This is a genomic window from Azospirillum griseum (assembly GCF_003966125.1).
In the GTDB taxonomy this organism is placed as follows: Bacteria; Pseudomonadota; Alphaproteobacteria; order Azospirillales; family Azospirillaceae; genus Azospirillum; species Azospirillum griseum.
Genome location: NZ_RXMA01000021.1, coordinates 57,672 through 105,526 on the forward strand (window position 1 = coordinate 57,672; position 47,855 = coordinate 105,526).

Annotated in this window: 36 protein-coding genes and 1 pseudogene (1 of these 37 only partly in view); 16 read left to right on the forward strand and 21 right to left on the reverse strand. The window is 63.8% G+C overall.

All coding sequences use genetic code 11. From position 1 onward, the window contains the following. From EJ903_RS19080 to EJ903_RS19090, 3 genes are all read right to left on the reverse strand, one after another. Nucleotides 1–2,149: the 5' end (the start) of a tubulin-like doman-containing protein gene (locus EJ903_RS19080; RefSeq protein WP_126618428.1), read on the reverse strand. 2,417 nt of this gene lie to the left of the window's left edge; only the first 2,149 of its 4,566 coding nucleotides appear in the window; it begins with the start codon at nt 2,147–2,149; the stop codon falls past the left edge of the window. Nucleotides 2,150–2,236: 87 nt separating this feature from the next. Next, on the reverse strand, nt 2,237–5,989 hold the full coding sequence (locus tag EJ903_RS19085; RefSeq protein ID WP_126618429.1) for a hypothetical protein: 3,753 nt from the start codon (nt 5,987–5,989) through the stop codon (nt 2,237–2,239). 147 nt (nt 5,990–6,136) lie between these two features. Continuing rightward, a complete protein-coding gene (locus EJ903_RS19090; protein WP_126618431.1) occupies nt 6,137–7,156 on the reverse strand; it encodes a sigma 54-interacting transcriptional regulator in 1,020 nt (339 codons plus the stop codon). A gap of 131 nt (nt 7,157–7,287) precedes the next feature. Here EJ903_RS19090 and EJ903_RS19095 point away from each other — a divergent pair, with 131 nt between their 5' ends. The 6 genes from EJ903_RS19095 (at nt 7,288) to hydA (ending at nt 16,657) form a co-directional block, all read left to right on the forward strand. After that, complete coding sequence (locus tag EJ903_RS19095) at nt 7,288–10,104, forward strand: metallophosphoesterase family protein (RefSeq protein ID WP_126618433.1); 2,817 nt, start codon at nt 7,288–7,290, stop codon at nt 10,102–10,104. Nucleotides 10,105–10,532: 428 nt separating this feature from the next. Next, nucleotides 10,533–11,825: an NAD(P)-dependent oxidoreductase gene (locus EJ903_RS19100; protein ID WP_126618434.1), complete on the forward strand. Its 1,293-nt coding sequence runs from the start codon at nt 10,533–10,535 to the stop codon at nt 11,823–11,825. 15 nt (nt 11,826–11,840) lie between these two features. Further along, nucleotides 11,841–13,118 (forward strand): NAD-dependent dihydropyrimidine dehydrogenase subunit PreA, encoded by a 1,278-nt coding sequence (preA, locus tag EJ903_RS19105; RefSeq protein ID WP_126618436.1) that lies wholly within the window; start codon nt 11,841–11,843, stop codon nt 13,116–13,118. Nucleotides 13,119–13,173: 55 nt separating this feature from the next. After that, nucleotides 13,174–14,436: a Zn-dependent hydrolase gene (locus EJ903_RS19110; protein WP_126618438.1), complete on the forward strand. Its 1,263-nt coding sequence runs from the start codon at nt 13,174–13,176 to the stop codon at nt 14,434–14,436. Between the two features lie 72 nt (nt 14,437–14,508). Continuing rightward, nucleotides 14,509–15,204, forward strand: coding sequence for a TetR/AcrR family transcriptional regulator (locus EJ903_RS19115; protein WP_126618440.1), 696 nt, complete (start codon nt 14,509–14,511; stop codon nt 15,202–15,204). A 13-nt stretch (nt 15,205–15,217) separates the two neighbouring features. After that, a complete protein-coding gene (hydA, locus tag EJ903_RS19120; protein WP_126618442.1) occupies nt 15,218–16,657 on the forward strand; it encodes a dihydropyrimidinase in 1,440 nt (479 codons plus the stop codon). Between the two features lie 234 nt (nt 16,658–16,891). On the opposite strand, the gene EJ903_RS28170 is transcribed toward hydA, so the two are convergent. Together EJ903_RS28170 and EJ903_RS28175 are read right to left on the reverse strand one after the other, a co-directional pair. Continuing rightward, nucleotides 16,892–17,065 (reverse strand): hypothetical protein, encoded by a 174-nt coding sequence (locus EJ903_RS28170; RefSeq protein ID WP_377006366.1) that lies wholly within the window; start codon nt 17,063–17,065, stop codon nt 16,892–16,894. Beyond that, nucleotides 17,062–17,346: a hypothetical protein gene (locus tag EJ903_RS28175; RefSeq protein WP_377006365.1), complete on the reverse strand. Its 285-nt coding sequence runs from the start codon at nt 17,344–17,346 to the stop codon at nt 17,062–17,064. Before EJ903_RS28175 ends, EJ903_RS28170 begins: the two co-directional genes overlap by 4 nt. A gap of 339 nt (nt 17,347–17,685) precedes the next feature. Between EJ903_RS28175 and EJ903_RS19130 the strand changes: the two genes are divergently transcribed. Next, nucleotides 17,686–18,588, forward strand: coding sequence for a LysR family transcriptional regulator (locus EJ903_RS19130; RefSeq protein WP_246015750.1), 903 nt, complete (start codon nt 17,686–17,688; stop codon nt 18,586–18,588). Nucleotides 18,589–18,741: 153 nt separating this feature from the next. On the opposite strand, the gene EJ903_RS19135 is transcribed toward EJ903_RS19130, so the two are convergent. Continuing rightward, nucleotides 18,742–19,665: a LysR family transcriptional regulator gene (locus tag EJ903_RS19135; RefSeq protein WP_126618443.1), complete on the reverse strand. Its 924-nt coding sequence runs from the start codon at nt 19,663–19,665 to the stop codon at nt 18,742–18,744. Between the two features lie 131 nt (nt 19,666–19,796). On the opposite strand from EJ903_RS19135, the gene aptA reads away from it, so the two are divergent. From aptA to EJ903_RS19150, 3 genes and pseudogenes are all read left to right on the forward strand, one after another. Beyond that, nucleotides 19,797–21,158, forward strand: a complete 1,362-nt coding sequence (gene aptA / locus EJ903_RS19140; RefSeq protein WP_126618445.1) for an omega-aminotransferase AptA — start codon at nt 19,797–19,799, stop codon at nt 21,156–21,158. Nucleotides 21,159–21,192: 34 nt separating this feature from the next. Continuing rightward, a complete protein-coding gene (locus EJ903_RS19145; protein WP_126618447.1) occupies nt 21,193–22,692 on the forward strand; it encodes a CoA-acylating methylmalonate-semialdehyde dehydrogenase in 1,500 nt (499 codons plus the stop codon). A 341-nt stretch (nt 22,693–23,033) separates the two neighbouring features. Further along, nucleotides 23,034–23,689, forward strand: a pseudogene (locus EJ903_RS19150) (IS6 family transposase). A gap of 180 nt (nt 23,690–23,869) precedes the next feature. On the opposite strand, the gene EJ903_RS19155 reads toward EJ903_RS19150, so the two are convergent. The 14 genes from EJ903_RS19155 to EJ903_RS19220 all read right to left on the reverse strand — a co-directional run bounded on the left by EJ903_RS19155 (nt 23,870) and on the right by EJ903_RS19220 (nt 37,571). Beyond that, nucleotides 23,870–24,853: a LysR family transcriptional regulator gene (locus EJ903_RS19155; RefSeq protein WP_126618449.1), complete on the reverse strand. Its 984-nt coding sequence runs from the start codon at nt 24,851–24,853 to the stop codon at nt 23,870–23,872. A gap of 51 nt (nt 24,854–24,904) precedes the next feature. After that, nucleotides 24,905–25,276, reverse strand: coding sequence for a Dabb family protein (locus tag EJ903_RS19160; protein ID WP_126618451.1), 372 nt, complete (start codon nt 25,274–25,276; stop codon nt 24,905–24,907). A 31-nt stretch (nt 25,277–25,307) separates the two neighbouring features. Then, complete coding sequence (locus EJ903_RS19165; protein WP_126618453.1) at nt 25,308–26,042, reverse strand: DUF4386 family protein; 735 nt, start codon at nt 26,040–26,042, stop codon at nt 25,308–25,310. Further along, nucleotides 26,039–26,710: a TetR/AcrR family transcriptional regulator gene (locus EJ903_RS19170; protein ID WP_126618455.1), complete on the reverse strand. Its 672-nt coding sequence runs from the start codon at nt 26,708–26,710 to the stop codon at nt 26,039–26,041. Before EJ903_RS19170 ends, EJ903_RS19165 begins: the two co-directional genes overlap by 4 nt. Before the next feature lie 242 nt (nt 26,711–26,952). Beyond that, nucleotides 26,953–27,690 (reverse strand): substrate-binding periplasmic protein, encoded by a 738-nt coding sequence (locus tag EJ903_RS19175; RefSeq protein WP_158627954.1) that lies wholly within the window; start codon nt 27,688–27,690, stop codon nt 26,953–26,955. A gap of 38 nt (nt 27,691–27,728) precedes the next feature. Further along, nucleotides 27,729–29,288, reverse strand: coding sequence for a methyl-accepting chemotaxis protein (locus EJ903_RS19180; RefSeq protein ID WP_158627955.1), 1,560 nt, complete (start codon nt 29,286–29,288; stop codon nt 27,729–27,731). Between the two features lie 114 nt (nt 29,289–29,402). Then, nucleotides 29,403–31,073 carry a methyl-accepting chemotaxis protein gene (locus EJ903_RS27765; RefSeq protein ID WP_158627956.1) on the reverse strand — a complete coding sequence of 557 codons (1,671 nt, stop codon included), beginning with the start codon at nt 31,071–31,073 and terminating at the stop codon, nt 29,403–29,405. A gap of 117 nt (nt 31,074–31,190) precedes the next feature. Then, nucleotides 31,191–31,652, reverse strand: a complete 462-nt coding sequence (locus EJ903_RS19190) for a cache domain-containing protein (RefSeq protein WP_126618463.1) — start codon at nt 31,650–31,652, stop codon at nt 31,191–31,193. Nucleotides 31,653–31,746: 94 nt separating this feature from the next. Next, a complete protein-coding gene (locus EJ903_RS19195; protein WP_126618465.1) occupies nt 31,747–33,495 on the reverse strand; it encodes a methyl-accepting chemotaxis protein in 1,749 nt (582 codons plus the stop codon). Between the two features lie 45 nt (nt 33,496–33,540). Next, complete coding sequence (locus tag EJ903_RS19200) at nt 33,541–34,002, reverse strand: cache domain-containing protein (protein ID WP_126618467.1); 462 nt, start codon at nt 34,000–34,002, stop codon at nt 33,541–33,543. Nucleotides 34,003–34,438: 436 nt separating this feature from the next. After that, nucleotides 34,439–34,612 carry a hypothetical protein gene (locus EJ903_RS28180; protein ID WP_210211481.1) on the reverse strand — a complete coding sequence of 58 codons (174 nt, stop codon included), beginning with the start codon at nt 34,610–34,612 and terminating at the stop codon, nt 34,439–34,441. A gap of 376 nt (nt 34,613–34,988) precedes the next feature. Beyond that, nucleotides 34,989–35,918: a LysR family transcriptional regulator gene (locus EJ903_RS19210; RefSeq protein WP_158627957.1), complete on the reverse strand. Its 930-nt coding sequence runs from the start codon at nt 35,916–35,918 to the stop codon at nt 34,989–34,991. A 382-nt stretch (nt 35,919–36,300) separates the two neighbouring features. After that, nucleotides 36,301–36,537 carry a transposase gene (locus tag EJ903_RS19215; protein ID WP_210211482.1) on the reverse strand — a complete coding sequence of 79 codons (237 nt, stop codon included), beginning with the start codon at nt 36,535–36,537 and terminating at the stop codon, nt 36,301–36,303. 98 nt (nt 36,538–36,635) lie between these two features. Then, complete coding sequence (locus EJ903_RS19220; protein WP_126618471.1) at nt 36,636–37,571, reverse strand: helix-turn-helix domain-containing protein; 936 nt, start codon at nt 37,569–37,571, stop codon at nt 36,636–36,638. A 176-nt stretch (nt 37,572–37,747) separates the two neighbouring features. On the opposite strand from EJ903_RS19220, the gene EJ903_RS19225 reads away from it, so the two are divergent. From EJ903_RS19225 to EJ903_RS19250, 6 genes are all read left to right on the forward strand, one after another. After that, nucleotides 37,748–38,983 (forward strand): ABC transporter substrate-binding protein, encoded by a 1,236-nt coding sequence (locus tag EJ903_RS19225; RefSeq protein ID WP_126618472.1) that lies wholly within the window; start codon nt 37,748–37,750, stop codon nt 38,981–38,983. A 90-nt stretch (nt 38,984–39,073) separates the two neighbouring features. Then, nucleotides 39,074–39,982 carry a carbohydrate ABC transporter permease gene (locus EJ903_RS19230; protein WP_246015752.1) on the forward strand — a complete coding sequence of 303 codons (909 nt, stop codon included), beginning with the start codon at nt 39,074–39,076 and terminating at the stop codon, nt 39,980–39,982. 41 nt (nt 39,983–40,023) lie between these two features. After that, nucleotides 40,024–40,833, forward strand: coding sequence for a carbohydrate ABC transporter permease (locus tag EJ903_RS19235; protein WP_210211483.1), 810 nt, complete (start codon nt 40,024–40,026; stop codon nt 40,831–40,833). Further along, a complete protein-coding gene (locus tag EJ903_RS19240; RefSeq protein WP_126618476.1) occupies nt 40,830–42,941 on the forward strand; it encodes an alpha-galactosidase in 2,112 nt (703 codons plus the stop codon). Before EJ903_RS19235 ends, EJ903_RS19240 begins: the two co-directional genes overlap by 4 nt. Then, complete coding sequence (locus EJ903_RS19245) at nt 42,934–44,037, forward strand: ABC transporter ATP-binding protein (RefSeq protein WP_126618478.1); 1,104 nt, start codon at nt 42,934–42,936, stop codon at nt 44,035–44,037. Before EJ903_RS19240 ends, EJ903_RS19245 begins: the two co-directional genes overlap by 8 nt. Continuing rightward, a complete protein-coding gene (locus tag EJ903_RS19250; protein ID WP_126618480.1) occupies nt 44,037–45,965 on the forward strand; it encodes a beta-galactosidase in 1,929 nt (642 codons plus the stop codon). Before EJ903_RS19245 ends, EJ903_RS19250 begins: the two co-directional genes overlap by 1 nt. 202 nt (nt 45,966–46,167) lie before the next feature. On the opposite strand, the gene EJ903_RS27015 is transcribed toward EJ903_RS19250, so the two are convergent. Then, the coding region (locus tag EJ903_RS27015) for a beta strand repeat-containing protein (RefSeq protein WP_174237331.1) at nt 46,168–47,855 on the reverse strand (1,688 nt) is incomplete at its 5' end.

A 47,855-nucleotide genomic window follows, 5' to 3' on the forward strand; every position in this document is an offset into this window, starting at 1 on the left:
CGCGCACCTCCGTCCGTTTGGCCACCGTCTCCACCAGCTCCCTCCGCAACTGGCTGGCGAAGCGCTTCATCATGCTCTTCACCGGACCACAGTGACCGGTCTTGCTGATGGCGTCGTTGAGGATCCGGTCCGCCGGATGATCGGGGCGCAGCAGCCCCAGCGCTGGGCGCAACTGCACCAGGGACCCCGGCGCGGTGATCGTCACGGTGCCGCGCGGCTGGTCCTGCCACAGGCTGTCCATCTGCCTGCGCCACACCTCGATCACCTCGCGCGCGCCGACGGTGATGGCGGCGGCGTTGGCGTGCAGGGCCGCCTTGGCATCGTCGATGCCTTTCTGCAGCAAGTGCCACAGGGTCCGGGCGTCGTCGATCAGGAAATCGGCGATGTCCACCTGGGCCACCACCGGCTCCGCGTCCGTCTTTGGCAGGGAACCATCGCGCCAGGTCTCCCGCAGCATGCAGGCGTTCCACCCCTCCCGCAGCGCAGGATCGACACAGGTGGAATCCCGGTACAGCTCCATGACGCGGTCGCGCCGCTTGGCGTCGGTGATGTCCGCCGGTTCGGGTTGATCGAGCGCCTTTTCCAGCTTGTTCAACCCGTCCAGCATGCGGGCAATGGACTGATAGTCGGTCGACGGGCGCAGTTCCGCCGCGCGCCGGGTGGCTTCCAGCACGGATTCGTAGCTGTTCACGCTGGTGGTCATCGGGAAACTAAGGCTCACCTCCCCCTTGTTGTTGCGCGAAGCATCCCCCCGGACCAGGATGGTCACGCTGTCCCCGTCAACCGGTTCTTCGGCGGTTGGGTCGGACGCCAACCGCTTTATGTGGTCGATCATCGGGGTGAACAACGCCTTTGCCAGCTCCGCATCCTGGAGAATGGGGCGGTCCCGACCGATCAACCGTTCGCGGATGGTTTGCAGATAGGCGGTTTCCAGTGTTTCGTGCAGTTGCGTGGAATCGGCGATCTCCAGTTCGGCGACGGCGGAGGAGGAGAAGACATAACCGCGCTCCGGATGGCCGGGCGGGGCGTTGGTGTCGCTGCGCTCGTTGTTGGCCCCCTCGTCGATCCGGGCGCGCACGTCGTCGCGCATCTGGGCCATGATGCTCTGCGCCAGACGGAAGCAGCTGGTTTCAATCGCCGCCTCGTTGACGTCGCCAACGGCGGCGGTCTGCTGGCTTGGGGCAAAGCCCTGATAGACATACACGTAATCGAAAATGCTGGGATCGTTGGGTTCACGGCGGAACCGCAGACCGTTCGGCCCGATCGGATAGAGCACCTCGAACGGCTTGGGCTGTTGCAGGTTCTTGTAAACCGCCAGTTCCTTCAGGGCGGCGTAGGCGTTGGCCTCGATCCGTTCGGCCCGGTCGGCCCCCCGGAACGGCTCGGCCAGCAGGAACGAACCGGTGATGGTGCAGGACGGATCAATGTGGCGCAACAGGCAGGCAATGTCCCAGAACATCCCCGATCCGGTGCCACCGGACAGGGAGCAGATGATGTGCACGCGAACCGGGCGTTCGAGCGGGGTGGCGTTGCGGATGCGGCGGTGCCCTTCGCGCAGCTCGTCCAGGATGGCGCGGGCCTCCAGGAACAGGCCGACCCGGCCCAACGGGCGCCATTGCCCGGCCCCTTCGTAGCGGGCCTGACCGGGGGAGATCTCCTCGCCCGCGCGGGGATCGACCTGGGGCAGCCAGGACAGGCATTCCTCCAGCTTCAAGCCATTGCGCCGGGTCCAACGGCTGTTCAGCTCGACGATCTCGTCGTCGTGGTCATCGTGGTCGTGCCCGTTCAGGCGGCCCCGGTGACGCGCGCGGATGGATTGGACGGCGCGGGTGATGTCCTCGGTCTTGACCAGCACCACGCGCGGCACGCGGGGCAGGCGGCGATGCTCCTGCCCCGCGCTGCCAGCCCCCGCGCCGGAGGTGGGGACGACATACTCCTCGACGAACACATCCTCGCGGTTGGCTTTCCAATCGGTGTCCACCGCGACCACCTGGATTTCGCCCGCTTCATGCATGGCCTGAAGACCCTGATCCCCGCCCCGCGTGGCCAGCCACAGCGCGTAACGGGCGGTGCGCATGCCGGTGCCGCCCAACGCCACCAACAGGGTGGGAATGCGGCGAACCGTTCCGATGGTGTCATCCTGTGCCATGCTGCCTCCTGAAGGCCATCCGTGTGTTGCGCCCGTGGGACGTCAAAGACCGCCCGCGCCGCGCCATCGGCGCGGGCGGTTCCGCGTTCAAAGTTCGATCAATTCAACGCCCGGCCGCTGGTGGAGGGGGACGTTGGACACGGCGAAGACAAGTCCGAGAACAAAAGCCGCAGCTCCCAAACCATACATCCACCTTGTGAGACTCTTTTTCGCCGCCGATGCTGCCAGCGGATAGGGCATGGCCGGGCTTCCCGTCTCCACCATCCGCTTGAGTTGACGGTGCCGCCACCCGGCGTGACCGCCCCCAGCCACGACCCCCAGGAACATAACAAGGATGAAACTGAAGAGAAACATCGCGGCGGCAGCGATGGGACCTCCGGTGAGCCACGCACCAATGATCGGTGCTGCTGTTCCAATAAATGACAGCACGCCTGCTATGTTGACGTACTCGACGATCTTCTTGAGGGTTTCTCTCCCTATGATCTCGATGGATTCTGGAATTTTGAAATATTTTGTCTTGTACCGAAGATAAACAAAACCAGACACAAACATAGAACCAATGAAAAACACCACCATGTGCCCGATCCAGGGGGTGTATTTTGACAAAATTTTCGGCGAAGCTGTTTTAAGTGATGGCGTATCCGCTCCTTGATCATGGAACGCGGTCACGTCAATCGGGCCTTTGATGTCATGATCCAAGGGCAACAACCAGGACACGGTCTTTTCCGCTTCCAACCGTTGGAAGGTGACATCGAGCATCCGCTTGGTCGGGCCGGGCACCCCATCCATCCCCACCCCACTGAGACCGACGGATATTTTCTGCACCGGAGGCGAGGTCGGCGAGCTTCGGGTGGTCACAATGACGGCGGATACAATGGACCGGCTTGTCACGAAGGGAAAGGAACCGCTCAACTCCCACCGGCTTTCCAGCGCGGCGTCGGTGATGCGCACGCTGTAATGTTCCGTAGAGATTTCGACCCCGCGCGTGTCCAGGGCACCGTTGTTTGTGGCGGAAGGGTTGGTGCTGTCGATGACGGCAGCCTTGATCGTCGGATTTTTTTCCAGCTCTTTGACCTGCTCATCGGTCAACGCCATCGTGAGATCCGCCTCGCGATCCGCACCCACCACCAGAGGGCTTTGCCGCGTCAAACGAAACACGTGGTCACGTTTGGTGTCGCCCGCCAGCACCACGGCGGACACCACCGTTGGCACCGCGTTGGGGTTGCGCACCTTCAAACGCAGTTGAGAAGCATTTCTGTCAAAGCTCTTGCTGTCCGGGACCACCACCACCGGGGCGCGGGACGGGAGCGCCACACGGCTCCAGCGATCCGCTGGGCACCGGAAGTCGGGCGCGCTCACCCCGAATTCATAGTAACCAGCGACGCAAACAAACACATCGGCCCCGGTCAACAGATCGTTGGGCAGTTTCTGAAACGTTGCCGGAAAGGTGATCCGACCGTTGGGCGGGATTTGGGCCGGGGGAGGTTCCAGGGTCAGCTTGTAAGCAGTTGCGCCGCCTCGTTCATCGGTCGAAGCCCAGACACCGCCAATCCAGTTGGTAAAGTCCACGGTGCTGCTGACGGTGAGAGCGAGTTCCGGCACGCTGACACCCTGTTTCCACAATGACGGCCGGGTTTCCTCAAGAGTCAGCGTCACGTTCGGCAAGCCGGGGACCCGCTCCCGTTCCCCGGAGCAGTCCGCTTCTGCGCATTCCACTTGCAGGAAGACTGTGTCGTTGGGATGAAAACGCTGCAAAAAGTCAGTGCCGCCTTTGTAGGGCACGGTCAACGTTTCCTCCGTCCCCGGGTTGATGGTTGGCTTGGTGGTGGTCGGAAGTCGTTCCCGGTCGCTGCCCTTGGCAACCTGGACTCCGTTCACTGTCACCGGCACCGAGCCGGGGTTCCGTAAGGTGAAACGGAGACTGGGAGGTCCTCCCTTGTCGCTGGAAACCCAAGTGATGTTCTTGCCAATGTCGAGGGATTCCGGTTTGGGCAATTCCACCGAAACCATGTCACTGCAGGCTTCTTGACGCACATCAACACAGGTCAGCAGGATGTCGCGTCCTTCAATGATCTCTGAATCCCGATCCATATTCAGGCGAAGACGCGTCGTCACACTGCCCCCAGCAGCGATGCGTTCGGCAGTTTCAGCCTCGCGCCGCGCCCGCCAACCACGCTTCAGGTTCGACGTGAACACAAGCTGGGAAATGCCGTTTTCCACGGGGCCGGGATTGTCAACGGACAGAGTCAGCAAATACTCTCCCTGCCCAGAGGCCCCTGACTTCTGCACCTGCGCTTTTTTGATCTCCAACGGTCGCAGCGGCGGGGGCGGTTCCAGTGGTCTGCGATCGGTGGTCACCCCTGTCAAAGTGTCTGTGGCGGCGACGGTCAGTTTGGAATTGGCAAGCTGCGCCAAGCCGACGGGAAGTGGATAACGCAAGCTACGATCGCGCGCCCCTCCCGGCAGAACCGCGTCCGGGCCGGTGATCGACAGCCGCTCTCGTGGCCCTGTGATGTTGCCGTCACCGTAAAACAGCAGTTCTTTCACGGACAGGGTTTCCGGATTCGGGTTGGTCACAGTGACCACGACCTCCCGCTGACCGCTGCCGCCGGAGGCATACTCGATGGCCGCCTTGGTCAGGCTGAGACCCTGCAGCCGTTTGATCGGAACGCCCGTGGCTGGCCGCGCGTGCTTTCCCGTGTCCACCGCCACAATCTGAATCGCCTCGCCACTGGGAAATTTGGCGATCTGGTCCGTGGTTAGGCCGATGCGGATGCTTTGTTGGGCGTTGGGGGCAAGCGTCAGATCCGACGCTGCGGTGAACAGAACATCGTTGCCTTGGGAAGCCTGAAACTTGAATTGCTGGATGCGGATGGGCAGACGGGATCGGTTGGACACCTCCAACGAACAGCTTCCTTCTCCGCCCCGCAAAGTGCACAGGCTTGTGCTGGCGTCGATCTGCACACCGGGTTGCGACGCCCGGTAGACCTCGGTCACGAAATCGCGGGCGAAGCGGTCGGCGTCGTTGGCAACCTCGCTGAAGCGGATGGAAACGGCACCGACCGCGTTGGCGATGGTCTTGTGCATCGGCCCGTCCTGCACCGTGTCCAACAGACATTTCTGGTACTGGGCACCCAAACCCGCAAAATCCGTCCGGGTCGGTTCGACCAGCAACAGGCCCATAAACGGTTTCCAACTGTTCGTCGCCGCAGCCCCGCCAAAGGCGCGCCGCAACTCGCGAATGTCGCCAGGAATGCGCGTCGCCCCGCTCTTTCTGTAGGTTTCCAGCAAATCACAAACGCCCGTCTTCTCCGCGTTTGTGGCATTGTCATTTGGATCGTCAATGAAATCGCTGGCGATCAGGACAATTTTCAAGCGATTGTCGGAAGTTGTCAGAACATCATTTTTGTAGATGGCCTCAATCAACGTCCTGAAATCTGTTTTCGTGTCGGGCGTCACGCTGGTGTTGAGCGCGGCCACACCCGCTTTCAGGGCGTTGCGATCCCCCGCATCAATGGCGGGAACCACCGGGGCAGGCGTGGCCCCGAAGCTGTGGAGATACACCTTGTCGTTCGCGGCGATGAAGGGGCGGCGGCCGTCATCAATCGGTTGGTCGAACATTTTCGACAGCATGGTGACGATGCGGGCGTTGGGCGCGCTGCTCCCCGTTCCGGTGTAGATGGTTTTGGAACGGTCGACATAGACCAGCAGGTCAATCGGCGGCAGCGTCTGACTGTCGGCCACCGCCTCCGGGGAGGTGGCCGCGCTTTGCGCGCTGGCGTCCGTGACGGCCAGAACAGCCAACACCAGGCACACCACCCATCGCACAATCCACACCATGCCGCCTCTCCTTCACCGATTTCGAGACGTGCATGGCAATCATTGTGCCAACCTGTAAGTGCTTTGATTCTCCTTGAATCACCTTCTGAGAACAACAAAACCGCCTGCTCATCCCTTGAACGATTCTGTTCAAATGAACAACCACCATCACGGGCGTTTCCAGCCGCGCTCCTTCATCCGGGCGTAGATGGTTCCCCGTGAACAGCAGGCGATGCGCGCGGCCTTGCTGATGTCCCAGTTGGTCAGGGTCAAGGCGCGGTGGATGCGGGCGTCGTCCCCCAGATCGTCGGACAGCGCCCCCGGCATGGCGCAGGGCGTGGCCCCCGGCACGAAGAGAACGCGGGCAACCGTGTCCTGGGTGATGCAGCCGTCGCGCGCCTCGCCGAACGCCGCCACATTGTCGACCACCTCCTGCAATTCACGAATGTTGCCACGCCATGGCAGATCGCTCAGCAAGGCGATGGCGTCGTCGTCGAAGCGCAGGACGGGGCCGCTGGGCGGCATCTGGGCCTGATAAGCGTCCAGGAAGCGGCGGGCCAGCGCCTCCACATCCTCGCGCCGCTCGCGCAGAGGGGGGATATGCAGACGCCAGCGCCGCAGGCGGTAGAACAGATCATCCCGAAAACTGCCGTCGCGCACCCGCGCTTCCAAATCCCGGTTGGTGGTGGCGATGATGCGAACCTGCACCCGCCGCCCATCCCCGTCATCGCCCAGCCGCGTGACCGTGCCATCGTCCATGAAACGCAGAAGCCGGGATTGCGAGGCGGGAGACAGCGTGTCGATGTCGTCCAGCAACAGGGTGCCGCCGTCGGCCATGGTCAAAATGCCCCGGCGGTCGGAAATCGCCGAGGTGAACGCCCCCTTACGGTGGCCGAACAGTTCCGACCCCAAAATCTCGTCGATCAGTTCGCCGCAGCCCTTTTTGACCAACGGGCCGTTCCGATGCGGCGACAGGGCGTGAATCAGTTCCGCCAGGCGCGTTTTTCCCGTGCCGGTCTCCCCCGTCAACAAAACCGGCCCCGCGAGCGGAGCGATCTTGCGGGCGTGCGACAGGGTGCGCGCCATGGCCGGGGACAGCGCCACCAGCCCATCCAGCGGATCCGGTTCCCCGTTTGCGCCGACGGTGCAGCCATCCTGCGACACAACCGGATGCAGCGGGTTGACCATTTCGCACCTCTGTCGGTATCAATGATGCTTGATTCAGGATAAATTTGCCGCAATCATAGTGATAACTGAATTATGAATCAATAGATGTCCTACGGCACACGACTGTATGCTATTCACGTGAGGAATGACAAATGGATAGTCTTTCAACGGACGGTTCAATCCTCACTGATGTTTTCCAAGATTCCATTCATATTCTTCATGTTTCAGATTTTCACCTGACCAATCCGGAGGACCCAGAGCAAACAGCCGCGATTCAGACACTGATCGCTGCGGTCAAGCAGGACACCGTGACGGGACTGGATGCGGTGATGGTGACGGGCGACATCGCCACGGGAGGGGCGGCGGACGCCTATCTTCGGTTCAAAAGCTTGGTGGTGGACGCGTTGATTCAGGCTCAACCGGATCGACCGCCTGCGTTCTTCATCGTTCCTGGGAATCATGACCATGATTTCAGTCAATACCCTGCTGGTTACACATTCCCCCTGAATGCGTTTCAGAAATATATTGATAATTCTCCTCCCAATTCAACGCGGGATACTCTTTCATTACCACTCCTGAATTTCCAGAATTGCCTTCCATCTCCGGGTTGGGATTCAACGACTCAGCCTAAATCACCGCCATCATCCGGTGATCATTGGCTGAAAGCCGAAGGCAGTTTTTCGCGGTTGCTTCAATTGCCAGGCGGGCGGTTGACACTGGCTGTCGTGGGACTGAACACCAACTGGCTGCTGGATCCGAAGGGGTCTGCGGCCAGCCTGCGGCGCTTGAATCCCGGTGTTTCTCTGCTGCGCGGCCAGTTGGCGGCGGCAAAAGGCGCGGATCATCGGTTGGTGCTGGGGCATCATCCGTTGTCCTGGTTTGCCCCGGATGTGGAACAGCAGGTCAAAGCCATCCTGCGCGAGCACAAGGCCATCTACTTGCACGGGCATCAGCATGCGGGCGATGGGCAGTTCGACATCCGGCGCAATGGGGTGTGCGTCACCCTGCAAGCGCGGGCGGCGCATTTCGGCTCCCGCAACACGGGTCCAACCGTGGCGCGCGACGCCTTGGGTGGTTACACCCTGCTGACCTTCCGCGCCACCGGCGACACGTTCCGTGTTCGTCCCCGCATTGTTCTGTCGTCCGGGGTGCGACTGGACGATCAAGCCTTTCCGGAGGATCCCCTCGAAGGCCCAGATTTCTTTGAGTTTCCCCTCCCCAACACGCAGGCGTTTCAGGCGTGGCTTGATCCGCTGGGGGATAGCTGGGTCTTGGAGGAGGACAATGCAACCCCGGTGAGCGTCAACGCTCAACGGCTGCGCTGCTACCTGACGGGAACGGCTCCCGATCTGGCTGTCGCGCTGCGGTTGCCGGGTGCACCCAACCCGTTGGCGGCGGAAGCGGTGCGGCAACTGGAACCGTCCAACGCCTGCGGTCAACACGCCCCCGTCACGGCCTGGATCGAAACGCCGTATGGTGAAGGGCGCAGCACCGCCATCTTGCAGGCGACAGCGGAACTGCGAGGCACAGGGAAGTGGGCGGTGTACCGGCATCGGTCCGGTCAGCCGTTGCGCAAATTTCCGTTCGCGCGCGCGCTGCGCGAGAACGCCAACCGCCAGATCCTGCTGGTGATTGAACAGGCCAGTCGGCACGCCCATGAGGTCAGCGGGCTGCTGGACGACGCCCGCGCGCTGGCCGAGGTGGATCGGATCTCCTTTCTGCTGGGCAGCAACCCGTTGGAACGGGATGCGCTGCGGGCGTCCGGGACCGCGCCCTCGCTGTTCTCCGATCCGCCGGATTGGCAGCACGGATGCTCCCTGCACCTCGGATCCTGGCTGATCGGCGCGCAGGGGATCGGCCTGACGTCGGTCGAAGCGGGCCGTATGAAGCGCGCGTTTGCGGACGACCCCCGGATGAGCGGCAACGCGTCATGGCTCGGCGGATTGCTGGCGCTGGACGAGGCCACCGATGGGCGCTGGAGCGTTCACAAAAATCGTGGACGGGCGTTCGTCGATGCCGTTCAAAGCACCCTGTCCAACCACCCGGTGCTTGCGGATGCGCTTGCGTTGGTCGCCGCCCTGCACGCCCGTGTGGGCACGGCCCCCTCCAACCGGGGTGAGCCGTTTCTTGAGCGTCGGGTGCTGGCCCAGGCGTTGTTTGGTGCCCCCGACACCGCCCGGTTGGAGCGCGAGGTGCTCTCCGTTCTGCAATCCGAAATTCAGCGGAAGCCGCGCCAGGACAGTGAGGTGTTTGTGCTGCGTCACTGGCGGATCGCCCAGCTCTACCGCCAGCATCTGAAAGCACGGTGGACCAAATCGGAGGAGACGCTTCTGGACGCCGCCCTCGCGCTGCAGGCATCCGGCGAAACCGTGCCGTTCTGGGATGACTGGATTGATCTTGCCGCCGAACTCAACCGGCTGCCCGACCTGGACCGCGTGACCGATTGGGCGCAACGGCCCAACAGCAGCGCGGTCATTTTCGCCGACCATTGCCGCTGGCAAAACGACTTGAGGCCGCTCGGTCTCAGGGCCTTGACGAACGCGTTGTCGTCCGCCCCAGACCGACCGGATCACCGCGCGGCGTTCGCGATGTTCGCGCGCCTGACAGTGTGGTCCACCGTCTCGCGCACCGACTTGTCGGCCGTCGATCTATCACACGCCGCTTTGGCCGCGCTGGCCGCCTTGCGCAACGATGGCACGCCGGACCAGACCATCAAACGAGAGGTGTACGAGATCGCCTTTGATGCTCTGGATAAGTTGGCCCAAGGCTCTTACCTGACAACCCCCGCCTCTGAGTTGAACGCGTTGCGGTGCGATCGGATTGATCGGGTCGGTGGAGCCAGCATCAATCCCGCCAGAACCTTTGCAAAGCTTGCCAACCAATTCAGCGGGAGGAGTCTTTCCGCGCCGTTGGCAGGCCTCGGGGATCCAGGGCGGTGGCGATTCCCCGATCCCTTCAGGGTCGGCTGATCGCCAACCCCGAAAGCGCAAACCAACCCCCAGGATGGACACCCCCGGATGGCTCCGAATGGGAATTGGCGACGGTTTGCCCGATCCGTCCCGGCGCTGACGTCGGGTTTTGCGAAATTTTCGTGCTTTTTTCACCCCCCTGCTGCCGAATGAGGCAGGGGCCGCGTGCGGCAATCCCTTGATACGCCTGATTTTGATGCGGCGCACAGCGGTTCTTTTCCGGCTTTTGACCGCAACCGCCCAGGAATTGGGCGCAAAAAGTCCGTGTTGCGTGCAATTTGAAGCGCTGCCATGATTGTCCAAGGCGTCAGTTCTTGACCACACAGTCAGCTTTTCCGCCACGCTCCAGCCCTTGGAAACGCTTGGCACGGCGGTTGCTGATGATCGGAATGCCACGCCGCATAGCGACCAAAGGGAAGCCATCCGCCATGACCCTGAACGCTGACATTCCGGCTTCGCCCTACGCCGATCTCACACCGCCCTTGACGGCGGTGCAGGCGCTTGCCGAATCCAACCGCTGCCTGTTCTGTTACGACGCCGCCTGTGTGCGCGCCTGCCCCACCGGGATCGACATCCCGTCCTTCATCCGCTCCATCGCCACCGGCAATCTGAAGGGGGCGGCGACCACGATCCTGTCGGAGAACATCATGGGCGGCACCTGCGCCCGTGTCTGCCCGACGGAAACCCTGTGCGAACAGGCCTGCGTCCGCAACACCGCCGAGGAGCGTCCGGTCGCCATCGGCCGGTTGCAACGCCACGCCACCGATCACCTCTTCGCCCGCAAAGGCCCCCATCCCTTCGCCCGCGCCGAGGCCACCGGCAAGCGCGTGGCCGTGGTCGGGGCCGGTCCCGCCGGTCTGTCCTGCGCCCACCGTCTGGCCAGCCTGGGCCATGAGGTGACGGTGTATGAGGCCAAGCCGAAGTCCGGCGGCCTGAACGAATATGGTCTTGCCCCCTACAAGATGGCCGATGATTTCGCCCAGCGCGAGGTCGCCTTCATCCTGGAGGTCGGCGGCATCACGGTGGAGCATGGCCGTCGCCTGGGCGCTGACCTGTCGCTGGAGACGCTCCGGGCCGAGTTCGACGCCGTGTTCCTGGGCGTCGGCTTGGGCGGCAACAACCGCCTGAACATCCCCGGCGAGGAGCGCGACGGCGTGGAGAACGCCACCGCCTTCATCGAACGGGTGCGGCAGGCGACCCCGGACGTCCCGGTGGCGGTGGGCCGCAGCGTCGTGGTCATCGGCGGCGGCAACACCGCCGTGGACGCCGCCATCCAGGCCAAACGCCTGGGGGCGGAGGATGTGACGCTGGTCTACCGGCGCGGACGCGGCCAGATGGGGGCCACCGCGTGGGAGCAGGAACTGGCGCAGACCAACGGCGTGGTGCTGAAGACCTTCGCCGCTCCGGTCGCCATCGACGCCACCGGCATCACGCTGGAGCGCACGCGGCTGGAGGATGGCAAACTGGTGATGACCGGCGAGCGCTACAGCCTGCCCGCCGACATGGTTCTGAAGGCGGTGGGCCAGACGCTGGCGCGCGAGGCGCTGGACGGGCTGGCCCTGTCGGGCGGCAAGATCGTCATCGACGACGACCACCGCACCAGCCTGGACAAGGTCTATGCCGGGGGCGATTGCGTCGCCAGCGGCGAGGATCTGACCGTTCAGTCCGTGCAGGACGGCAAGCTCGCCGCCCTGGCCATCCACCGCCACCTGACCGCCTGACACGGGAGCCGAACCATGGCCGATTTGCGCAGCACCATCGCCGGTATCCGGTCGCCCAACCCGTTCTGGCTGGCGTCCGCCCCCCCCACCGACAAGCTGACCAACGTCGTCCGCGCCTTTCAGGCCGGATGGGGCGGCGTGGTCTGGAAGACGCTGGGCGAGGATCCGCCCGTCGTCAACGTGTCCAGCCGCTACGGCGCGCATCTCGACAACGAGCGCAAGCTGATCGGGCTGAACAACATCGAACTGATTTCCGACCGCCCGCTGGAGGTCAATCTCCAGGAGATCATCCAGGTCAAGCGCGACTGGCCCGATCGCGCCATGGTCGTGTCCCTGATGGCGCGGATCGAGGAGGAGGCGTGGGCCGGGCTGGCCCGCCGCATCGCCGCCACCGGCGCGGTGGACGGGCTGGAACTGAATCTCGGCTGCCCGCACGGCATGTGCGAGCGCGGCATGGGATCGGCCATCGGCCAGGTGCCGGACATGGTCGAGCAGGTGACGCGCTGGGTGAAGAACGCCACCAACCTGCCGGTGATCGTCAAGCTGACGCCCAACATCACCAACATCCTGTGGTCGGCGGAAGCGGCCAAGCGCGGCGGGGCGGACGCGGTGTCGCTCATCAACACCGTCAACTCCATCGTCGCCGTCGATCTCGACGCCATGGCCCCCACCCCGGTGGTCGATGGCAAGGGCAGCCATGGCGGCTATTGCGGCCCGGCGGTGAAGCCGATCGCGCTCAACATGGTGGCGGAGATCGCCCGCAACCCGGACACGGCGGGGCTGCCGGTGTCGGGCATCGGCGGCGTCACCACCTGGCGCGACGCGGCGGAGTTCCTGGCGCTGGGGGCGACCAACGTGCAGGTCTGCACCGCCGCCATGACCTTCGGCTTCAAGATCGTGGAGGACATGATCAACGGCCTGTCCAACTGGATGGACGACAAGGGCTACGCCAACTTGGACCAGCTGTCGGGCCGGGCCGTTCGCAACGTGGTGAACTGGAACGACCTGAACATGAACTTCTCGACCAAGGCGGTGATCGATCCGGCCTTGTGCATCGATTGCGGACGGTGTCACATCGTCTGCGAGGACACCTCGCACCAGGCGATCCGCATCGACCAGGGCGAGGGTCGCCGCATCTTCACCGTGGTGAACGAGGAGTGCGTCGGCTGCAACCTGTGCTCCCACGTCTGCCCGGTGCCCGATTGCATCACCATGCAGCCGGAGGAAAACGGCCTGCCCTACATGACCTGGCCCGAAGACCCCCGCAACCCGATGCGCGCCGCCGCCGAATAAGCGCGCCGAGCAACCGCCGCCGGATCCCCGATATCCCGTTTGGGAGAGAGCAACGATGTCTTATCCGCAGAATGTCGCCGTCAACGGTTCCCGCCTGTGGCAGAGCCTGATGGACATGGCCCAGATCGGCGCGACGCCCAAGGGCGGCGTCTGCCGTCTGGCCCTGACCGATCTCGACAAGCAGGGCCGCGACCTGTTCGTGCGCTGGTGCGAGGAGGCTGGCTGCACCATCAGCGTCGACAAGATGGGCAACATCTTCGCCCGCCGCGCCGGGCGCGACGACAGCCTGCCCCCGATCATCATGGGCAGCCATCTGGACAGCCAGCCGACCGGCGGCAAATATGACGGCGTTTATGGCGTGCTGGCCGGGCTGGAGGTGGTGCGCAGCCTGAACGACATGGGTTACGTCACCGAGGCCCCCATCGAGGTGGCGGTGTGGACGAACGAGGAAGGCTCGCGCTTCGCCCCGGCCATGGTGGCGTCCGGCGTCTTCGCCGGGGTGTTCGATCTGGACTATGGCCTGTCGCGCGCGGATCTGGACGGCAAGACGATGGGCGAGGAGCTGGCCCGCATCGGCTACGCCGGGGACCAGGAGGTCGGCGGACGCAAGGTCGGCGCCTATTTCGAAGCCCACATCGAGCAAGGCCCGATCCTGGAGGCCGAGGGCAAGACCATTGGCGTCGTCACCGATTGCCAGGGCCAGCGCTGGTACGAAATCACCTTCACCGGGCAGGAGGCCCACGCCGGGCCGACGCCGATGACCCGGCGCAAGGACGCGCTGCTCGGCGCGGCGCGGGTGGTGGACGCGGTCAACCGCATCGGCTTGAAATACGGCCCGGCGGCCTGCGCCACCGTCGGGCTGATGCAGATTCACCCGAACTCCCGCAACGTCATTCCGGGCCGGGTCTTCTTCACCGTCGATTTCCGCCATCCGAAGGATGAGATCCTGGCCGCGATGGACGCCGAATTGCGGGCGGCGGTGGACGACATCGCCAGCGGCATCGGGCTGGAGAGCGACTTCAAGCAAATCTGGTACTACGCCCCCATCCAGTTCGACGCCGATTGCGTGAAAGCGGTGCGCAACGGGGTGGAGCGCACCGGCTATTCCTTCCGCGACATCATTTCCGGGGCCGGTCACGACGCCTGTTATCTGTCGAAGGTCGCGCCGACCGGCATGGTCTTCATCCCCTGCATCGACGGCATCAGCCACAACGAGATCGAGGAGACGACGCCGGAATGGTCCACGGCGGGCTGCGAGGTTCTGCTGCACGCCGTGCTGGAACGGGCAAACGCCGAGCGATCCCCGGCGGCGGCGTGATACAGTCCCTCTCTCTGCGCCCCTCTTCCCCACGGGGGAGGGGGCGTCACGGATGATGGACGAAGGTTGGTGATGACGCTGAAGACAGACCTTGTTTCCCCCGACGCCACCGCCCCGCAAGGGCGCATCCGCCGCGAGAATGTGGAACGCATTCTCAAGGCGGCGGAGGCCGTGTTCGCCGAAGCCGGCTGCGCCGGGGCGACCATGGCCGACATCGCCGACAAGGCCGGGCTGCCCAAGGCCAACCTGCATTATTATTTCGGCACCAAGGAGGAGCTGTACCGCGCGGTGTTGGACAACATCCTGCGGCTGTGGCTCGCCCCCATCGACGCGTTGACGCCCGACGCCGACCCGGCCACGGCGCTCACCGCCTACATCACCACCAAGATGGAGGCGTCGCGCACCCGCGCGCTGGCTTCCAAGGTGTTCGCCAACGAAATCCTGCATGGCGGCGCGCAGATCGAACGGTTCCTGTCGGAGGATCTGCGCCGTCTGGTCGACGCCAAGGCCGCCGTCATCGATGGCTGGGTCGCCGAAGGCCGCATGGCCCCAGTGGACGCCCGCCAATTCCTGTTCATGATCTGGGCCGTGACCCAGCATTACGCCGATTTCGACGTTCAGGTCCGCAAGGTTCTGGGCCGCCGCAGCCTGACCCGCCAGGATTTCGCCCAGATCACCGCCGAGGTGCTGCGGTTGATCCTGCGCGCCGCCGGGCTGCCGGACCCGGCCCCTCCACCCTCTTCATCCTCCACCCCCGCCAACGCATAAGGGAGCGCCGTCCATGGGTATCGTCATTCGTGGTGGAACCGTCGTCACAGCCGAGCAGACGCAACGCGCCGATGTCTATTGCGAGGACGGACTCATCAAGGCCGTCGGCGCGGATCTCGACGTTCCCGCCGGAACCGAAACGGTGGAGGCGGGCGGCTGCTTCGTCATGCCCGGCGGCATCGACCCGCACACCCACATGGAACTGCCCTTCATGGGCACGGTGACGACGGAGGATTTCTTCAGCGGGACCGCCGCCGGTTTTGCCGGGGGCACGACGACGATCATCGATTTTGTCATCCCCAACCCGAAACAAAGCCTGATGGAGGCCTATCACACCTGGCGCGGCTGGGCGGAAAAGGCGGCGGGCGATTACAGCTTTCACGTCGCCGTCACCTGGTGGGACGAAACGGTGCGCGCCGACATGGGCACGCTGGTCGCCGACCATGGGGTGAACAGCTTCAAGCATTTCATGGCCTACAAGAACGCCATCATGGCCGACGACGAGGTGCTGGTGAACAGCTTCCAACGCTGTCTGGAGCTGGGGGCCATCCCGACCGTCCACGCCGAAAACGGCGAGCTGGTGTTTCAGTTGCAAAAGAAGCTGCTGGCCCAGGGCATGACCGGCCCGGAAGCGCACCCGCTGTCCCGCCCGCCGGAGGTGGAGGGCGAGGCCGCCAACCGCGCCATCCAGGTGGCCAAGGTGTTCGGCGTGCCGGTCTACATCGTCCATGTCTCGGCCAAGGAAGCGCTGGAGGCGATCACGCGCGGCCAGGATGGTGGCCAACGGGTGTTCGGCGAGGTTCTGGCCGGTCATCTGCTGATCGACGACAGCGTGTACCGCAACCCCGATTGGGACTATGCCGCCGGTCACGTCATGAGTCCGCCCTTCCGCTCCAAGGAGCATCAGGACGCGCTGTGGCGCGGCTTGCAGGCGGGCCATCTCCACACCACCGCCACCGATCACTGCTGTTTCTGCGCCGAGCAGAAGGCGATGGGCCGCAACGATTTCACCAAGATCCCGAATGGCACGGCGGGGATTGAAGACCGCATGACCGCGCTCTGGACGCACGGCGTCAACACCGGCCGCCTGACGATGAACGAATTCGTCGCCATCACCTCGGCCAACGCGGCGAAGATCTTCAACCTGTACCCGCGCAAGGGATCGGTCAGCGTCGGGGCCGACGCCGATCTGGTGGTGTGGGATCCGGCGGCGACCAAGACCATCTCGGCCAAGACCCAGATGCAAAAGGTCGGGCTGAACATCTTCGAAGGCATGACGGTGACGGGAACCCCGGCCTACACACTGAGCCAGGGCAGGATCGTCCACGCGCTGGGCGAAAGCCGCGCGGTGCGCGGAGCGGGCCGCTACGTCAACCGCCCGGCCTTCCCCACCGTTTACGAAGCGGTGAAGAAGCGCAACGCGCTGAACATGCCGACGCCGGTCGCGCGCTGACTGCGACCGCGTGATGGGAGCGCGCACCATGCTCCCGGCGTGAGTCTCGGTGCGAAGGGGCGGCGGGTGCCGCCCCTTCGCACTGGATCAACCCGCAAGTTTGGCCCGACGCTCCCAACCGGGTCCGGTGGAACGGCGATCCGACCTCTCACCCGATGGCGGGGCACCGTCAACTTGTTTGGACTGCGGATGGAGGAAGGCACGCGGAAGCCCGCCAGGATAACGGCGGTCGGATTACGCCGCGAGCCGGGCGCCGACGACCTCTGCCCAGGTCTCGAAGGCCTGGGCGCGGGCGGCTTGAGGGTCGGCAACGAGGCGGTGGTCTCGGCGACGGTGGAAGAGGTTCGCGATCGGATCGTGGATGGAGGGAAAACGTTGAACGTGGCGAGCCGACTTGACGCGCTTCATTTGGCGCTCTCGTCGCCTCGTTGGCTGGTGGGAGTTCTCGGCGTGATTGTTGATGCCCTTGTATTGTTGATGCCCTTGTGTTTCCGGTGCTCGACGCCCGGCATGATATCGCGCTTGGCGGCGGCGTAGCTCTTGAGCGTGTCCATCACCATGACCTGCGGTGCCCGGCACTGGCCTTTCAACAGCTTGCGCAGCAGGCGTCTGGCCGCCTTAGGTCGCGTCAGCTTTGGACCAGCACGAAGCCATCTCGGTCGACCGCCCGCCAGCATCTCTTCGACCATCCGCAGGCTCAATGGGTACCGGTAGTACAGTCAAACGGCCGTCACGATGATTTCGCCAGGATGGTGGTAGCCGGCAAAGCGGGGACCGAAGTGCGTTGTCATTCCCCCACCGTCCCCAACCCGACCGCCTCCGGCAACCGCACCGCCACCACCTTGACGGCGCCCTCTGCTGGTTTTCACCATGCACAACGCCTGCGACCAGATCGAAATCCAGGGGCAAAAAAACCGGTGCCGCGTCCGACCGCTCCGACGCAGGCTGAGACCGGCTGTTGCACGGCAACGCCACTTGTCAGGTCGCGGGGTTGATGGGACAGTGCCGCCCGCCCATCAGGAATCGCGTTGCCGCCGGACATGTCGGATTTCAACTGGAACGATCTGCGCTATTTCCTCGCCGTTGCTCGCGCCGGGACCTTGACCACGGCGGCGCAACGGTTGCGGGCCGACCACACCACGGTCAGCCGCCGGATCAGCGCGCTGGAAGAGGCGCTGCGCGTCACCCTGTTCGAACGCCGCCCCAGCGGCCTGACCCTGACCGCCCAGGGCGAACGGCTGAAACAGACCGCCGAAGCGATGGAAAGTGCGGCCTTTCTGGCGCAGAGCATGGTCGCTGACGGCGACCTGTCGCTGTCTGGCGCGGTTCGGATCGGCGCGCCCGACGGCTTTGGCAGCTGCTTCCTCGCCCCGCGCATCGGCGGTCTGTGCGAGCGCCACCCGGATTTGGAGGTGCAACTGGTCGCCATGCCGCGCGTCTTCAGCCTGTCCAAGCGCGAGGCTGACATCGCCATCAGCCTGTCCTGCCCGCAGGAAGGGCGGCTGTACGCCCGCAAGCTGACCGATTACCGGCTGGGCCTTTACGCCGCCGCCGCCTATCTTGACGCCCACCCGCCGATCACCGACCGGGCGGATCTGGTCGGCCAATCCTTCATCAGCTACATCGACGACCTGATTTTCACGCCGGAGTTGGATTACGTTCAAAGCATCGGCGAGGTGTCGCCACGCATCAAGAGCAGCAGCCTGGTGGCCCAGGTCAACGCGACCGTCGCCGGGGCGGGGCTGTGCATCCTGCCCGCCTTCATCGCCCAGGCCGAACCGGCTTTGCGCCGGGTGCTGCCCGAACAGGTGTCGATCACCCGGTCTTTTTGGCTGATCGTGCACGAGGACATGCGATCGCTCGCCCGCATCGCCATGACCGCCGATTTCATCGCCGACGCGGTGCGGCGGGAACAGGCCCTGTTTCTCTGACATTGGCGGATGACCAAAATATTAAGAACGGGATTATTGATTCAACATTCCTCTGGTGTTGCCAGTTTCAATGATGATAACTGGTTTTCTTGATTTTCATGCATAAGCGGCTTTTCTGCACTCTCATCTTCTTGATGGGAACATGAGCGCAGATCAAATGTTCTGTCTTGTCTTTTTGGGCACCGGGCGCGACAGCAAATCCAGAAACCGTTCCAACACCAGATTGGGTTGCGCGCCTTTCAACGTCACGGCGTGAAAGGTCACGCTGCAATGGTGACTGTCGGGCAACAGGGCGCGCATCGCTCCGCGTTCCACCCACTGGCGGGCGTAATGGGTGGGCAGGAAGCCGACGTAGCAACCGGTCAGCACCAGAAAGGCCACGCCTTCCCGGTCGGTCGCCGTTGCCGTGGCGTTGAGCGCGTGGGGTTGCTGGGCCTGGGTTGGGGCGACGGCGTCGGCGGTCTCCACCGCGTCGCGGGTGATGGTCTCCGGCGCGGCGTCGAACAGCGGGTGGCCCTTGCCGCAATAGAGTTGCGACTCCTCCTCATACAGCGCGAAACGGGCCAAACCCGGCAGGGCGCGGCGGGCGGGGACGACGCCGATGTGCAAACGGCCGTCCAGCACGCCGCGCTCGATCTCGTTGGGCGGGATCATGCGGATGTTCACCCGCACGTCGGGGGCCTGCGTCTTCAACCCGCGCAGCGCGTCGGTCACGCGCATTTGCGGCAGGGTGACGAGGTTGTCGGTGATGCCGATGTTCAACTCACCGCGCAGACGGCCATGGGCGGTGTTGATCTCGCTGCGAAAACTCTCCAACCCGGCGAGCAGGCGCAAGGCCGCCTCATAGGCCATCCGCCCTTCGTCGGTCAGCAGAAACCCGGCGCGGCCCCGGCGGCACAGGCGCAGGCCCAGACGGCGTTCCAGATCGGCCATGTGCAGGCTGATGGCCGCGCGGCTGATGTTCAACTCCACCTCCGCCGCCGAAAAACCGCCGCACTCCACCACGGTTTTGAACACGCGCAGCAGGCGGATGTCGGCGTCGGTCACGGGGGACAGGGGGCGGGGCGGTTTGCTCATGACGGCGGCTCGATAGGTAAGGAAACGCTAGACTGAAGTTTGAACAGTTTGGATTTAACCACATCCATGCGCCCGGCACACTGTCCGCGTTGTTGCCCTTTCATCGTGACGCAAACGCAGGAGACGGACGGATGGCCCCCTTGGACAATGACCATGGCGCTGGACTGGACAAGGCGGCGGGCCTGACCCGCGCGGAGCTGGACGCCCATTGGATGCCCTTCACCGGCAACCGTGATTTCAAGGCGAACCCGCGCGTCATCGTGAAGGCCGAAGGGGCGTGGTATTGGGACGCCCAGGGCCGCAAGATTTACGACAGCCTGTCGGGCCTGTGGTGCTGCGGGGCCGGTCACAACCGGCCGGAGATCACCCAGGCGGTGGCCGAACAGATGGGCCTGCTCGATTACAGCCCCGGTTTCCAATACGGTCATCCGGCCTCCTTCAAGCTGGCGCACAAGCTGGCCTCGATGACCCCGCCGGGGCTGGATCACGTCTTCTTCGTCAATTCGGGGTCGGAAGCCGCCGACACCTCGCTGAAGATGGCGCGGGCTTACTGGCGGCTGAAAGGGCAACCGTCCAAGACCAAGCTGATCGGGCGGTCGAAGGGCTATCACGGCGTCAATTTCGGCGGCATCAGCCTGGGCGGCATCGGCGGCAACCGCAAGCTGTTCGGCCAGGGCGTGGACGCCGACCATCTGCCGCACACGCTGCTGCCGCAGAATCTCTTCACCAAGGGCATGCCCGACGAGGGGGCCGAACTGGCCGACGCGCTGGAGGAGCTGGTCGCCCTGCACGACGCGTCGAACATCGCCGCCGTGATCGTCGAGCCGCTGGCCGGGTCCGCCGGTGTGCTGCCGCCGCCCAAGGGCTATCTGGAGCGGCTGCGCGCCATCTGCACCAAGCACAGCATCCTGTTGATTTTTGATGAGGTCATCACCGGTTTCGGCCGCATGGGGGCCGCCTTTGGTGCCGACGCCTTCGGCGTGGTCCCGGACATCATGAACGTCGCCAAGGGCCTGACCAACGGGGCGATCCCGATGGGGGCGGTGGTCGCCAGCCATGAGATCTATCAGACCTTCATGGACAATGGCGGGCCGACCTACATGGTCGAATTCCCGCACGGCTACACCTATTCCGCCCATCCGGTCGCCTGCGCGGCGGGCATCGCGGCGTTGGATCTGTTCGAAAAGGACAAGCTGGCGGACAAGGCCGCCGCGCTCGCCCCGCATTTCGAAACGGTCCTGCACGGGTTGAAGGGGCTGAAGCACGTCACCGACATCCGCAACTACGGCTTGGCGGGTGCCGTCACCATCGCCGCCCTGCCGGGCGAACCGGCGCGCCGCCCCTATGAAATCGCGATGAAATGCTGGGATGCGGGCTATTACGTCCGTTATGGCGGCGACACGCTGCAATTCGGCCCGCATTTCCTGACGACCCCGGAAGACCTCGACGGCCTGATGAACGTCGTCGCCGACGCCATCCAAGCCACCGCCTGATCTGATGCCCGCTTTGATGACGGACCAACCGACCATGACCATTCTTCCGCACCTGATCGGCGGCAAGACCGACGCCCCCGCCGACAGCCGCACCGCCGACATCGTCAACCCGGCCACCGGCGAGGTGACGGGCCGGGTGGCGCTCGCCTCCCGCGCCACGGTGGAGGAGGCGATCGCCGCCGCCGAAGCCGCCTTCCCGGCCTGGCGGGCCACCCCACCCGCCAAGCGCGCCCGCGTGATGTTCCGCTTCAAGCAGTTGCTGGAGGACAACGCCGACCGCATCTGCGCGCTGATCACGCAGGAGCACGGCAAGGTGCTGGACGACGCGCGCGGCGAGCTGACGCGCGGGATCGAGAATGTCGAATACGCCTGCGGCGTCCCGGAATTGCTGAAGGGCGAGCATTCCAAGAATGTCGGGCCGGGGGTGGATTCCTGGTCGGAATTCCAGCCGCTGGGCGTCGTCGCGGGCATCACCCCCTTCAATTTCCCGGCGATGGTCCCGCTGTGGATGTACCCCATCGCCATCGCCAGCGGGAACACCTTCGTCCTGAAACCGTCGGAGCGTGACCCCAGCTCCGCCCTGCTGGTCGCCCAACTGGCGCTGGAAGCGGGCCTGCCCCCCGGCGTGTTGAACGTGGTGAACGGCGACAAGGAGGCGGTGGACACGCTGCTGACCGACCCGCGCGTGCAGGCGGTCAGCTTCGTCGGATCGACCCCGGTGGCCGAATATGTCTACGCCACCGGCACGGCCAACGGCAAACGGGTGCAGGCGCTGGGCGGGGCGAAGAATCACGCCATCGTCATGCCCGACGCCGATCTGGACAACGCGGTCAGCGCGCTGATGGGGGCGGCCTATGGCTCCTGCGGCGAACGCTGCATGGCGATTTCGGTGGTGGTCGCCGTCGGCGACGCGGTGGCCGACCGTCTGGTCGAAAAGCTGGCGGTGGAGCTGCGCGGGCTGAAGGTCGGGGCCGGAACCTCGGCGGGCTGCGAGATGGGACCGCTCGTCACCCGCGCCCATTTCGACAAGGTGAAGAGCTACGTCGATCAGGGTGTGCGCGAAGGGGCCGAACTCGTGGTCGATGGCCGGGGCCTGGTGGTTCCGGGCCATGAGAACGGCAATTTCCTGGGCGGCTGCCTGTTCGACCGCGTGACCCCGGAGATGGTGATCTACAAGGAGGAGATCTTCGGCCCGGTCCTCTGCGTCGTCCGCGTCAAGACGATGCAGGAGGGGATGGACCTGATCGACTCCCACGAATACGGCAACGGCACCTGCCTGTTCACCCGCGACGGCGAGGCCGCCCGTTACTTCAGCGACATGATCAAGGTCGGCATGGTCGGCATCAATGTGCCGCTGCCGGTGCCGGTCGCCTATCACAGCTTCGGCGGCTGGAAACGTTCGCTGTTCGGCGATCTGTCGGCCTATGGCCCCGACGGCGTGCGCTTCTACACCCGCCGCAAGACCATCAGCCAGCGCTGGCCGACCGGCGGTGTGCGCGAAGGGGCGCAGTTTGCGTTCCCGTCGATGAAGTAATAAACGGCAGTTTTTAAGGGGTTTGGCCGGGTGGTTTGCTGGACGATTTTCGGCGAAGCTGGATCACTCGGCCCTTTCCCGTTTGTGCTTTGTTCCATTTCGTCAATGCGCCGAGAGCCAAGTCGCGACTGCGATCAGCGTACGTTCCCAGCTTGCTTCCCCCGCCGATCGCGTCGGTGATGGATGCGACTTCGGCGTTTGTGCATCCAGCTTTCAGCATTTCTGTGACGGGCATCGTCAACGTGTTGCCCCGCAGTTGCCGAGGCGGTCCGTGCAGGGTAAGGAACGGCTCAACGACGCGCCTTGATCCCCGCCACGCTGGCTACCGCTATCCCGCCGAGATCATTGCCACGGCGGTGTGGCTGTATTTCCGCTCAGCCTGCGGATGGTCGAGGACCTGCTGGCGGCGCGCGGCATCACGGTAAGCTACAAGACAGTGCGCGAGTGGGCCCGGAAGTTCGACCCCGAAATCGCCACCCGGTTGCACCGCCGGACACCAAGGCGGGGCGGCAAATGGCACCTCGACAAGGTCGTTCCGACCATCGGCGGTCGCAAGCATCACCTCTGGCGGGCGGTCGATCAGGATGGCTTCGTGCTCGACGTGTTGGTCCAAAGCCGACGCGACACCAAAGCGGCCAAGCGCTTGCAGCGCAAGCTGCTGAAAAAACAGGGCCGGGCTCCGCGTGTGCTGATCACTGACACGCTGAAGTCCTACGCCGCCGCCAAGCGGGCGATCATGCCGGGGGTGGAACACCGCCAGCACAAGGGGCTGAACAGCCGAGCCGAGAACGCTCACCAACCCACCCGGCGGCGGGAGCGCCAGATGAAGCGTTTCCAGTCGCCCCACCAAGTCCAACGTTTCCTCTCCATCCACGCCCCGATCAACACCCTTTTCCATCTGCGCCGAGACAGCCGCTCCGCCTCCGACCACCGCGCCGCCCGCGCCCAGGCCTTCGCCACCTGGGCCGAGGTGGTCGGAGCGCCGTTGGCCGCATGATCAGAAGGTCGCTACCGTCCACAGTGCCCTGGCTCTGCCAGTCTGTCGACGAGTTGACGATGCCCGCGGGTGGTATCAGTCCCCATCAGGGATGCACCGTTGTTTTTGGCGCCCCCCCTGAATCACCGACAGGCCACGCTGTCAAGCGAACCGGCTGATACCACTCAACTGAATTTCGGATCAGGCTCTCAGACCGTCATCATCCAGATTCCCGTATAGATCGGGCAAAACACCGTAATCACAATTGAAGGACGCAAAAGCTTGCTGCAAACCGGTGTAGGCTTGACGCACGGTGCCCTTTTGCCACGCCGTATTCGTCACGGAAAGACAAAGATCAAGCGACATCACCGGTTGGGCAACCGGCAGCACGCGCAGGTCGTCGTTCATCGCGATGGCGTAAGTGGGCAACACGCCAAGACCGATGCCCAGACGCAGCTTGCGAATCAGCGATTGAAGCGAAGACGCGTTTTCCCGCTCGGTGGCGTGGGCCACCAGGATGCGCCAGGGTTTGAACGCTTCCGTATAGTCACATCCCCCCGCCCGCTTGCCACAAGTCCACAGGACCAACGGCTGTTCGGGGATGGTGTCCCATCTCTGCGGCATCGTCCCCCCCCGCTCCAGAAAGGAGTCCGCGTAGCACACGGCCCAGGGAATGCGCGCAACCCGGCAGGATGTTGCATCACCACGCTGTGCCTGTGCCCGACCGCTCACCGCCCAGTGCAATGTGAGATCGGCCTCCCCGCCCTCCCCCGAAATCATCGGGTGGATTGTTGGCAGGACGAGGTCAGGAAGGGCACGGCGCACGCAGGCCATAGGCCCGTCGGGGACCCGTGATAGCAGCGGTTCGATCAGATCAATGGCGATGTCCGGAGCCATGTCAACCGTCACAGGCGCATCGCGGCCCGCGTTAAGCCGCTCTCCGAACTGTCGGCTGATCTCTTGCATGCGTTCGGCGCTGACCATAAGGCGACGGGCGGCCGGTGTTGGTTCGACGCCTCGGTTGGTGCGCCGGAACAGCGCTGTTCCGGCGGTGTCCTCCAACCGCGCGATCCGTCGGCTGATCGTGCTTTGGTCCACCCGCAGATCGGATGCGGCGCTGGAAAACCCTCCGGCTTGCGCCACCCGCAAAAGCAGATGCATGTCATCCCAGCTCACACTGTTCATCGCTCATCCTTGTCGACCCGGTGGGCGTTCCGATCCGGCAGACGACCTCACTCACCACCCCTCGGCGGGAGCCAAAGCGGCGTAGGCGGACGCTGGCAGGGAGTAATCGAACACATGGACGTTTTCCCGAATCCACGCGTTGTGTCCCTCCGTCACCCGACGGTATTCCGGGTGACGCAAATAGGCTTCTCGGGCCGCCGCATCCCGGAAGGTCATGACGAATCCCCAGTCGATGTGCAGACCGGACGCCTCCAAGCTGCATTGCGGACCATCGGAGTAGGACAGGATGCCCGGTATCAGCCCCGGCAGAGCCGCCAGTGCCGATGTGTAGGCGTTGATGGCATCCGCCCGGGCCTCGGGCCGCCACTGGAACAAGACGACGTGGTTGATCATTCGTGCCTCTTTCGAAAGCCCGTCGTTCATGAAACCGGTTGAATCGTGTGTCGGGTAAAGATCAGCGCCGCCGCTGAAGATCCCGGCCGATCAACGCTGCAGCAAGGAGCGTCAACCAGATCATCCAAAGGGTGAAGGCAAAGGGGGCAGCCTCGGTCACGGGTGCCGTTGGAATGACCGTACCGAACAGTTCGGTCTGCGCCATCACCCACAAGGGCACGGTGGCGAAGCCAACCATTGCAACCGGCACCATCAAGCCGCCCGCATGCCACAGCATTCCGGCAACGCCGGTGGTCCAGACGATGAGCAGGCATTGGCCAACATGCTCGCCCAATGCAACACCGCCGAATTGGTTGATGGCGGTGAACACCACCTCCACCGCAGCCCGGTCGGCCGGGGCCGCGTCGGACGCCAGATGGATGCTGGCCAAAGCGGGCACGACAAACACCCACCGCAAAAGGCCGATGGCCTGCACCAGGCCCGAAGCGGCCCCGATCAAGCCGATCGTCCGCCCCCGCCATTCCGTTTCAACCGCAATTGCCCGTGGGACCAGAACCGCAGCGGCGGAAAACAACAACGCCGACCAGGCGAACAACGCCCACGTCATGATCAGCGCAGGCCCACCGGCAGAGAATCGCGCCAAAATCACGTGCACCGGTTCCCGCAGCACGTCGTCGTAGCCGAAGCTGGTCACAAGCCGGATATAGGCGATGTTGGTGAATATCAAACAGGACAGCAGCGACAGGGACGCAGCGTAGACAAGCCTGCGCGGCGGTTGGGTGAGAGCTGTGATCATGGTGGGTCTTCTGTTCCGTCGGGTGCGCCATAGGCACCGGTGATGATGGTGTTGAACACGGCCTCGATCCGCGCCCAGCAGTTGGGATCCCGCAGATCAAGCCCCATGAAATCCCCACTGCTGTTCTCGCGCAGCGCAAGATGATGCGCAGCGGCAATGAGGACAGCGTTCAAGACAGCGGCGTCGGACCCGGCGGGGGGCGGCCCCGACCGCTGGCGCACGCCCTGGAACCAGCGCCCGATCGCATCGCCCTTGGCCTTTCCAATCCGGCGTGTGGCGTCGTCGTCCTGCACCAGTTCCCACGCCAAAATCTGTTTGACCAAGTTGTTGGCACGCAGAGCGCGCAAATAGTCTTGCAGAACAGACCTCATAACCGATCCATAATGTCCGGACACACCATCCGAATCCTCTGGGCCGAGCCAGATGTCCAACCGGGCACCCAGAGAGTCGAGCAGTCCGTCAAAGCCGTTGAAGTAGCGATAAATCAACACTTTGTCGCAGCCCGCTTCCCGAGCGACCGCGTTCACCCCGAACCCCGCGAAGCCATCGCGGGCCAGCAGCGTCAACGCGGCGTCCAGGATGCGTTCCCGCATGGCTTCACGCGCCGCAGCGCGTCCGGATCCGTTTGCTGGCCCGGTGGTGGTGTGTGTGGCGTTCCCGTCGCGCATCGGCTTTCCTCCTCGTCGCCGACAACGCCCAAACTCGTCACCACATGGTGACTTTATAAGTCACCGGATGGTGACAGTCAATGGGCCTCGACGGCGGTCAGCGAAAATGTGGCGTTTCACCCCATGGCTGGGAAGCGGGATTTGCAGCGAACGCGCTCAAGACGAACAGAATCGACAAAAGCCGACGCGACGGCTTCCCGTCGGCGTCGGCTCCACCCGGCCCTGGCACGGCATGGTGATGGTCAGCGGAACCCGAACTTCTGCCGAATGGCCGCAAGCTCACCGCTGTTGCGCAGTTTCTCAAACCCTCGGTCGAAGTCGGCGACGGTTCGCTCATACCCCGGCCTGGCGCGCGAAAAGCCATTGAACATGGGCAGGCGGGACACCGCAGGCTCGATCCAGGCGAACAGATTGCGGCTTTCCGAAAACTGGCCCGCGATCAGATGATCGGCCTGGCCCCGGTCGATCAGCGCCAGATCAATCCGCCCGGCCAGCAGCTTCTTGAGGTTGCTCAAATCGTCGTTGGCCAACTCAATGGTTAGCCCGGCCTGGGTGATGACGGCGGGCATGCTGTAGCCGCGCACCGAACCAATGGTGTGAGGTTTCAGGTTGTCCAGGGATGCATAGGAAATGGCGCGGCCCTTCAAGCCGACAAAGCCGATCTCATTTTCCGCCAGGGCTTCGGCCGAATAGGCGATGAGCTTCTCCCGCTCACTCGCTCGCCAAATTCCGATCAACCCGTCATGGTCCCCCTTCTCGGCTTCGGCGAGCGCACGCGCCCATGGTTGGAATTCGATGGTGACGTCGTGCCCAACCTGCCGGAACGCGGCTTTGGTCAAGGCAACCAAAAGGCCCTGCTCCGGCAGGGATGCCCCATAATAGGGTGGATATTCGGTTGCGACCAGACGCACCACCCCGGCCAGCGCTCCGGATGCGGGCAGCCAAAGGGCAAGGGTGCACAGCAGCAGCGTGCGAAGCATCATAAAGACCTCCGAAGGAGAAACGGGACAGGGAAAACTCAAACCCTGCGCAGGGACTCGACAAAACTGGTCGCCTGGGTCTGCATCGTATCGACCCGGCTTTGCAATTCCGTCATCGCCGTGCGCAGCCGATCGGTGGCTTCACCGGTCTGCCCGGCGGCGTCGGTGGTGGCGTTGACGTCGCCCAGCAGGGCGCGCACGCCCTGGGCGGCCTCGCTCACGCTGCGCCCGATCTCACCGGTGGCTGCGGTCTGTTGCTCCACGGCGGCGGCGATGGAGGAACTGATCTGATTGACGTTGCCCGCCACCTTGGCGATTTCGGTGATTTCGGCGGCGGCGGCCCCTGTGGAGTCCTGGATGGTGCGGAGTTGACTTTCAATTTCCTCCGTCGCTTTGGCGGTCTGGTTGGCCAAGGCTTTCACCTCACCCGCGACCACGGCGAAACCCTTGCCCGATTCACCGGCGCGGGCCGCTTCGATGGTCGCGTTCAGGGCCAGCAGATTGGTTTGTGCAGCGATGGAATTGATCAAACCCACCACGGCGTTGACCTTGTCCGCCGCTTGCACCAGACATGACACCATCTCTTCCGCCCGGTTGGCGCGCTGCAGCGCCTCTCCGGCGACCTGCTGTGAATGCTGGGCCTGGCTGGAAATCTCACGGATCGAGGCGGCCAATTGACCCGCAGCGGTCGCCATGCTGCCGACATTGCCATCGACCGATGCGGCGTTGCCCGCTGCTCGTTGGCTGATGTGCCCATTGCGGGCCGCCGCCTGACTCAGACGCTGGGTGATGTCCTTCATGCGCCCGGCGTTGGCGCACACATCGGCCATGACCGAACTGACCTGCTGTTCGAAGGTGGCGGCCACAGACTCAATGGCGGCAAGGCGTTCCTCTTCGGCTCTCCAGCGGATGGTCTCCTGCTCGTTCTGAAGCCGCTCCTTCTCGATCCCCTGTTCCTTGAACACCTGTACGGCGGCGGCCATGCGCCCGATCTCGTCGCGGCGGTCGCGCGATGGCACATCAACCTTGCCGTCACCGGCGGCAAGCCGCGACATGACACCGGTGAGGTCCACAATTGGCCGGGTCGCGCCACGGACGATCAGAAACAGCACGCCGCACACCATCAGCAGCGCCACCGCAGCAACACCAACCAGGATTCTGGCCTGCTCCATCATCAATCGGTGGGCGCGCGCGGCGGACAGGCGAATCTCGACCGCCCCCAACGTCACGGTCTTGCCGTCCATCTTGCGAACAATCTCCGCCCGTCGCAGCAGGGTATCGCCCCCCTCCGATCCGACGATCCCCCTACCGTTGCTGACAAAGACCCCACCTTTGGCATCGACGATCCGGCTGCCGACGTAATCCGGATCATCGGCCAGCGCCGCAAGCTGCGCGGCGGCAGCGTCCTGGTCCACGTTCCACAGCGCTTCGGTCAGGCCGCTGGCGACGATCCGGGTCGTCAATTCGGCCCGGTCGTCCAACGCTTCGCGGGCATCGCCAATGTTCATCATCGCCACACCGACCACGGTCAGGCACATCAGCACGCTCACCAACAGCGCGATCGGCAGCACCACGCGCATCGCCAGCGTCCGGATCATCCACGCAATCATGATTGTCTCTTTTCCATCATCCGGCGGTGCGCTTGCCTGGGAAGCGCACACACGGCGGTTCAACTCCCGGTCGGAGACGCCGAAACGTCCCCGACACCGGCCTCAGGCGCTTTTGATTGCGGCCAGAAAGGTATGAACATCGGCCTGGAGCACGGTCGACCGCTTCGCCATCCATTCCGTCGCCGACAAGACCGCCGCAGCGGCTCGTCCTGCGGCCTCCGCCGCACCAGACACGCCGCCGATGTTCGCCGACACCTGCTGCGTGCTCACCGCCGCTTCCTGCACGCTGCGGGAAATCTCCACAGTCGCCGCCGATTGCTGTTCCACCGCAGCGGCGATGGTGGTGGTGATCTGATTCATGTCGCGGATCGTCGCCGTGATCTCGGCGATCGCATCGACGGTGGTAGCGCTTGCCGCTTGGATCCCGGCGATCTGGGCCGAGATGCTCTCCGTCGCCTTGGCGGTCTGGTTGGCCAGACTCTTGACCTCGCTCGCCACCACGGCAAATCCCTTGCCAATGTCCCCGGCCCGCGACGCCTCAATCGTAGCGTTCAACGCCAGCAGGTTGGTTTGACCCGCGATGCTCTGGATCAGATCGACGATCTCGCCGATGTTCCGAGTGGCTTCGGACAATTCCTGAACATTTTGGGCCGTGTGCTGCGCCTGACTGACCGCCATGGAGGTGATCTGGGCTGACTGCGAAACGCTGTGCCCAATCTCCTGGATCGACAGCGACAATTCCTCGGCCGCCGCCGCCACCGTCTGCACGTTGCCCGACGTGACGTCCGAGGCGGCGGATACCGCCTGGGACTGCGCGTTGGTTTGCTCCGCCACCGTCGCCATCTGCACGGCCGCGTCGTTCATCCGTTGGCCAGCGGCTGACAATTCGGAGAGCGCGGCCGCCGCCCGGCCATCAAACTCGCGCAACAGGCGGTCAACGGTGACCGCGCGAACCTCCTTTGCCCGGTGCTCTTCCTGCTGGCTTGCCTCCAAACGGCGGTGAGTCTCCGCGTTGATGCGGAAGATCTCCAACGCCCGCGCCATCGCCCCAACCTCGTCCTGGTGAGAGATGTAGGGCACATCCTGGTCGATCCCTCCCTTCGACAGGACATCCATGGAGCGGGTCAAGCCCGTCACCGGCAGGCTGATCGCCCGGACCACGAACAGGCTGACTCCCAGGACCAGCGCAATCGCCAGAATGGCAACGATGGCAAAGGTCATCGTCGCGTCGTTCAGATCGCCCTGCGACGCCACCGTTGCGTTTTTCGACACAAGGCTGGTGCGCGATTCCAGCGCGGACAGATGACCGACGGCGGCCTTGTAGCTTTCCTCGGCGTCGTGCATGTACAGCAGCGCGGTTGCGCTATCCACCGCCAGAAGGCTTGTCACCCGCTGCGCGGCCTCCACATACGTCCTCAACGCCTCCCGGATCGTCAGAACCACCTGTTCCGCCGTGCGGGATTCCCGTTCCGGCTCAATCCCATAGGAATCGAGGATTTTCTGATCGAAGGCGATGGCGCGCAGGGGCTTGGTCGACGCCGTCAATTTGGACAGGATCTCGTCCACCCCTTTGATCTGTTTTTGCAGACGCTCGACGTCGCTGTCGTTCGTCGCCGTTCCAATCAGGTGGTAGATGTTGGCGTGCACGTTGGACAGCCGCCCGCGCACATCGCGGACCTGCCGGGCCTCTTCAAACACGTCGTTGGTTAGACTTCTCAACACATACTGCTGCCCTTGAAGAACGAACGCGCCGAAACCGGTGATGCTCAGCAACGCCACAATCCCCAAGGCCGGTGCCAGAAGAACTTTTGCAGATATCAACCAATCCGACAATTTTGGGATCATTTTCATGCTTCGCCTGCCCCTCCCGGTTGAACGTTATTGCGTGACTTATTTCAAGTAAACGCCGACGGCACACATGTCGTTTCCAACCTTCTTCACAAAGGATGATTTCGATCCAATTTTCTTGGTTTGTGGGTTGGCCCATCTGTAATCGACCCATCCTTCTCCAGTGGTGGAGGCAACCCGAAGGAATTCAGCGATGAAGGTCTTTCCGTCGCTGTCCTTCAGGGTCTTTTGGTTGAGGCCGATCAACGCACGATTGCTGCCGTGGGTCAGCATGACGCCGTCCATGTTCAGGCAGAACACATACAGATCGCGATCGACGAAGCTGCCCTTCGGGTCGCTGAATTCCTTGTAGGCTTGGTCAACTCCCACCTGTTGGATCCGCTCGACGGCCCGTCCCATCAGCGCCACGGCTTCCTCCTTGGTCCCTGAGGTGGCGGCGTTCGCCGGCAGGGCGGCGGCAAAACCAAACAACATCGGCGCCAGAATGGAAAAGGGGCGTTTCATCAAATCGGTCCTTTGATTGGTATCAGGTCAATTGGGAATGCGAGGGCAATGGGGGACACCGGGCGGCGTTGGCGCGGCGGTGTATGGGCGCTCTTCACGCGCTCTTGATCGCATCCAGAAAAGAATGAACGTCGGCTTGAAGGCCGATTGACCGCGACGCCATCTGTTCGGTTGCCGACAGCACATCGGCCGCCGTCCGGCCTGCGGCGGCGGCGGCGGCGGACACACCGCCGATGTTCGCCGACACCTCCTGCGTGCTCACCGCCGCTTGCTGAACGCTGCGGGAGATTTCGACCGTGGCCGCCGATTGCTGTTCCACCGCAGCGGCGATGCTGGTGCTGATCTGATTCATCTTGCGGATCGTTGCCGTGATGTCCGCGATGGCGTTGACGGTGGTGGCGCTGGCCGTTTGGATTCCGGTGATCTGGGCGGCAATCCGTTCGGTCGCCTTTGCCGTCTGATTGGCAAGGCTTTTCACCTCGCTGGCGACAACGGTGAAGCCCTTTCCAGCCTCTCCGGCCCGGGCAGCCTCAATCGTCGCGTTCAACGCCAACAGGTTGGTTTGACCGGCGATGCTTTGGATCAGATCGACGATTTCGCCGATCTTCCGGGTCGCATCAGACAGATCCTGCACATTGCGGGCGGTGCGTTGGGCCTGGTCCACCGCCATCATGGTGGTTTCCGCCGACCGCGAGACATTGCGGCCGATTTCCTGAATCGACAGCGACAGTTCTTCCGCCGCCGCCGCCACCGTCTGCACGTTTCCGGAGGTGGCGTCCGACGCGGCGGACACCGCCTGCGACTGCACGTTCGTCCGTTCCGCCACCGTGGCCAATTGCTGGGCTGCCTCGCGCATCGCCTGCTCCGCCACGGAAAGGTCGGAGAGCGTTGCCGCCGCCCGACCATCGAAATCCTGCAACAGACGGTTCACGTTGGCCGCCCGCGCCTCCTTGACCTGGCGTTCGTCCCGCTGGCGGGCTTCCAGGTCACGATGATTCGCCGCGTTGACACGGAAAATCTCCAGGGTGCGAGCCATCGCCCCAACCTCGTCCTTCTGGGATGTGTAGGGGACCTCCTGGTCGATGGTTCCGTTCGCCAACACGTCCATCGAACGGGTCAGCCCGATCACCGGGCGACTGATCGCCCGCCCCACGAAAAGGCTGATGGCCAGCGTGAGCGCAACAACAACGACGGCGATCATGATGAAGGTGAACGTCAGCCTGCCAAGATGGGCCTGTGATGCGGCGGCGGCTTCGTTTGACACCGTTGCGGTTTGCGCTTCCAGCGTGGACAGTGTGCCAAGGATGCGCCCGTACACCTCCTCCACATTGTTCATGTAAAACAGGGCCAGACCGGTTTCCATGCTGAGCATCCGCGTCACCTCCTGCACAGCCTTGTTGTAGTCCTCCAGGCTGGCGGTGATTTGACGGGACACTTCTACCGCGCTGCCCCCCTGGCCATGCGGTTCGATGCCATAGATGTTGAGCGTTTTGGGATCGAGCGCCACCGCCCGCAAGCCTCGGGCCGGATGGGCCAGATCGGCCAAAGCGCCGTTGACGGTTTCCGTTTCTTTGACGAGACGGGCGGCGTTGCTGTCGTTCGTGGCGATGCCGATCAGATGGTAAAGATCGGCGTGGACGCTGGACAGGCGATTTCGAATGTCGCCGATGACCCGGGCGTCTTCGAACACATCGCCGGTCAGGCTGGCGAGAATGTCCTGTTGGTCGTCAAGAACGGTTGCGCCGAATCCGGCAATTCCGGCCAGAGCCAACAATCCTATCGACGGAGCCAACAGCACCTTTGTTGCGATGCGCCAATCGGACAAACGTGACGACAGTGCCATCGTGCGATCGCCTCCACAGTGAAGACAAGGGTCGAAAATCAGGGATTATTTTTTGTAGACGCCAACCGCGCAGACATCGTTTCCGATTTTCCGGAAGAAGGATGATTTGGCTTCAATTTTCTTTGTCTGCGGATTCGGCCACTTGTAATCGACCCACCCTTCGCCCGATGCCGCCGCGATTTGCAACATTTCGGCGATGAAAACCTTGCCGTCGGTGTCCTTCAACATTTTCAAGTTCTGGCCGATCATGGCGCGGTTGGAACCATGGGCCTGCACCACCGCATCCATGTTGGCGCAGAACACATACAGATCCCGATCGACAAAAGCCCCTTTGGGGTCGCTGAATTCCTTGTAGGCCGCTTCGGCACCAATCTGCTGGATGCGTTCGGCAACCTTCCCCACCAGTGCGACCGCTTCGTCGCGGGTTCCGTTTTCTGCGGCACCAGCGGCGGACATCATCAGAGCACCAATGGAAAATGGTATCAGAAATGAAACGGCTCGAGTCATGTTCGCGTTCCTCTCGGTTGTTTTGGACGAATTCGGGGAATGATTTGAAAATTCATCTTCTCACTCACCAACAAATGAAGAATGATGGCTTTCATGGTATTTTATTTATTTCAAATTGCGCCGCTCAAACCTCAATTTTGTATTGAGCAGCACCTTTGCGTGAGCGAAAGACAAACATGATCCCGCGCGCTCTGAACCCATCAAAAACGCGAAAATCCTGTTTCAAACACACTCACAACCCTATGAATGAACGCCATATTCTTCCGGAAGTTAGATCGAAGCGCCTACGCCTTGTGGACCTGGCTCATTTGTAAAGGTCGACGGAGATGGGAGGCAATGCGCAGCGGTGCATCGGGTTATGCATGTGTGCATGACAGAGGGGCACTGGCGAATTGCGAGGGCACGGTTTGACTCTGCACGCCTTTTGACTGGTCGATCACGCGGCCAACGGCGCGCCGACGACCTCGGCCCAGGTGGTGAAGGACCGGGCGGGGGCTGTGCGGTAGTTGGAGGCGGAGCGGGTGTCGCGGCGCAGATGGAAAAAGGTGTTGATCGGATCGTGGATGAAGTGGAAGCGCTGGACTTGGTGGGGCGACTTGAAACGCTTCATCTGGCGCTCCCGCCGTCGGGTCGGTGAGAGTTCTCAGTTCGGTTGTTGCGCCCCTTGTGCTGGCGGTGTTTCACCCCTGGCATGATCGCCCGTTTTGCGGCGCGTAGGACTTCAGCGTGTCAGTGATCGGACCCACAGCCACACCGCCGTTGCAATGATCTCGGCGGGATAGCGGTGGCCAGCGTAGCGGGGATCAAGGCGCGCCGTCATGCCGTTCCATACCCCGCACCGACCGCCTCGGCAACTGGGACGCAAGACGCTGGCGGTGTCAAAACGGGCGTTGGAGATGCCATTTTGAAGCCTCAACGGGAGAAAAAGGCTGGAACATGTTCGTTTTTCCGCACTCTGCCAAAACAGAATTGCGCGCCAAAGTCAGTCAGTGGGCTTTCAGCCTTTCCCAATCAAAAGCGTGAAACAGCTTCACCAGCCCGTCGAACACCGCACGCACGGTCTTGTCGCGCAGTGCTTCGGCCTCCGCCATGATCCACAGATCGAGGTGCATCGGTGGCTGATCGATAGGCAGCGCCACGATGTTGGTGTTGACCAGTGTTACAAACGTCGGAAGCGGGGTGAGGACCGAGCCACTAAGGAGCAGCTTTTCCTGCGCGGCCTCAGTGGGCACCGTTGGTTGAGCGGAAGCCCGTGCGAACACGTCGAGCCATGGACCCAATGCTGACGGACCGGGGTAGAGCACAAGTGCGCTGTGCGACAGCAGCGGGTGTTCGGGCAATTCGTCCCAGTGGTTTGGCCGCGATGACGCGGATGGTGTTCGGGCGTGATGAACGGCCCAACGAACGCGGGCGAGCCGCCGGATGCGCAGATCGGGCGAGCCAGACGGCAGCACATCCGGTTCCGTCCACCGCAATCGGATGTCTTCGCATTCGGAGCCGCTCTCCGCCACGGGGCGAAGCGGCGGAAAGGTGATGTCGGGATGCAGGTGTCGGACACAAGCCAGCGGGCCGATCGGTCGTTCTGCTGCCAGAGGTCCGACAAAGTAGCTAATGAGACCACCGCTTGCTTTGACCAGAATGACTCGCTCAGGCTGTTTACGCAGGGACCACAATGCCTGATGGAAGCTTTTTCCATGCTGATCCATCTCTTCGGCAAGTTGGAGCAGCTCAAGACAAAAATCCGTTGCAATGACGCCAGATCGACTGCGCACGAACAACGGTGCTCCCGCTGTAGTTTCGATCCGAGCAATTCGACGGCTAACGGTGCTTTGATCAAGGCCAAGGACAGCAGCGCCACCGGAAAAACCACCGGAGCGCGCGACCACGAGGATCAGGTTGATGTCGTCCCAGTCCAAACTCAGCGCCGTTGCCCCCACTTTGCGCCCGCGACCGGCCGAATCCCTGCGGGATGAAATGCTATAACTATAAGGATCGAGCGGGCACCGTCAACTTGCTGGTGCTGGCGGTTAGCGATGGCGCGGTTTGCCCCTGAACGCCCCTGGGCTGGTTGATCAGACGGCCAACAGCGCGCCGACGACCTCGACCCAGGTCCCGAAAGCCTGGGCGCGGGCGGCGCGGTATTCGGAGGCGGAGCGGCCGTCTCGGCGCAGATGGAAGAGGTTGTTGATCGGGTCGTGGCACCGAGCGGACGATCAGAAATTGGCGGCATAGGACAAATCGGAACCAAGCTTATTTCCGCCGACAAACGGTCCGCTCGATGGGGACCAGTTCAGCCCTTCAGTCTGGCGCAGCGCGAAACGAAACACAGCACGCAGCATTCAGCCCCGTCATAATCGCCAGATCGGAGCAGCTGGGCTGCCCACCCGGCGTGGTGCGCGGAGCCGCTTTCCAGCGGGTGATCGCCTCGTCACTGACCCACACCGTCAGGCTGCCCCGCTGGCGCAGGGACGCGTCGTACTCGGCCCAGTTGAGAATGATGTGATGACGGCGGGCAGCGTTTGCCTTGTGAGGCATGGCAGATGACCGGTGTGGGGACGAGCCGCTCGAACCACAACAGTCCAGCCATCCATGCAACAACCCATCCACTGGTTGCAAGACCGGACTCCAACTCTCTATCGCCGCGCCGGGGCTTCGCTTGCGCTTTTGGGCCGCATGTCGCGGCGAAAGGCGTTGGGTTGGCTGGCAAAACGCTGGTGAAACGCTTCGTAGAAGCGGGAGATCGAGCGGAATCCCGATTCAAAGGCGATCTCCGCGACGGACAGGTCTGTGGAAATCAACAAGGATTGTGCGGTGTCCAACCGATGGCGCACGATCGACTGGTTGATCGTCATGCCAAGCGCCCGCCGGAAAACCTGCATGGCGTAGTTGGGGTGCAGATTGGCGGCACGGGCAACATCCGCGACCGAGATGTCTTCCGCCGCGTGCTCGCCAATGAAACGCAACATGCGTTCGATGTGCGGAATCCATTTGGCGTCGCGGCGGTCCAGGCTGGCCATCGCCGATCCCTGCGCGCGCAGGTCGCGCCAGCCATCCCGCTCGATGCGCAGCACCCGCGCGGTCAGCTCCGACCTGACGATCTCCACAGCCTCGCGGTCATCGGACAGCAACTCCTCACGCCAGCGCATGAAGATGTCGCGATCATAGGACCGGATCACCAACGCCTCGACCATGGCACCACGGAAAACGGCGGTGCGCAGTCGGCTGAGGCTTGGAAACCCCAAGAGCACCGACATCGGCACATAAAGGCAGACAAAGCGGGTCCGGGTGCGTCGGGCAATGACCTGATGGGGAACCATGCCCCAGAACAGGCACAGGCAGCCCGCCGCCACCGTCATCTCCCGGCCATCGAACCAATAGGTCATCTCGCCGTCCAGCACAAAGTTCAGCTCGATCTGACTGTGCATATGCGGGCCGTCCATCACGTCGACGTCCAGCGTCTGCCCGGCGCAGAATCGATGATCGCCGAACACCACCAGCGGGTGGCCGGGGTCAAGGTCCGGATGCACCGGCACGGATCCGTGCCCGGCGATGGGCGGAATGATCGGCATCGCAATACCTTAGAAAACCGGAGATCTTAGCCGGAGGAACGGTAGATCATTACGGCATCTCAGCACAAGATTGGCGTCACACACCATCAGCGCCCCGCGCTATTGAGGGGAACCCCAAGAGTGCGGCAACGCTGGTGCGCGGCACAAAACAACGCACATGGGTTAGGGAGGACTGCATGACTATCCGTAAGAGCCTGGGGCGGCTCGCGCTTTCCGTTTTCCTGATGTCCTCCGGCGCGCAGGCCGGCACGATCACGTTGAATTCCGATCAGTCGGACCCGATCCCGAAGAAGGCGATGGAAGAGCTGATCGCCGGTTTCCAGGCGGCGCACCCGACCATCACGGTGAAATGGAACAATTTCGACCACGAGGGCTACAAGGCCGCCATCCGCAACTTCCTGACCGCCGACGCGCCCGACGTGGTCGCCTGGTACGCGGGCAACCGGATGGAGCCGTTCGTCAGGTCCGGTTTGTTCGAAGATGTGTCCGATGTCTGGGCGGCACACGGACTTGAGGAGTCGTTGAAGGCCGCCAGCCCGTCGATGACCATCGACGGCAAGAAATGGGGCGTCCCTTACACCTATTACCAGTGGGGCATCTATTACCGGAAGGACGTTTTCGCAAAGCAGGGATTGACGCCGCCGAAGACCTGGGTGGATCTGCTGGCCACCTGCGCGGCTTTGAAGACGGCGGGCATCACCCCCTTCGCCATCGGCACCAAAACGCTGTGGCCGACCGCCGGTTGGTTTGATTACCTGAACCTGCGCATCAACGGCTATGCCTTTCACATGGATCTGACCTCAGGCAAGGTTCCCTACACCGACGCGCGCGTGAAGGCGGTGTTCGAGCGGTGGGCCGAACTGGTGAGGCCAGGCTATTTCCCGGACAACCACGCGGCGGTTGACTGGCAGGACGCAATGCCCGCTTTCGTGCAGGGCAAGGCCGCCATGTATCTGATGGGCAACTTCGCCACCGCCGCGATGAAGCTCGGTGGACTCACCACGGATCAAATCGGCTTCCTGCCGTTCCCGGAAATCACCAAAGGCCTGCCTGCGGCAGAGGACGCGCCGACCGACACCTTCCACATCACGGCCAAGGCGAAGAACAAGGCCGACGCCCGCGTCTTCCTCGCCTACCTCGCCTCGGCGGAGGTTCAAGGGAAGATGAACGCGACGCTGGGGCAATTGCCGGTCAACAACAAGGCGGCCCGACCGAACGACCCGTTGCTGGACGCCGGTTTCACCATGTTGGCCAACGCCAAGGGGCTTGCCCAATTCTATGACCGCGACGCCCCGGCCGAGATGGCCAAGGCCGGCATGGAAGGATTCCAGGAATTCATGGTCAAACCCGACAAGCTGGACGCCATCCTGGAGCGGCTCGATAAGGTCCGCGCCCGCGTTTACAAACACTAGGAGACGCGCATCCCCTCCGCTGGGGCCGCCTATGACGCGGGCGGCCCACAGCCCGGATTGCGTCCCCGTCGTCGTCAAGGCCATTCGCCCGTGCGCACACCCAACCCGACACCGCGCGGTTTCTGGACACGCCATCAACGGCACCTGACACCGTGGCTTTTCCTGCTGCCCGGCATGGTGATGTTCACCGTGTACGTGCTGCTGCCCATCCTGCAATCCATCCGCATCAGTCTCTACGACTGGGACGGCCTTGGCGCCATGCGCTGGGTCGGGTTCGGCAATTACGCCGAACTTCTGTCCGACGACGCGTTCTATGTCTCCCTGAAGAACAATCTTCTGTGGCTGGCGCTCTATCTCCTGGCGATCCCGTTCGGCTTGGCGACGGCGCTGTTCCTCAACCAGACCGTCTTCGGCATCCGTCTGTACAAATCGCTGTTCTTTTTCCCGTTCGTGATCAGCCAAGTGGTTGTCGGCCTGATCTTCACCTGGTTTTACGCGCCGGATTTCGGTCTGCTGTCGGCACTGATCAAGACGCTCACCGGGGCCGACATCGCCGTGCTGGCCGATGAACGTTTCGTGACCTTCGGCATCATCGCCGCCGGGCTGTGGCCGCAGGCCGCCTACTGCATGATCCTCTACCTGACCGGCCTCAACACCCTGAACCCTGAACAGGTGGAAGCGGCGCGCATGGACGGCGCGCGCGGGCTGGCGATGCTCTGGCACATCGTTCTGCCGCAACTGCGGCCAGCCACCTTCATCGCGCTGGTCGTGACGGTGATCGGGGCGCTGCGCTCCTTCGACCTTGTGTCGATCATGACGGCGGGTGGTCCGTATGGGTCCAGCCGGGTCCTGTCCTACTACATGTTCGAACAGGCGCTGTCGGAATACGGGTTCCGCATGGGCTATGGCGCGGCGATCGCCGTCGTCCTGTTCGCGATCATGATGATCTTCATTTCGCTGTTCCTGGTCCGCCTGCTGTCGCGGGAAAGGGGTGCCTGATGTTTCCCACACCCATTCAAAAGGCGCCGCCCTGGGTTCGGATGGCGTATCCTCTGCTGCTGCCCATCGCGCTGATCGTCTGGCTGTTGCCGCTGATCGGTGTCGCCGTAACCTCGGTCCGGCCGGTGGCCGATCTGGCCGCCGGGAATTACTTCGGCCTGCCGTCCGGCTTCGCCGGGGTGGAGAATTACACGGCGGTGTTCCGGGATTCGCCGATTGGCCTGTACATCCTGAATTCCTTCAAGGTGACGGTCCCAACGGTGATCGGCGCGGTGGCGTTGTCCTGCCTCAGCGGCTTTGCGCTGGCCGTCTACCGTTTTCGGGGGGGCACGGTCCTGTTCTTTCTGTTCGTCGCGGGCAACTTCATCCCGTTCCAGATCCTGATGGTCCCTGTGCGCGACCTGACATTGAGCATGGGGCTGTACGACACCGTCACTGGCCTTGTTCTCTTCCACGTCGCTTTCCAAACCGGATTCTGCACGCTGTTCATGCGGAATTTCATCGTCGGCCTGCCCTTCGCGCTGATCGAGGCGGCGCGGGTCGAAGGCGTGTCGGAGTGGCGCATCTTCCGTTTCGTCGTGCTGCCGCTGATGCGCCCGGCAATCGCCGCGCTGTCCGTGCTGATTTTCACCTTCGTGTGGAATGATTATTTCTGGGCAACCGTTCTGGTTCAGGGTCAACAGGCGATGCCGGTCACGGCGGGTCTCTATTCCCTGAACGGTCAATGGGTTGCCGCCTGGCATCTGGTGTCGGCCGGTTCTCTTGTCGCGGCCCTGCCGCCGGTCGCGATGTTCTTCCTGATGCAACGCCATTTCATCGCCGGCCTCACGCTGGGAGCGACCAAGGGATGACCCAAGACACGACCGTGACGGTTGGCGGCGGCGCTTTTGCCCTGTCGCTGCGCCTGCCGCCGACCGGAATGCCGGACATCGTCGCCTGCGGCGGGCCGCCGGTGACGGAAAACCCGCTGGCCGACATCGAACGATCAAGCCGCGTCAATGGCATGGACGCGGCGGTTCCAGCCGCTGTTCTGTTGCCGGTCGGTGGCCTCGGTTTCTTTGGCTGGCCCGCCATCGCCGGTCATCGGAACGGGCGGGATTTTCTTCTGGAATTGTCCGGGTGGCGGGTCGACCGCGCGGGAAGCCGCACCACCTTGACCGCGCGCGACCCGGTCGCCCGGATCGCGCTGTCGATCGTGCTGGAATCCTTCCCGTCCGGCGTCATCGCCATGGCCTCACGGCTGACCAACGAGGGGGATGCGCCCTACACGCTCGACCGCTGCGCCTCGGCCACCTTTCTCGCCCCCGCTGGCGAGGCCGAGGTCATCAGCTTCACCGGCATGTGGGGGCGTGAGTTCCAGACTCGCCGCGACCGCCTTGGCGAAGGGATGTGGGTGCGTGAAAACCGCCGTGGCCGCACCTCGCACGATCGGGTGCCGATGATCATGATCGCGGGGTCCGGCCAGCGGTTCGCCCTTGCGCTGGGGTGGAGCGGCAACCACCTGATCGTCATCGACCGCATCGACGATGGCCGCCGCCTCATCCATCTCGGCGCGCTGTTCGAACCGGGCGAAATGATCCTTCCCCCCGGCGCACGGTACGACAGCCCGGTTGCCTACGCCGGTCCCGACAGCGCCGCCTTTCACGCCTTTGTCCGTGACAGCCTGATTCCCTGGCCGGGCGGCCGCGCGACCCCACGCCCGGTGACGCTCAACACGTGGGAAGGCAATTACTTCGACCACCGGCTGGATTCGCTGAAGGCGCAGGCGACCGCCGCCGCCGCGCTGGGCATCGAACGGTTCGTGCTCGACGACGGATGGTTTGGTCAACGCGACGACGACACCACCAGCCTGGGCGATTGGGACGTTGACCCGCGCAAATACCCCGCCGGTCTGGGGCCGTTGATCGACCATGTCACCGGCCTTGGCCTGCAGTTTGGCCTGTGGTTGGAACCGGAGATGGTCAACCCGGAGTCCCGGCTGTACCGGAGCCATCCGGATTGGGCGCTGCGGGTCGATGGTTACGCCCCGCGCCCATCGCGGTCGCAACTGGTGTTGGACCTGACGCGGCCGGAGGTCGCCGACCATCTGTTTCATAAGATCGACGCGATTCTGGCCAACCACGCCGTGTCCTCTGTGAAATGGGACATGAACCGCGATCTGACCCATGTCGGCGGTCGGGACGGGACCGCGCAGACCACAGCACAGACACGCGCGCTCTACGCGCTGATCGACCGCGTGCGCGCCGCCCACCCGACGGTTGAAATTGAAAGCTGCGCGTCCGGCGGGGGGCGGATCGACTGCGGCGTGCTGGCCCGCACCCACCGGGTGTGGACATCCGATTGCACCGACGCGTTGGAACGGCTGGAGATCCAACGCGGGGCATCGGCGTTCCTGCCGCCGGAGATTCTTGGCAGCCATGTGTCGGCCAGCCCGAATCACCAGACGGGCCGCCGCCACACCCTGGCCTTTCGGGCGCTGGTCGCCATGGCCTACCACATGGGCGTTGAGTTGAACCCGCTGACCCTGACACCGGCAGAGACGGCGGAGCTGGCTGGCTGGATCGCCCACCACAAACGCCTGCGCCCGCTGCTCCACGCGCCGGGCGCGGCCTTCCATCTGGATCCGGTGGATGGCCGTTACGCCTGGGGGGCGGCAGGGGCCGACCGCATCGTCCTGTTCGTTGCCCAGGGGCCGCAGATGATTGCGGAACAGTCGTTGCCGCTGACGCTTCCTCCCCCGGTTGCCGGGCGCGGCGGCCGGTGGCGCATCAGCGCCGTCCATCCGTCCGACCCAGCCTTCGTCCGCCTGTCCGATGGGCAGCGCCGCCTGCTGTCCGGGGCGATCGCCTTCAACCTGGCCACGCTCGACCGCAGCGGCCTGCCGCTGCCGATGCTGCGCCCCGAAAGCGCGATCCTGCTCGAACTCGAACCGATTGTGAGGGATACGGCCAATGGCTGAGATTTGCTTGCGCGGCGTGCGCAAGGTGTTCGGAGGCGTCAGCGTCATAAAGGGGGTCGACCTGACCATCGCGGATGGTGCGTTCTGCGTGTTCGTCGGCCCGTCGGGCTGCGGAAAATCCACGCTGCTGCGCTTGATCGCCGGTCTGGAGGACATCAACGATGGCAGCTTGTCCATCGGCGGGGCCGACATGACCCGCGTCGACCCATCGGATCGCGGCGTGGCCATGGTGTTCCAATCCTACGCGCTCTATCCGCACATGACGGTGCGTGACAACATCGGCTTCGGTCTCAAGATGACCGGCCACCCGGCGTCCCTGATCGAAGAGCGCACGCGAAACGCCGCCCGGATGCTGCGGCTCGATCCCCTGTTGGATCGCAAGCCGGCCCAACTTTCGGGCGGACAACGCCAGCGCGTGGCCATCGGCCGCGCCATCGTGCGCGAACCAGAGGTGTTTCTGTTCGACGAACCGCTGTCGAATCTGGACGCGGCGCTGCGCGTCCAGATGCGCACCGAGCTGTTGGCGCTGCACCAGGACCTGAAGGCGACGATGATCTATGTCACCCACGATCAGGTGGAGGCCATGACCATGGCTGACACCATCGTGGTTCTGTCGGCCGGGTGCGTCGAACAGATTGGCGCGCCGCTGGACCTGTACCATCGGCCGCGCAACCTGTTCGTCGCCGGTTTCATCGGCTCGCCAACGATGAACATCCTGCCGGTGACGGCGGCGTCGGCCGACGACGGCCGCGTCGTCGTCACCCTGCCGGGCGGTGTCGCGCTGACGCTGCGCGCGCCGGACGTCCCCCGCGCCTCGTTCGACACGGGAATGCGCCTGGGCATCCGCCCGGAGCATCTGTCCGCCACCGGGATGGGCGACGCCACACTGACCGGCCGGGTGCGGCTGACCGAGCATCTCGGTTCGGAAACCCTGATTGTCGTCACCTTGCCGGACGGCGCCGAGGCGACCGTCAAGGCCGATGGTCTGGCGCAGGCCCGGCCGGGGGACACGCTTGCCATCGGCGTCAACGCCGCCGCCTGCCACCTGTTCGACCGTGACGGGCTGGCGATCCTCAACGGAGATTTGAGATCATAATGCTGGGCGTCTGCTATTACCCCGAACATTGGCCCGAATCCCGTTGGAGCGTTGACGCCCATCGGATGCGGGAGCTTGGCCTCACCCATGTCCGCATCGGGGAGTTCGCGTGGTCGCGGCTGGAGCCGTCGCGCGACCGCTTCACCTTCGATTGGCTGGACCGGGCGATCGACGTTCTGCACAAGGCCGGGCTGAAGATCGTGCTGGGCACACCGACGGCCACACCACCGAAATGGCTGATCGACGCGCACCCCGACATTCTGCCCTATGACGAACAGGGGCACGTGCGCGGATTCGGCTCCCGCCGCCATTACAGCTTCTCCTCTGGAACGTGGTGGCGGGAGAGCGCCCGCATCGTGGAGATCGTCGCCCGCCGTTACGGCGACCATCCGGGCGTCGTTGGCTGGCAAACGGACAACGAATACGGCTGCCACAGCACCACCGTATCCTGGGGACCGGAGGATCGCCGGGCCTTCCGCCAGTGGCTGCGCCGCCGCTACCAGACGCCCGAGCGACTGAACGAGGCGTGGGGCGCAGTCTTTTGGTCGATGGAGGTGAACAGCTTTGACGAGGTCGAACTGCCGAACCAGGCGGTGACAGAGGTCAACCCGGCGGCCCGCCTGGACTTCCAACGCTTTTGCTCCGATCAGGTGGCGGCCTATGACCGCATGCAGGTGGACATCCTGCGGGCGCACGCGCCGGGCCGTTTCATCACCCACAATTTCATGGGGTTCATCACCGATTTCGACCATTTCCAGGTTGGCGCGAACCTCGACTTTGCGTCGTGGGACAGCTACCCCATCGGCTTTGTCGAACGGTTCCCCTTCACCGACGCGGAGCGCGCGCTGTGGGCGGAAACCTCCCATCCCGACATCGCACCCTTCCACCACGACCTGTACCGTGGGGTCGGGCACGGGCGGTTCTGGGTGATGGAGCAGCAGCCCGGCCCGGTGAACTGGGCACCTTGGAATCCGGTTCCCAAACCGGGCATGGTGCGGCTGTGGACGTGGGAGGCCCTGGCCCATGGTGCCGATGTGGTCAGCTATTTCCGTTGGCGTCAGGCTCCCTTCGCACAGGAGCAGATGCACGCCGGCCTCAACCTGCCGGGACTGGACGAATGGTCGGTCGGCGGTCGGGAGGCCGGGCAGACGGCGGATGAACTGGCGGCGCTTGGTCCGCTGCCCGACACCTGCCGGTCGCCGGTCGCGTTGGTTTACGATTACGCCACCGCCTGGACCACGGCGATCCAGCCGCAGGGCAAGGATTTCTGTTATGAGGAGCTGGTTCTTCGCTGGTACGAGGCGGTGCGCCGTCTTGGCCTCGACATCGACGTTGTTCCGCCGGGCGCGTCGCTCGCTGGGTATGCGTTGGTGCTGGTCCCCAGCCTGATCCACGTCACCCCGGCGGCGCTGACCGCGTTCGCGACGGCAACGGCCCCTGTTCTCTACGGACCACGCACAGGGTCGCGGGACGACACCTTCCGGATTCCCGACACTCTGCCACCCGGTCCCCTCGCCGGATTGACCGGCAACCGGGTGACCCAGGTCGCTTCCCTGCGTCCGGGTCTTGCCGTACCCGTCGAAGGCACCGTCTCCGGAACAGCCATCCGTTGGCGGGAGCATCTGACCACCACCGGCACGGTGTTGGCCCGTTTCGCCGACGGCGATCCGGCCTTCACCGCCACGAACGGCCATCACTGCCTCGCCGCTTGGCCGGATGAAGCCCTGTTGTCGGCCGTCATGCACCACATGGCGGGAGTGGCCGGTTTGCCGGTCGTTGATCTGCCTGCCCATGTCCGGTTGCGCCGTCGTGGGGATCTGACCTTTGCGTTCAACTACGGCACGGAAGATTGGCTTGTCCCCACTCAGGGGACGCTCCTGTTGGGCAGCAACCTGCTGAAACCACAGGAGGTCTCCATCTGGCGCTGAAGGGGGCGTTGGTGCAGAAAAGGCCGTTCTGGTGGCGGTCGGGAGGGGAGAGCGTGTATAGAGTCGGCCCGCTGAAGCCGAGACCCCGATGCCCCCGGATTCCTGCATAGCTCCTGATCAACGGGCTGGGTGGGCCGGGTCCTTGCCGTTCCCACCCCCTTGCAACACGGCGATGTCCTGATGGAAATAGGTGTCGCTCCGATCAGCCCAGCGACAGATCGCTAAGGTTCAGGGTGGCACCGGTAAACACACCGAGCAGACGGACTTCCGTGGCGTTCACCTGACTGTTGCCGTCGGCATCGATCACTTGGTAGAGGCCGGTGTTGCTGCCGTTGTTGGCCAGCACCAGCACCGATCTCCCCGCCGCTGTGTTGATCACTGTGCCCAGGGCCGTCCGGAAATTGACCAGATCGGCGTCTGTCAGACTGCCGCTGACCACAGAGGAGAGAATCACCAACTCGTTGTCGGTGATGTTCACCCCGTTGGTCGCCGCCGTCGCTGTGATCAGACCGCCATCGGCGTTCTTGTCCACGGCCGCGCGCACCACACCGGTCAGGACCACCATGTCGGTGCCTGTCTGGAAATTGCCCACAGTGATGGCACCGGCCGCCCCGGCCTCGTTCAGAGCACTGATCACCACCTGATCCGTGCCGTTGCCTGCGGCAAGGGCGAGCGCGTCGCCGCCGCCTCGTCCATCATAGCGGATCGAACCCGCTGTGACGACCACCCGGTCGGTGGCAACGCCACCGGTCAGCGTCTCCACCCCTGTCAGGGTGAGCGTGTTTTGGGTGTCGCCGAGGGTGATGACGTCGTTGCCAGCCCCGCCAATCAGCGTCTCGATGGCGCGGGTGAGCAGGGTTGAACCATCCGGGCCGGTGCTCACCACATCGGTGCCGCTGCCGCCAATCAGCAGTTCGACGCCCGAAAGCAACCGCAGGCCGTTGCCGGTGTCGCCCAGGAACACCCAGTCGGTGCCGTCCCCGCCGGTCAGGGTTTCGATGCCGCGCAGCGTGATGGTGTTGCCCTCCGCCGCCAAGGTCGCTGCATCGGTGCCGACACCGCCCACCAGGAACTCGACGGCGCTGACCGTCATCGTCGTCCCCGCCGATCCGGTGAAAACCGTGTCGGTGGCGGCACCGCCGATCAAGGTTTCAGTTCCCGACAGGGTGAGCGTGTTCGGCGTGTCCCCCAGGGTGATGACGTCGTTGCCGACACCGCCGACCAGGGTCTCGACACCACGGGTCAGCAGGGTCGTCCCGTCCGCGCCGGTGCTGACCACATCGGTGCCACTGCCGCCGATCAACAGCTCGACGCCGCCCAGCAACTGCATGGTGTTGCCGGTGTTGCCCAGGAACACCCAGTCGGTGCCGCCGCCACCGGTCAGCGTCTCGATGCCGCGCAGCGTGATGGTGTTGCCCCCCGCCGCCAAGGTCGCGGCGTCGGTGCCGACACCGCCCACCAGGATTTCGACCGCGCCGACCGTCATCGTCGTCCCAGCCGTGCCGGTGAAGACGGTGTCGGTGGCGGCACCACCGGTCAGCGTCTCCACGCCCGACACGGTGAGTGTGTTCGTGGTATCGCCGAGGGTGATCGCGTCGATGCCGATCCCGCCGAGCAGCGTCTCGACGCCACGGGTGAGCAGGGTCGAGCCGCCCGCGCCAGTGCTGACCACATCGGTTCCGCTGCCACCGATCAGCAGTTCGATGCCCGCAACCAGTTGCAGGGTGTTGCCGGTGTCGTCCAGGAACACCCAGTCAATGCCGCTGCCGCCGGTCAGCGTCTCAATGCCGAGGACCATCACAGTCCCGCCGCCGTCGCCCAACAGCACGCTGTCGGTGCCGGTGCCGCCGGTCAGGGTTTCGATGCCGCTGATGCGCAGGGTGGTCCCGC

Coding starts and splice junctions, on each gene's coding strand:
- EJ903_RS19090 (WP_126618431.1), bottom strand. CDS start 7,156: ATGGTCAACCCGCTGCATCCGGTTGTGTCGCAGGATGGCTGCACCGTC.
- EJ903_RS19220 (WP_126618471.1), bottom strand. CDS start 37,571: ATGCCGATCATTCCGCCCATCGCCGGGCACGGATCCGTGCCGGTGCAT.
- EJ903_RS19095 (WP_126618433.1), top strand. CDS start 7,288: ATGGATAGTCTTTCAACGGACGGTTCAATCCTCACTGATGTTTTCCAA.
- hydA (WP_126618442.1), top strand. CDS start 15,218: ATGGGTATCGTCATTCGTGGTGGAACCGTCGTCACAGCCGAGCAGACG.
- EJ903_RS19180 (WP_158627955.1), bottom strand. CDS start 29,288: ATGATCCGGACGCTGGCGATGCGCGTGGTGCTGCCGATCGCGCTGTTG.
- aptA (WP_126618445.1), top strand. CDS start 19,797: ATGGCCCCCTTGGACAATGACCATGGCGCTGGACTGGACAAGGCGGCG.
- EJ903_RS19215 (WP_210211482.1), bottom strand. CDS start 36,537: ATGCCTCACAAGGCAAACGCTGCCCGCCGTCATCACATCATTCTCAAC.
- preA (WP_126618436.1), top strand. CDS start 11,841: ATGGCCGATTTGCGCAGCACCATCGCCGGTATCCGGTCGCCCAACCCG.
- EJ903_RS19235 (WP_210211483.1), top strand. CDS start 40,024: ATGGCGTATCCTCTGCTGCTGCCCATCGCGCTGATCGTCTGGCTGTTG.
- EJ903_RS19250 (WP_126618480.1), top strand. CDS start 44,037: ATGCTGGGCGTCTGCTATTACCCCGAACATTGGCCCGAATCCCGTTGG.
- EJ903_RS19195 (WP_126618465.1), bottom strand. CDS start 33,495: ATGGCACTGTCGTCACGTTTGTCCGATTGGCGCATCGCAACAAAGGTG.
- EJ903_RS28180 (WP_210211481.1), bottom strand. CDS start 34,612: ATGAAGCGTTTCAAGTCGCCCCACCAAGTCCAGCGCTTCCACTTCATC.
- EJ903_RS19190 (WP_126618463.1), bottom strand. CDS start 31,652: ATGAAACGCCCCTTTTCCATTCTGGCGCCGATGTTGTTTGGTTTTGCC.
- EJ903_RS19245 (WP_126618478.1), top strand. CDS start 42,934: ATGGCTGAGATTTGCTTGCGCGGCGTGCGCAAGGTGTTCGGAGGCGTC.
- EJ903_RS19115 (WP_126618440.1), top strand. CDS start 14,509: ATGACGCTGAAGACAGACCTTGTTTCCCCCGACGCCACCGCCCCGCAA.
- EJ903_RS19135 (WP_126618443.1), bottom strand. CDS start 19,665: ATGAGCAAACCGCCCCGCCCCCTGTCCCCCGTGACCGACGCCGACATC.
- EJ903_RS19240 (WP_126618476.1), top strand. CDS start 40,830: ATGACCCAAGACACGACCGTGACGGTTGGCGGCGGCGCTTTTGCCCTG.
- EJ903_RS19170 (WP_126618455.1), bottom strand. CDS start 26,710: ATGCGCGACGGGAACGCCACACACACCACCACCGGGCCAGCAAACGGA.
- EJ903_RS19165 (WP_126618453.1), bottom strand. CDS start 26,042: ATGATCACAGCTCTCACCCAACCGCCGCGCAGGCTTGTCTACGCTGCG.
- EJ903_RS19225 (WP_126618472.1), top strand. CDS start 37,748: ATGACTATCCGTAAGAGCCTGGGGCGGCTCGCGCTTTCCGTTTTCCTG.
- EJ903_RS19145 (WP_126618447.1), top strand. CDS start 21,193: ATGACCATTCTTCCGCACCTGATCGGCGGCAAGACCGACGCCCCCGCC.
- EJ903_RS28175 (WP_377006365.1), bottom strand. CDS start 17,346: ATGGTCGAAGAGATGCTGGCGGGCGGTCGACCGAGATGGCTTCGTGCT.
- EJ903_RS19160 (WP_126618451.1), bottom strand. CDS start 25,276: ATGAACGACGGGCTTTCGAAAGAGGCACGAATGATCAACCACGTCGTC.
- EJ903_RS19100 (WP_126618434.1), top strand. CDS start 10,533: ATGACCCTGAACGCTGACATTCCGGCTTCGCCCTACGCCGATCTCACA.
- EJ903_RS19110 (WP_126618438.1), top strand. CDS start 13,174: ATGTCTTATCCGCAGAATGTCGCCGTCAACGGTTCCCGCCTGTGGCAG.
- EJ903_RS19085 (WP_126618429.1), bottom strand. CDS start 5,989: ATGGTGTGGATTGTGCGATGGGTGGTGTGCCTGGTGTTGGCTGTTCTG.
- EJ903_RS19155 (WP_126618449.1), bottom strand. CDS start 24,853: ATGAACAGTGTGAGCTGGGATGACATGCATCTGCTTTTGCGGGTGGCG.
- EJ903_RS19175 (WP_158627954.1), bottom strand. CDS start 27,690: ATGCTTCGCACGCTGCTGCTGTGCACCCTTGCCCTTTGGCTGCCCGCA.
- EJ903_RS28170 (WP_377006366.1), bottom strand. CDS start 17,065: ATGAAGCGCGTCAAGTCGGCTCGCCACGTTCAACGTTTTCCCTCCATC.
- EJ903_RS19200 (WP_126618467.1), bottom strand. CDS start 34,002: ATGACTCGAGCCGTTTCATTTCTGATACCATTTTCCATTGGTGCTCTG.